This window comes from Bifidobacterium saguini DSM 23967, assembly GCF_000741715.1.
Lineage (GTDB): Bacteria > Actinomycetota > Actinomycetes > Actinomycetales > Bifidobacteriaceae > Bifidobacterium > Bifidobacterium saguini.
In genome coordinates this window covers 288358-346028 of sequence record NZ_JGZN01000007.1, presented here as the reverse complement: position 1 = coordinate 346028, position 57671 = coordinate 288358, and the positions used below count along the sequence as shown (strand labels likewise).

Here is a 57671-nt window from a genome sequence, read left to right as displayed (position 1 = left end):
CATTGGCGAGGCTGTGGCTGGCGGCAAGGTTGAAGCCAAGGATATTGACGGCAACCCGGTTACGTTCAAGGTGCCGGCAGGTTCGAGTTCCGGTGCTGAAATCAAGCTGTCTGGGCTTGGTGTGAAGCGCGGCAACCAGCCGGGCGACTTGATTGGCCGTGTGCAGATTATGGTTCCTGCCAAGCCGGGAATGCTGCTTAAGCATGCAGCCAAGGAATTCGACGAAAAAGCCGGCGACTATCTGCCCCGATAATCCTCAGCTTTTGCTGTGAAGCAAAGCTGACTCGCTGGTTTCGGCTTGCTGGTCGGTGACTTTTCCTCCTCCGGCTCCCCTCTATGAGGGGAGCTGTCGGCAAAGCCGACTGAGGGGAGAGCCAGCTCAAGAGAATCAAACATAACGATCTATATGGAGGTGCACAATGGCGCGAACAGTCAATCAGATGCGGCAGCTTTACGCCATGTGCGCCACTGCTTTGGTGATGGGCCGCGCCGACCTTGATGGTGCTGATGAGGTCGGCTTCGACATCGAACTGCCCATTTTCACTGTGGGCCAGGCTGCTGAGCTGGCCAATATTCATCCGCAGACTCTCCGTCAGTATGATCGATTGGGTCTGATTCGTCCACAACGTACCGGTGGTGGCGCTCGCCGCTATTGCCTGCGTGATATCGCTCGTCTGGCTCGAGCTCAGCGGTTGAGTCAGGATGAAGGCATTAATCTTTCCGGCATCGCGCGCATTCTGGAACTCGAAGAAGAGAACCGGCAGTTGCGCCGCGAAGTCAAGCGCATGCAATCCAATGGTGAGGAAAGCGTGTTCGCTGCTGGTCGTGATGGCAATATCGTTGAGGTGCAGCGCTCGAATCGCGCGCGTCTGTGGCGTAATGCAATTCGCCGCGAGACCCGTGAACTACCGGGGCGCTCATCATTCGCCAATCGTGCTGATACTGGCGATTCTCGGACTAGCTCTTCCGACGACTCCAAATCCATGGTCCTCTGGGGTTGGTGACGCGCACTGCTGTCGTGCTGGCTTGGTGCAATAGTTTGTACATACACATCCGACTACGCCAAACCGTAAATGGAGGAAATCATGCTGCTCAAGGCTGTGTTTTGGGATTTAGACGGCACGCTTATTGACTCGGAGCCGCTCTGGCATGATGGTGAAATTGAGATTGCTCATGCTAACGGTGGCGAATGGAATGAGGAACTGGGCTGGATGTGCTCTGGTACGCCGGTTCCGAACGTGGCGCGCAACATGATTGAGCGCGGCTGCAAGCTCAGCGTTGAGGAGATTGATAAGCAGCTTAAGGATTACGTGTTCAACGCGGAGGTTCGTCAGCTGCCGTGGATTCCTGGCGTGCGCGAAGTGCTGCATTCGCTCAAGGACGCTGGCATTCCTTCCATGCTGGTTACTACGTCTCCTCGCCGTATGGCGGACAATATCATGGCGCAGTCGGAAGGTCTGTTTGCCGGTTATGTGTGCGGCGATGATCCGTATGAGCATAAGCCGAATCCTGCTCCTTATTTGGCCGCTGCCGCAAAGCTCGGCATCGCTAAGGAAGATATGGCTAAGTGCGTTGTGCTGGAGGATTCGGCTGTGGGTCTTCAGGCTGGCGCGGCTTCTGGTGCCACGTTGATTGCGCAGACCGGCTGGATTCGTACGGATAACTCGGGTCTCGGCCAGTTTGCTTCCATTGATTCCTATGACGGCATTGATGCTCACGCGCTGGATGCCTTTGTGCGCCAGCGTTTGGGTGCCTAGCTGTTCTGTGTTCTGCTGCATCGGATGATTACATTCATTCGATGCAGTGGTTTATACCCATAACAGTTGCGCCAAAGGTCGTATTGCTCCCAGCTCAGTAGTTGAATCTTTGCAAAACCTTAGCGTCTGCTTAGCTTCTGAACGTTATCTTTGAGATGACCAACTGGTAAGGTGGTTGACGGTTTCAAGACGAATGTCTGGCCGGTTGCCCCGGTCCGGTTAGCGTCTTACAGAACGAATGCGAATACTGCTTTCGCTCGAATTTCATAGGAATAGCATGGGTTTTATTAATTTTATTCTCGAGCTGCTTAAAGATCCGCGTGCGGCTATTGCTGGTTGGATTGCCATGGGTGTGGCGCCGACCTTGGGCTTTATCTTCCTGATTGTCTTTATTGAAACCGGCGTGGTCTTCTTCCCGTTCCTGCCGGGTGATTCGCTGCTGTTTGCCGCCGGTGTGTTTGCGGCTCCTGATGCGGCGACGGGTAAGGCCGCATTGCCGTTGCTGTACCTGCTGCCGGTAGTGTGGACTGCACCGATTATTGGCGATCAGTGCAACTACTTCATTGGTCATTTCTTTGGCCGTCGAATCATCCAGTCTGGCAAGGTCAAGGCCATGACTCCTGAGCGTATCGCTAAGACTGAAGGCATGATTGAGAAGTGGGGCCCGCTGGCTGTGTTCTTGGGTCGATTCTTCCCGTTTATTCGTACGTTCATGCCATTCATCTCAGGTATTTCCGGCATGCGTTGGAGCCGTTTCACTCCGTTCTCTGTGCTGGGTGGTTTGACGTGGTCCACGCTGTTCACGCTTCTGGGCTACTTCTTCGGCAACATTCCGGCTGTGCAGGATCACTTCGAGCTGGTGATTGTGCTCATCCTGTTGGTCTCCTTGGCTCCGACCATTGTGGGATTGTTCAAGGCTAAGTTCGGCAAGAAGAAGCCGGCTGCTGAGGGTGATGCTGAAGCTCCCGCTCATGTGAAGTTGACTGATTCTCAGCTGGATACGTTGGAATCCGGTATTGAGAACCTCGGCAACAAGTGATGTTGGTTGGTTCGTAAGCAACTCTGACTAGTAAGGCAGCCAGCCTGTTCGCGACTGTGAAACGGTGTGTGAAACATTCCGTGGAACCTCTCGTGAAACAGGCTAGCTGCCTTTTTGTTATCCACATTTGTTGTGGATGACACGCCGGGGTGTGGATAACTTGGCAAGCTAGAACCACATAGGTCGGTTTCGATTGCATGGCTGACAGTTACTACGATTCAATCGGTCTATGAACACAACTACGTCACTTCAGCCGGTCACTATTACAAGACCGCTTAGCCTTTCTGCAACGGTGGCACCATCGCCGGTGCCGCTCCCTACGGCACCGCCCAGTCAACCGCATCCAAAGCCCGAACGCAGTGTGAGAACAGTTCCCGGTCCGGAACCACGATTGCATTACTATTCTCCGGCATCCAGGCCGGCACGACCACTGAGCTCATGCAGACGCCAGCGTTCCAACGATTCGCCCGGTGTTACTCCGTCTACGGACGTAAAACTGCACAATATTGTGGCGATGACATCCAGTCACAGTGGCATGGGACTCAGCACCACTGCTGCGATGCTGGCCTGGACGTTGGCTCAACGAGACCTCAGTTGCGCTTTGATCGATGCTGATTTTGCTTCCGGCTGTTTGGATTTATTGCTCGGAGTGGAGCGAGAGCCAGGATTGCGTTTCAATCAGATTTGTGCACCGCTTGGCAATGTTGAAGGCGAGGTGCTCGGCGGCGAGCTGATTTGTTGGGAAAACGTGCGTGTGCTGCCATACAACCCGTGGATTGGGCTCCGCCCGAATCAATGGGAAGTACAGGCTGTAGTTCGTGCGCTCGCATCCGCCAACGATGTGGTGATTGTGGATGCGGGGCAAGGGGAATTAGTGCAAACCATCCCAGATTTGAACCATGCCATGCATTTTATGGGTGCTGAACTTTCCGTCATGGGGCTGGCTCGTGCCAGAACGCATCGAGCCAAACTATCCACATGGGATTGCCCGACGCCCCAAATCATAGGGTTCTCGCCTCGCGGGGCTCCACGCGGACGTGGAGAAGTGAGCATGGCGGAAGCGGAAACATACCTGACCTCTGAAATTGTGGGGCCAATAAAGCCGAGCGCACATTTATGCGGAGACGTGCTGGAGGGACTCGGTATCCGTGCCGTACCCAAATGCAATCGCAGAGCAGTGAATCGTCTTGCTGACATAGTGGAACAGTCGATACGTAAGGCGGTGAACGATAATGACAGTCACAATGATTGACGCTTCACGGCCAACGCAGGCGCAACACCCGAAAACACCAGTGATCTCTTTCGGACTGCTCTCTGAGCTAGCCGACGACCCGGAAGTAACCGATGTGGCGGTTACTTGTGAGGGGCTCGTATGGCTGATAGGGGAGAAGGTATGCGGGAGCATCATTTGCATGTACCATTCCGGTCTCCAGCAGTGGTGAGGGAATATGCGGTGCAATTATGCGCGCAATTGGGGCGCAGACTTGATGATGCCTGCCCGATTGCAGACGCTTCCAGTGTGGAAGGTGTCCGCGTTCATGCGGTTATAGCGCCACTAGTGCCACAAGGGGCAGCCATCTCTATACGATTCCCCAGCATAGAGGCTGTGACGCTGCAGCAACTAGCGTGCAACTCCATGTTTCCTATGAGTTGGTTGCCTCTCCTACAAGGACTTGTGCACGGCAAAGCAACGATTTTAGTTACAGGCGGCACCGGATCCGGTAAAACCACGCTGGTTAAAGCGCTGCTTGCTGAATGCGATCAGTATGAGCGCATTGTGACTGTGGAAGAGGTACGTGAGCTTGGCGCATGCAATCACGCTAATTATGTGTCGCTAGCTGCTAGAGAAGCGAATGTGGAAGGTGCTGGTGCCGTGGGTCTTACGGAGCTTGTTAAGGCAACGCTTCGTATGAGACCTGACCGTGTGGTGCTTGGTGAATGCCGTGGAGAAGAAATCGTAGACCTACTGCGAGCATTCAATTCGGGGCATCACGGGGGTATGACCACGCTACATGCCGATAGCGTGGCACGTGTGCCATCGCGCCTGGTGTCTCTTGGTTTGCTGGCGGACGTTACTCCACAGGCAATGACCATGTTGGCACAAGATGCGTTCGATGCGGTATTGCATGTGGAACAAGTGAATGGACGCAGGCATATTGCACAAATTGGGCTGCTCTATGGAATGGACGGAACTCTGGAAGGTCTACCGTTGGCTCGATGGTCTGGTTCCGGCGAACCGTGGTATTCGCCTGAATGGCTGCGATTCTTGATGTCTTGGAGCAAGCCCAATGGTGTTATATGGCTGGACGATACTGACAATGACTTGTACCAAGGGGAATGGAATTGCACTACTTGTGCGCCGCAATGGTGATGGTCGCCATACTGATATGGCCGCAGTCAAACAGTGCTGTTCGTCTGCGGAAGAAATGCCATGCCCAAGGCGCTCGCTATGACGTATTGCAGACAACTTCCCCGATACGTCGCAGAACCCAGCGCATTGGCATTGCACAGGCGTTAACTGCAATGATTGCACGCCTGAACAGCGGCGGTACGCTGCTCGAAGCATGTGAAGATATGCACGGGAGCCGTTTTGCAACCGCAAGATTAACGCACATCAGGTTGCTGGTCATGTTTGAGAAGATTCGCTTGCCTGATGAAACCTATCATCAGGCAGTTCGTGTATCTCAAGGCGTGCATGCAGCAGCGCAAGTCAGCGAACGGTTGGGGTGCCGGGCATCGCCATGCTTGGAAGTGGTGCTGGCGGCATATAGGCAGATGAGATTACTCCAGCATGCGCAAGAGCAAGCGCTCGCAGTGCCCAAGGCCACGGTCGGATTACTGAGCGCATTGCCAGCAGCAACCGTGGCGCTTGGCGAACTGATGGGAGCACATCCGCTGAATGTTTTGCTGGGATCTACGCGTGGATTAGTGTGCCTGATTTCAGGAGGATGCAGCTATGCGGTGGGTTTGCTGTGGGTCCAAGCGTTAATACGAAAGCATTCGTGATGGAATCAATGTGGATCGGTATTGCTGCGGCATGCGCTGCGTTGGCATCATGGTTGTACTGCAAGCCTGTGGTGGCAATCGGTCGATTGCGTAATGCCATGAACGGTGACAGTGATTATCCGACTATTCCAGATGATGCGTTGCAACCCATGTTGATATTACGGTTGCTGCGCGTGGCAGTTGCTCAGGGGTCTTCGATTCCTGCTGCGTGCGAAGCTGTTGGTAACGCAGTCGGAGGCGAGATCGGCGCAGCATTGGAGCAGGTTGGGTTGAGACTGCAGCAAGGTGTGCGCTGGGCTGATGCGTGGCGTATCGCGGAGTGTAACCGCGGTAATACCGCACAATCAGAGAATGATTTTCACGTGAATGAGCAGATAAGAGCTAACGCTAATACGCGTACTGACAGCAAAAATGTTGACAGTTATTTGACGATGATTCGTTTGGCATTGGAACCATCCTGGATGCATGGCGATGCGCCTGGTGTGAGGCTCGAAGCCACTCTGGAGCAAATGGATAGCGATGAACGTTCTGTCATCGAACGCAATGCGGCAAAACTTTCTGTGAAACTACTGCTGCCAACAGGATTATGTTTTTTGCCGGCTTTTATAGCAATCGGTGTCATTCCCTCAATTGTTTCTTTTGTGATGTAGCAAGAGATTGACCTGTTTCTGCCGCAATGCTCTGAGCGTGCTCGCGCACGTATCCACATTTGTTGTGGATGACACGCCGGGGTGTGGATAACTTGGCAAGCTAGAACCACATACCCCGTTTCAGCGTGCAATCTGCCACTACATCCTTCACAGTGGAATGCACCTCATGCCGGTGCTTTAACCGGTGTGAGGGCCACCAATATCACAATCTCCAACCGCCATTACCGAACGCTTATGAACTGCATAGTTGCTGTTCAACAAGCTGAAAGGAACCAGTATGACAGAACTGATACTTGCCGAGCATCGGCCGGATCCTGTGCTGAGAGCGCGCGATGGCATATGCCGCATGCGTTCTCGAATCCATCAACGTATATGCCTGATGGACGCCCAGTTGCGTACGTTTATGGAAAACCCTGAAGAAGGTGCGGCTACGGCTGAATATGCGGTAGTACTTGTGGCTGCCACAGGCTTTGCTGCGCTTCTCGTAACAATCCTCAAATCTGATGCGGTGAAAACACTGCTGCTCAACATCATCAAAAAAGCGTTGAACGTTGGGTGATAGCCATGGTGTTCTCGCATTATCGATGTTGGCGGGCGCGATTGCCTCCGCAACCAGAAGAAGGATCGGCTACAGCAGAGTTCGCTGTAGTGCTGCCCAGTGTTATAGCCATTGCTGGCTTGATACTGGCATTGGGGCGCGTGGTCATGGTGACGATGGACTGCGATTCCGCAGCATCGGCAGCGGCTCGCACAATGATGGTTTCCGGTGACGAGACGGCAGCCCAACACGCTGTAGCGCAAATCGTTGGAGCCAACAGTGCTGTGGCTATACGCCAATCGGAGCAAGCCATACACGTGCAAGTTACTTGTCCGGTATTGCCTGGCCCCATGAATCTCACGCCTGTGCAGGTTAAAGCGGAATCGACTGCGATGCTGCAGTAGCGGATGCCGTGTTTGCTATTCGGACTCCAGTAAGGAGACAGCCAATGATGAGAGCGCGTTTTGAAGAAGGATCGGGCACTGTGGCAGGTGCCACGCTCGTTATGGTAACCGCAGTGGTGCTTGCGCTTATTGCCAGTATCGGCAATGTGATGCTCTGCCATCACAAAGCGCGCTCCATCGCTGATTTAGCAGCGTTTAACGCAGCCTATGCATTGTGGAACGCAGATACTAGCCAGCCGTGCGCGCTCGCAGAACATGTAGCTTCTGCTAACGGAGCCTCAATGATTGAATGCGAGATGCAAGACGACGATGTTCGACTGATTATCGCGGTAACAACTCAAGTGCCATTAGCACCCAAAGTCACGCAGGAAGCGAGAGCCGGACCTATAGCATGCGAGTAAGTATCGCAGCATTAGGCATCCATCCAGACGCATGGCACGTATGAGCAGACGCATTAGTATGACTCGATTCCATCGAGTGTGACTGAGCGCATAGCAAACTTCGATTTTTGCTCTGGCGCTCTCTCGCCTCCATTAGCTATGGTGAAAGGCATGACCGAAAGTGAACGCAGCGAACGTCGCACCACCGTGGGATTGGTAGGCAATCCCACCTCAGACAAAGGCCGAGGAGCCAAAATCGATGCACAGGTATTAGACCTGCTCCATGAAGCAGGCCAAATCCATGATTTCGATGTTGTGGATCTTACCGGCCAGAGTTTCGACGATTCGCTGAATCGTGCACGTGAACACGCTCATGAATACGACTATTTGGTTGTAGTCGGCGGCGACGGCATGATTGCGCTCGGTGCGAATGCCGTGGGGTGCAGCGGTAAGCCGTTGGGCATCGTGGCAATAGGTTCGGGCAATGATTTTGCGCGAGGGCTGAGATTGCCGGTGAACCGTATCGAGACTGCAGTGGAAGGCATTGTGGGAGCCATTGTGCGTGGCTCTCATATAGACGTAGATATGGGGCGTGTGACCTCTCTCGAGGGCGGATACGCAGTGAATCCTTCCACGGGTAGCGAATACGAAATGTCAGAAGGCGTTTCAGCGACACAAGCTTTCCCCATCGATCGCTACTATGCCGGAATGCTGTCTTGTGGCATCGATGCCAGCATTAATGATCGTGCGAATCATTCGCACTTGCCGAACGGCAGCCTGCGATACTTTGCTGCAGTGTTGGTGGAGCTCACTCAGATGAAGCGATACGGGTACCACGTCAAAGCCACATTGGCTGATGGTTCTACGGATGAACGGGATATCATCTCACCGCTGCTGACCGTTGCGAATTCGCGACATATTGGCGGCGGTATTGAAGTCTCGCCATACTCATGCTTCTCGGACGGATTGCTTGACCTCGTATGGATGGATCATGTGCCGAATTTCCATGAGTGCACGGTGGCGATTTCCAATGCATACAACGGCCGACTACTTGCATCCCAAGTCTTCGGTTGGAAACGCATTCGTGAAATCGAAATCACGCGTGCTGAAGAGGGCGACGAACCGCCTATTCTTATGGCAGATGGCGAGTACATTGGCCATCTGCCTGTACGAGTAGTGGCGGAAGACCGTGCATTGCGTGTTCTCGTGCCACCTGCCGTGGCGGCACAAGAAGTTGATGCCAAAGAGCGTGTGGCTGAAGCCATTGCGCGAGATGGTCGTGATCCGGTTACAGGCGTATTCCTCTGATTCGTCGGTGACTGCTTCACCGCGTTGTCGTATCAGTCATTGCATGGTGCTGGATAAATCAGCGGCTACGCTATATAGCCTTCAATGTGCAATGTCTGAGCCATAACCTGCTTGATGGTTTCATCACTGATGGATGGGTGCGAACGGACCAGTGAAATCAGTCCGACAATCAGCGTGAAGAACGTCTCGTGTACATTGCTGATGGGCAACCCATGCATTTGCTCAAAGTCACGCACAGTAGTTTGAGCAATGTAATCAGCGATGCGATCTGCAGCGCGGTCGATGAATTTGATGTACAGTTCAGCGTTGCCATCTTGGATCATGCGATTGGAGAATGGGCTCTCGTCTGCGATAAGCGCACGTATCAAGTGCACCATGTCATCCATGGCCTTGTTTACGTTGCCGATTTCACGAGCGTGATTCCACTGATCGAGTCGGTTAAGGATTTCATCAATCACATCATCCAGCACGGCATCAGCTACGGCATCTTTATCAGGAAAATAGTGGTAGAACAACGAACGAGTCATGCCCACTTCACCGGCGATATCTGAAACGGTGATTTTGGAGAATCCCTTTTCCAAGCAGATTTTGCGAGCGGCTCGCACAATAGCTTCGCGTCGAACATCACCACGGCTGGCGCGTCGCTCCTCGAAGTTCTCGTCCATGAGTACCTCCTGATGACAACCGTTATTGACACTATGTTAATACCTGTAAGCGTGTACGATTATTCGCCGGTTCGCACGCAAATATTGAGGGCAAGGTAGGTTAGTAGCTATGGCACTTGCACTGTATCGACGCTATCGTCCGGACACCTTTGAAGGAGTAATCGGCCAGGACCAGGTTACTGTTCCGCTGATGCGAGCCCTAGACGAGGGCAAGCTTACGCATGCCTATCTATTCTCCGGTCCGCGAGGCTGCGGCAAAACTAGTTCTGCCCGTATCCTCGCGCGTTGCGTCAATTGCGCCAAAGGCCCCACCTCCCATCCCTGCGGAGAATGCCCCAGTTGCAAGGACCTGGCCACCGGAGGCCCAGGTTCCATTGACGTGGTAGAAATCGACGCGGCTTCACACAACGGTGTGGATGATGCTCGAGAATTGCGCGAACGCGCTGGATTTGCCCCAGCCCGCGATCGCTACAAGATTTTCATCCTTGACGAGGCTCATATGGTCACGCAGCAGGGCTTCAACGCACTGCTTAAGATCGTTGAAGAGCCACCTGAGCATGTGATGTTCATCTTCGCCACCACCGAACCAGATAAGGTGATTGGCACTATTCGCTCACGTACACACCATTATCCGTTCCGCCTGGTGCCACAGGAGGTTATGGGCCCTTATCTGGAAAAGATCTGCGATAAGGAAGGCATTAAGCCCGAACCTGGCGTGCTCAAGCTTGCTATGCGCGCAGGCGGCGGTTCGATGCGAGACACACTTTCCGTACTCGACCAACTGATGGTTGGCTCTGTAGAAGGTGTTATTACGCATGATGCCGCTGTGGCTCTCCTCGGATTCACTCCGGAAGCGCTTATCGGTGAAGCCATCGATGCGGTTATCGACCATAACGGCGAAACTCTATACGGAGTGATTCAAAAGGTTGTGGTGGGCGGTTTTGACCCACGCCGCTTTGTGGAAGACCTTCTGGCTCGCGTGCGTGACCTACTGGTACTAACACTTGCCGGTGATTCTGCTGAATCAGTGCTGTCTGATACTGCCGAAGCAGAAGATATGGGTGATTTGCATCGTCAGGCTGCTGCTTTGGGCTTAGGCCAACTTACTGCCATGGCAGACATCATCAACGCCACATTGAGTTCCATGACCGGGGCAATTTCACCGCGTATGAGACTTGAATTACTGGCCGCTAGATTGCTTGCCGGCGCTGAATCAGGATTTGCGCTCGCTGCTACCGCGCCTACAGCTGGTGCGCCGGCTAATGCCGCCGCTACAAACTCGGGAAGCTCTGCTGGCGCTGGAGCGCAGCATCATGCGGCTTCGGGCGGCTTTGTGGGGGCATCGCGCAATGCGAATACGCAGCAAGCCAATCGTGGCGGATTCGTTGGTTCCTCGCGTAATACCACCCAAGGTGCGCAGCAACCAGCTCAGACGGTACCAACTCCGCAATCAAATGTGTCCACCAATGCATCTGATTGGACTGGAACTGTGACGGCTGAACAGTCTGTGCCTTCAGCGTCAGCTGCTCAGTCAGCTCCCACTCAGCAGCCGGCTTCTGGCCTGCAGTCTGCTGCAGCAGCCACTCCGGTCGCAGCTTCCGCTCCAGCCCCCGCGAACGATACCCGTTCTGTGGACGAAAAATGGGATGCAGCCGTTGCGGCATTGCCTGAAGCTATTCGTGAATATGTAACTCGCGCCAAAGTACCAACGGTAAAGTTTGGTACCAATCGCAAGGGCTTGCCATGCCTCTCGCTGACATTCGATCAATCGCTCAGTCAGCATGCCTTTGCGCTGGCTGTTGACTCGAACGGTAAGAAAGCCGCAATCGTAGTGCAAGACGCCGTACGCCAAGAGTTCGGCGCAACCACTGTTATTGCGCCTACGCCTGTTGCCGCCAACGGCGATCGAGTAGAGTCCATCAAACGCATGAGCCTGAGCAGTTGGCTAAGGTCAAGCAGCAGATCGCATTGGCGAAAGCTGGTCTTGCCGCAGCAAGCTTGGGATCTGGACTAGGCATGCATACTGCCAGCGAGCCCAAGGAACAGAAGTCTGCGACTTCCAGTCATGCCGAAGAAGCTGAGGATGCCCATCGAGGGTCTGCGCAGCTTCCTGACGACGACCCTTGGGCTAAGCCGACAGGTGCGTCTCCGGTACAGAACCAGCCATACGCGGCCGGAAACCTTAGCACACCGGAACCTGCAGAAGAAGAGCATCATAAGAAGCACGTTGCAGTACCTGATACCAGTGATGGTATAGACCCCTGGGCTCAACCGGCCACGGCTCAGCCTCAGCCCCAAGCCAAGTCTCAGCCGGCAGTTCCGGATGCTATGCCTCCATCGGATATGGATCCGTGGAATCAGCCCAGCCCTGCGGCCACTGCGGACAATGATCCGTGGAACCAGCCAGCACCTCAAGCTCCAGTTGCTTCCGTGAATGATGATCCGTGGAATCAGCCAGCGCCAGCCATGCCGAATGCAGCGCCAGACCCTTGGAATCAGGCTCAGAATATGGCCGGGCCGAGCGGCTGGGAGCAGGCTCAGGAAGCACCGCAATCGCCACAATATAGTGCGGAACCCAGGGTGGAAGCAGACCCTTGGAATCAACAGTCAGCCAACTCCCGCATAGGTTCACAGCAGGATTCATCTCCCGAGCCGCCGATCGACCCGGAAGAAGACGAATACTCGATGAGCGACCAATCGCTCGGTGACTCTCGAGCAATGAGTTTGGACGATTTAAAGAAGATGTTTGAGGTGAAAGAGGTCAAAGAGTTTTCGGCTGATGATCCGCACAATCCTAAGAACATTCAGCCAGCCAAGAAGCACCTCGGCGAATAACGGTAAGGAGCAGTAAGCATGGCACTCGCCTATGATGGCGCCATTCAGCGTTTGATTGATGCGTTCGGAAACCTGCCCGGCATTGGGCCTAAGGGAGCGCAGCGTATTGCATTTTATCTGCTGTCCGCGCCGGACGATGAAGCGCGAGAACTGGCCGAAGCCATTGAAGAAGTGAAAGATAAAGTCCGGTTCTGCGATATTTGTGGCAATGTGTGCGAGACGAGCCCCTGCCCGATTTGCGCCGACCCTCGCCGCGACCACTCCGTAATCTGCGTAGTGGAAGAGCCCAAAGATGTGATGAGCATCGAACGTACGAGAGAATACCGTGGCCTTTACCACGTGCTCGGTGGCGCAATCAATCCAATGGCTAACGTGGGTCCTGCTGATCTTAAGATTCCAGGTTTGCTCAAGCGCTTGGAAACCAAGGAAGTCGCGGAAGTCATCATGGCACTTGACCCGAATATCGAGGGTGAGGCGACTACCAGCTATTTGACTCAGCTATTGCGCCCTGTGGGAGTAAAAATCACGCGTCTTGCCAGTGGCCTGCCAGTTGGCTCTGATTTGGAATATGCTGACGAAGTCACGCTTGGCCGCGCTCTTGCCGGCCGCCGCGAGGCCTGAAACCGCAGGCATAACTCCCCGTGAGGGCGCGGCAGTTACTTGGCGTCATCCAATAACGTATTATTCGGCTCGGAACCTTGACTCTTTTGCCACGGCCAGAATGCCGCATGCCGCATAATACGAGCCACGTGCTTCCTCCGCGCAAGCCACACGAAGAACCAGCCGAGCAGCAGTACGGCCAGTGCTGCTGCAATCGCTATGTTGCGAGCATCATGCACATCATTCGGTTCGGGAGCCGGCAGAGGAATTGCCACACGATGCCCGGAAACCAACAGACGATGAGTGTTCACGCCATACGGGGTGCAGGTCATTAACGTGACGCGATCCTCGCCCTTCACAATCTTGAGCTGTGACGTGTCATTAGGCAGAATCACGGAAATGCGATCGACCTTGTATCCCAGTGTTTGCCCCATAACCTCAATGTAAAAGAAGTCGCCCTTCTTTACCTCATCGAGTCGCGTGAACATCATGGCCTCAACGAGACCACGGTGACCCGTAATCACCGAATGGGTGGACTCGCCGCCCACAGGCAGCGAAGTGCCATACAAATGCCCGGCTCCGGATGCCAAGGCTTCCTCAGAGGTGCCATGGTAAATCGGCAGATTGATTGATTGCTTGGGTACTTTGATTGTGCCCATTACTTCGTCGCCAGTATTCAGCAGCTTCTGATATTCGGTGTCCTTCTTGGACGCGGAATCCTCTCCGCTGGCCTGCGAGCCACCTTGTGCTCCTGAGAACGGATCCACTGCTTCACCCAAAATAGGCTGGCCTGATTCCGCAAGCTTCTTGTTGTACTCATGAGCGGCTTTGAGCGCATCATCAGCTTGCGGGTATGGCCAGTTCGCTACGTTCTGGGCGCTGGTGGCCGCGGTTTTCGCAAGCTCCATACCGGATTGGAATTGCAGTGCCAGGGGGAAGCATGCCACGGCGAGTGCTGCAATAAGCAGCAGGATGGTAATCAGACGCATTATTAGAAGATTGCGCCTCAATCGGCGACGCTCAGCCGCTATATCAGCAGTATCCATCGCCTCATTGAATGAAGTGGGCGTGAACGTCTGCTGTTGCTGGTCTGCCTCGGTTCTGCTCGCGGTAGCCGCCTCACGCGTGTGCTGCATTGTGTGCTTATGCTGCAATGCCATCGCTGAGCCTCCCCTTGTATGTGCAGTCTGCTGCAGTCGTTCGCCACGTTACTCTGTGCCAAAGTCGTAGCGCAAACCCCGTAGCTCTCCGCAAATCTCGTACACACCCCCGATATTGCGTCTATAAACCCCCGAATAGATAGGGCTGTGTTGACCTTGCGACTGGCGCTTTGTTTAGCGGCCCATCAATTCAGTTGGCTGATTGCAATACCGAATGCCCCCGAAAGACACTGATTAAAGAATCGATATAGGGGGTAAATACGCTAGGAGGGTAAAACTGCAAATGCCCAGTATTCGATTGACTGAAACCCGGGCTCAGAGCATCGAGTGACAGAACATAACAAAAGGTCCGGTTGCGAGGTGCTGCAACCGGACCTTTGAGAGAAGGAGAGAGGAAGAAGAAAGGGGTTCAATTATAGTTGTGGGGTTTGCCGGCCGGCTGGCGTTTGCTGCGGTCAATCGCCTGCCTTCCGGGAGTGTGCCTCGCCGGTTCGCTGGGCCTGCGGTCCGCGATCCTTGTCGGATCGTTTTCCTTGGGCTTTGCTTGCCGGTAGTTCTTATATAAGCCGGCGAACCTGAGCGGCTTGATGCGTTTGTCTCAAAACCCCAGAGCAATCACCTGAAAGAATCTTGAGAATTGATTTCCTCAGTAGACTCCGTATTTTCGACTACTGCATAGAGCTACTGCACAGTACTACTGCACAGGGCAGCTGCACAGTGGTACTGGATGCAGGCTAGGCAGTAACGCTTACTGTGCAGTATTGCTTGGTGCTTGTGGAGTGGGAGGAACTGGCGCAGACAGCGACTGCTGCGGTGGCTGTGGCTGCGCATATTGTGCAGGTGCAGCATATGGTTGCTGGGTATATTGCTGAGCGTATTGTGGCGCAGCCGGATTGGGCTGCACGGGTGCGGCCTGCGCTTGAGCACGTGCCTGCGCAGCTTCTTGGGCTTCCTCTTCCTCAGCTTTCTTCTTGGTGAAGAAATATTGCGCTACGCCAATAACCAAGATGAGAACGATCCACAGCAATGCCTTCCCAAGCTCGTCGGAGAGCACGCCAAGAATCAGCAGCAGCACGCAAAGCCCGATGATAAAAGGCATCATCTTTTTGGTGCGGCGGAACCTGCCCCGGTAATTCATGCTCCAGTAGTTGAATGAATGATCCTTCTTGCCGGCCATCGTGGCCTCCTTGCTGCTGGGTGGTGCGTCGATTGCAACCTCCACGACGTACTTTAACGGTACGGCGCATGGGCGTGCTATGGAATACGACAAGCCGGGAAACTACGTAAGTTCATGCAGTATTCATGCTGCGTGCTGTCGCTCGTAGCGGCTTGGGATGTCTCTCGTGCCTCATTCCGGGGAATGCGCCGCGTAGTGGGTGCAATTACGCCGCATTCCGGGTATTGCGTCGCAAACGGTATGTTTCATGGTATGTTCCACGGCGCATTTCCCGGAATGCGGTGCGTGAGGGGCGGTTATGCGGCGCATTTCCCGGAATGCGGTGCGTGAGGGGTGGTTATGCGGCGCATTTCCCGGAATGCAGTGCGTGAGGGGTGGTTATGCGGCACATTTCCCGGAATGTGGCGTGCGAGGGGCGGTTATGCGGCGCATTTCCCGGAATGCAGTGCGTGAGAGGTGGCTGTGCAGCACGTGAGAGGCGGCTGTGCAGCGTAAAACGTCCGCATGATGGGTGTGCGTCCATGTGGCAACGCTAACAATCCTTATAATCGTGCCGCTTACGTAGAATGAAGCGCAAAACCCGGGATGGTGAGCGGTACCGAAATATCGGATGAGCCTACCGTCCGCAGCCGAGAGAAGAACGAAGGACAACAGTGGCTCTCATCGTGCAGAAGTACGGCGGTTCGTCGGTCGCCGATACCGATTCGATCAAGCGTGTGGCCAAGCGCGTTGTTGAGACGGAGAAAAAAGGCAACAAGGTGGCCGTAGTGGTTTCCGCTATGGGCGACACCACTGACGACCTCATCGATCAGGCCTTGAGCATCGACTCCAATCCGCCTGAGCGCGAGATGGATATGCTCATGACCGCAGGTGAGCGTATCTCCATGAGCCTGCTCGCCATGGCCATTCACGCCGAAGGTAGCCGCGCGCACTCCTTTACCGGTCAGCAGGCTGGCTTCTTCACCGATGCTCGTTACGGTGCTGCCCACATCAAGTCGGTCAAGCCGGATCGTGTGAAGAACGCGCTTTCTCTGGGAGACATCGCCATTGTGGCAGGCTTCCAGGGCATCAACGCCAAGGGCGATGCCACTACGCTCGGCCGCGGTGGTTCGGATACTTCCGCAGTGGCTCTTGCTGTGGCTCTCGGCGCTGACATCTGCGAGATTTACACCGATGTGGATGGCATCTTCACCGCCGACCCGCGCATTGTGCCTGCCGCACGCCGCATTCCGGTAATCGATTACGATTCCATTCTCGAAATGGCGTCCTGCGGCTCCAAAGTGCTGGCACTGCGCTGCGTGGAATATGCTCAGCGATTCAACATGCCGCTGCACGTGCGCTCTTCGTTCTCGCATCGTCCGGGCACATTGGTGGTGCCGGAGGGTGTGGATCCTCGCACGCTGCCGAATATCGACTGAGTTCGGCCGATTGGTTGCATCGGCCTGCGGTCAATCATCACGATTCGCATAAGACCTAAGTAAACGTAACAACTGCAAACAAGACAAGGTAAGACATGACTGAAGAAGAAGCGAAGTCCATGGGAGAGCTGTTCCCCGATCTTGGCCCTGAGGCTCCGGTAATTTCCGGCATCGCCCACGACCGTTCTGAAGCGCTCGCCACTGTTCGTGGCGTGCCGAACGAGCCGGGTATGGCTGCCAAGGTGTTCACCGAGCTCGCCAGCGCTGGCGTGAACGTGGACATGATTGTGCAGGCTGGCGCATCTGTGGGAACTGCTGATATTTCCTTCACTGTTCCGGAGGCTGCGGTTAAGCAGGTGCAGGATACGCTGCTCGATAAGCAGGAGGAGCTGGGCTACCATTCCTTCGACATCAACACCAACGTGGGCAAGGTGGCCGTGGTGGGTGTCGGCATGAAGACCCACTCCGGTCTGGCCGCCAAGTTCTTCCGCGCGCTGAGTGCTAAGGACATCAACGTGCTGATGATCTCCACGTCCGAGATTCGTATCGCTGCTCTTGTGCCGCTTGATCAGCTCAACGAGGCTGTGAAGGCTCTGCACACTGCGTATGGCCTCGACGCCAAGCAGATTGAAGCCGTGGTGTACGGCGGCACCGGCCGCTGAGTTTGCACGGATATCCGGTTAACTTCACCTGCATATCCGCGGTACAGCATACGAAAGCCCTCCATATGGAGGGCTTTCTTGTAAAGCATTACTTCTTGGTGATGTAGCCGAGTGCCTTGAGCATTTCGGCGCATTCCAGAGCGCCGCCGGCGGCGCCGCGCAGGGTGTTGTGCGCGAGGCCCACGAACTTCCAGTCGAAGATGGAGTCCTCACGCAGACGGCCGATCGAGACGCCCATGCCGCCTTCGTAATCCACGTCCAGCTTGACCTGCGGGCGATCATCCTCGGTCAGGTACTGGATGAAATGCTTCGGCGCATGCGGCAAGCCCAGCTCGGCAGCCTGAGAAGTGTAGTTCACCAGACGGTCGATGAGCTCTTCCTTGGTGGCCTTCTTACCGAAGTTCAGGAACACGGTTGCGGTGTGGCCGTTGAGCACAGGCACGCGAATGCACTGTGAGGTGATCTTCAGCGGACCGTCAAACGGCACGATTTCGCCGAGTTCGGCATCCACGTGGCCGAACACCTTCAGCGGTTCCTTCTCGCTCTTGGCTTCCTCACCGGAAATGAACGGGATGATGTTACCCACCATCTCAGGCCAATCCTTGAACGTCTTACCTGCGCCGGAGATGGCCTGATACGTGCTCACCACCACTTCGCGCGGCTCAAATTCCTTCCAGGCAGCCAGGGCTGGCGTGTATGCCTGAATCGAGCAGTTCGGCTTGACGGCAATAAAGCCGCGGGTAGTGCCGAGACGCTTGCGCTGATGCTCGATCACCGCAAAATGCTCTGGGTTGATCTCCGGCACCACCATCGGCACATCCGGAGTCCAACGATGAGCGCTGTTGTTGGAGACCACAGGAGTCTCAGTCTTGGCGTAACGCTCTTCAATGGCGCGAATCTGATCCTTGGGCATGTTCACGGCGGAGAACATGAAATCAACGCCACCGGCAACCGCTTCGGCATCATCGCCGTCCACAACCACCATATGCTTGGCGTATTCTGGCATAGGCGTTTCCATCTTCCAACGGTCGCCCACGGCCTCTTCGTAGGTCTTACCGGCGCTGTGTGCGGAAGCGGCAAGGGTGACCACCTCAAACCACGGGTGATTCTCAAGCAACGTCACGAAACGCTGACCCACCATACCGGTGGCGCCAAGAATGCCGACCTTCAATTTTTCGGACATGATTACCTTCTGGGTCCAAGGAACAGGATTGATTCGCACGGCCGCGCAGTGTAGCTACGCAGTGCAACTAAGCAGTGCGGCTCCACAGTGCAGTCGGACACGGGTCAATATTGTACGGAATCTCAGCAGTTCCGGTGCCGTGTTTCCCATATGATGATGGCACCTGTGCCGCCACGTTGCTAGTCTGGTAGCCATGTCTATTGCATCAGTAGAGGCGCAAAAGCAGCTTGATCGTATCGTGGCTCTCGGCTACCCGGATGTGGCGGATATGTCTGCCGCCGCATTTCGTGCGCTGGCCCGCCCGCTTATTGGCGCACTCGAGCATTCTGATCTTGGCTCGAATATTCTGCTGGTGCCGACCCGCGAGCTGGTTTCGCCTGAATCGCTGATCGCTCGAACCTCCATCAATCGCATGGCCGGCTTTACCACGATGCCGCCGCGCGATATCGCCAGCTTCCTGCCCGTCAGCGGCTTCACTCCGCCTGAAGGCCCGTTCTATTTGGTGGTCGATCCGCACACTGGAACTTGCTATGTCAATCGTGAGCCGGATGTGGCTCGTAAGCTGCTTGATTCCGATGATCGCCTGCCGCTCACGCTCGAGGAGGGACTTGCCATCGCCACCCAGCATCCGGAATGGTTGATGGTCAAGAATGGCTTCAATCTGTTGGGCTCCCGTTCTGCAGATGGCCGCGTGCCGAGCATTTGGATGAGCCAGAATGCGCCGCGTCTCGGCGCTGTGTGGCCGAATTCTCGCCACACGTGGCTTGGTAACGCCTACTGCGCCGCCCGCCGCGGAGTCAGTCTCTTCCGTTAAAGAAAGCAAGGCCTGCTCATAAACCCTTGTGCTGCATAAGGTGCGCCTCTCCCAGAGATTAGACATCAGACGTCTGATGATAGTAGGATAGGTATGTCAAGGCACCAGCATTTCAAGGAGGAAACTAGCATGCCTTCATTTGTCGTGGGCGCGTATGCGTCGCTTCCTCAAGGGCGGGAAGCCCAAGAGGACTATTACAATCTGCTCGGCCGGCAGCCGTGGATTGCCGGTACCGAGCTACCGTTCCCCGGTGATTTTGCGGAAACCGCAGGCCGCATTTGGATGGCAGGTATTTTGCCTGCGCATTGGCGGGGCAATACCATCACCGTTATTCCCGGAACCATGCAGCACGTATGGAAAGACCCAAACTTCGGCCTCGCCAGCCCCAACGAAGATGGCCGAGCCGCAGCGCTCGCCATGCTGAAGAAAGTGCGGAATGCGCTCGCTGACTTCACGCAATGGCGCGGAAGCCAAGATGTGCGATTCGTCGAAGTGCACTCCGCCCCCACGGCGGCGGCCAGCAAGGACGCTATGGCCGCCTCACTGGAAGAGCTTATGCAGCTGGACTGGTCCGAGGCGTCGCTGGTTATCGAGCATTGCGATAAGTATGTGGAGGGTCAGAAGCCGGAAAAAGGATTCCTGCCCATCGAAGACGAAATCGAGCTATGCCGCGAGGCTGGTATTGGCTTGACCGTGAATTGGGGCAGGTCTGTGGTGGAGGGGCGCACTGCCGCTACCGCCGTTGATCATGTGCGCAAAGCCGCTCAGGCCGGCGTGCTGAGTGGTCTTATGTTCTCTGGGGCTGGTCCTGAGGAAACTCAGTATGGCTACGGTTGGATTGACGGGCATCTGCCGATGAGTCCGGACGAGCCTACCTCGCTGATGGATGCTGCTGCGATTGCGGATACTGTGCGCGCTGCTGGCGAGCAGGAAACTCCGCTCGACTATATGGGTGCCAAAGTGTGTGTGCCAAAGAATGCGACGCTTGAGGAAAGGCTCAGCTATCTGGAGCACATTTACGATGCGGTGGCTGATGCGACAGCCGAGACATCAGCCAAGGCGGGCGATGCATGAGCACATATCTATCGTTTGATATCGGCGGCACCAAAGTCGCCTCAGGATTTGTAACCTTACCGCAGCCGCTCAATGGCGAGCAAGAGCCGGTAGTAACGAATCGTTGTGAAATTCCAACTGAAGCATCGCGCGGTGGCGATGATCTCAAAGCTCGTATTGTGGCGCTCGCTGCTCAGCAGCTGGAGCGTGCATCTGCCGAAGGCATAGCAATCGCAGGCATTGGTATTGCGGCGGCTGGAGTGCCGGATAGCGAAACCGGCGTGATTGTCTCCGCCACTGATATTCTGCCCGGTTGGCGCGGCCAGCATATCTATGATGCGTTTGCTGAAATCACCGATCTGCCAGTGCGCATGATTGGTGATGTGGGCGCGCATGGTCTTGGCGAGGCGAGCTATGGCGCAGGCCGCAACAGTGACGTAGTGCTCTCAATCGGTGTGGGTACTGGCATCGGCGGGGCGATTGTGATGCATGGTGAACTATTCACCGGTGCACACGGTGTTGCCGGCCATGCTGGACATGTGCCAAGCGCGCTCGGGCAGGGATTCCTCTGCTCATGCGGCACTCGCGAAGGGCATATTGAACCGGTGGCATCCGGTACGGGATTGAAAGATCTCTACAACCACCGTTGTGAGGAACTCAGTGCAGCTGATAAGCCAGCGCCGGTTTCCAGTGGTGCTGAGGTGGCTTCGCGTGCCGCAGCGGGGGAGCAGCTGGCTTGCTCGGTGCTGGCCGACAGTGCTCATGCGCTCGGTGAATGCATCGGCGGCATGGGTAACCTTATCGATCCAGATGTGATTGTGATTTCCGGATCGGTGGTAAAGGCGGGAGCACTGTGGTGGGATGCGTTGCGCGCCGGATTTACGGATTCGGCATTGGCGTTGGTCAAGCCCACCCCGCTTGTCGAAGGCGAACTGGGCGGTGACGCGCCACTTATCGGAGCGGCCGCAGCCATAGACCGATATGTGCGAGCGAATCATATGGAACCGAGCAAGGCATAGGAATAAAAAGAGCAAAGGAGCAAGACTATGCATCAGGCAATCGAGCGTATTAAAGGCGGACTGGTGGTGAGCTGCCAGGCGTATCCCAATGAGCCGCTGCGTCACCCGGAAACAATGGCGCAGATGGCTATGGCTGCTGTGCAGGGCGGAGCGGTGGGCATCCGCTGCCAAGGCCTGGCTGATATCGCGGCTATCAAAGGGCAGGTAAGCGTGCCGGTTATCGGCATTTGGAAGGACGGCGAGGAAGGCGTGTACATTACGCCGACGTTGCGTCACGCCAGGTGCTGCGCTGCCGCCGGAGCGGATATTGTTGCTATTGATGCGACCGGCCGCCCGCGCCCAGATGGATTGACGTATGCGGATACTGTGCACGCGCTGCATGATGAGGGTGTGCTGGTGATGGCTGACTGCGGCAGCTTTGCTGATGCTGAACGCGCTGTTGAAGCCGGCACGGATATTATTTCCACCACGCTATCCGGGTATACGGGTGACCGTCCGAAAACCGATGGTCCGGATTTCGAACTGCTCGGCCAGATGATTGCGGCATTCCCTGAGGTTCCAGTGCTGTGCGAGGGCCGTATTCATACGCCTGCGCAACTGCATCAAGTGATGGAAGCCGGCGCATGGGCTGCCGTGGTAGGCACCGCAATCACTCATCCCACAAGTATTACTCGCTGGTTTGTGGCACAGCTCTGATTATCTATGCGATGAGCCAGCAAATTGTCTGATGTCTGATTTCAACACTCCGAGTTTGAAATCAGACATCAGACGTCTTATCATTAAGAAAGTTCGACGACGACGTCAAGGGTTCTCGACTGGACCTCCACCCGAGAGATCGGAATGGTGAGCAACCCACAATCACAAATCACATGACATAAGGAAAGGAACCGTCTCGGTTCGAACGATGGTCCGATATTCACTCAACGACGAGGAGAACACATGATCAGGAGAAATGGAAAGTTCAAGGCTGCCATGGCGGCAACCGTTGCGGGCCTCATGCTGCTCGCCGGATGCGGCGGTGGCGGTAGCACCCAAGGCGCGTCGAACACAGGCACATCAGTTGCTGACACCATTACGGCGCAAGTCGCATACGCAACCCGCGATTTCTCGCCATCCACCACATCCAGCGCACTCGCCATGGCCGGCAACTGGCACGTGACCGAACCGCTGTATGCACTCAACTACACGGATTATTCCGTATTCAACGCACTTGCAGCCGGTGAGCCGGAGCAGGTATCCGACACCGAATACGTGGTCACCCTGCGTGACGGAGCCAAGTTCTCCGATGGCACCGCAGTCACCGCCGACGATGTGGTTTCCTCCTACAAGCGCACCACCGCCGAAGGCAGCCTCTACATTTCCATGCTCGATTTCATCGATTCCGTGGAAGCCAAGTCGGACACTGAAGTGACCTTCAAGCTCACTCGTGCATTCCCGATGTTCAAGCAGCGCCTGGCACTCATCCAAATCGTTCCTTCCTCGATGAGCGATGAGGACCTCAAGGCACAGCCGATCGGTTCCGGCCCGTGGAAGTACACCGAGATCACCGATCAGCAGGTCAAGTTCGACAAGAACGACCAGTACAACGGCGACTACCCTGCTCAGGCAGCACACATGGTGTGGAACGTGTCCGTCGATGACACCGCCCGCGTCACCGCAATGCAGGCCGGCAAGGTCGATGTGATGGAAATGGTGCCCGCCAACGCCTTCAAGACCCTTGAAGCTTCCGGCTCCGAGCTTGAAACCGTCCAGGGCTTCAACCTGCCGTTCCTCATGTTCAACACCAAGAAGGCTCCGTTCGACAAGAAGGAAGTTCGCCAGGCAGTCTTCTACGCCATCGACACCCAGAAGCTCATCGACAACCAGATGTCTGGCCAGGCCACTGCAGCCACCAGCTTCCTGCCGGAGAACTTCTCGAACTACCACAAGGCCAGCAACGTCTACACCAAGAACGTGGAGAAGGCCAAGTCCCTGCTCAAGGAAGCCGGCGTCACCGGTGAGCTGAACTTCACTCTCTACACCACCGACCACTCCTGGATCACTCAGCTGGCTCCGCAGATCAAGAACGATCTGGCCGAGATTGGTATGAACGTGGACATCCAGTCCATGGCATCCTCCGCTCTCTACCCGAACATCACCGACAAGGCAGATGCCGACTTCTCCATGGTCCTCGCTCCTGGCGATCCGTCCGTGTTCGGCAACGACCCTGACCTGCTGATGAACTGGTGGTACGGCGACAACGCTTGGACCAAGACCCGTACCTTCTGGAACGGTTCCGAAGGCTACACCCAGCTCCACGAGCTGATGGATCAGGCTCTGGCAGCCTCCACCGACGATGAGCGCCAGGACTACTGGAACCAGTGCTTCGACCTGCTCAGCGAGGAAGTTCCGCTCTACCCGCTGTTCCACCGCCAGACGACCACTGCCTTCAAGAAGGGCGTGTTCAAGAGCGTCGACGCCATCGGTTCGACCGGCATCAACCTCGTGAACGCCAAGCTCAACGAGTAAGTAGCCGCCGAGCAATCGTCCACAATCCACAACTATCACAGGCCCTCCCGTCCGCAGCGGGACATCTGAACGTCCGCGCGGCGGGAGGGCCTTGCCATTCTTGCACCACCTGACAAGGGAGTCCCATTGAATAACCTGCTACGCCTTCTTGGCAGACGACTGATCGCCTTGCCGTTCATGGCATTCGGAGTGACCTTGCTGGTCTACTTCCTGATGTCTTTCTCTCAGTACGACCCCGCCGTCGCGGCCCTCGGTGAAAACGCCACCCCGCAGGCGCTCGCCCAGTACCGCCATGAGATGGGCTACGATCGCCCCTGGTGGGAACAGTTCTTCTCCTACCTCGGCGGCCTGCTGCGCGGCGACCTTGGCGTCTACGGCGTCAACAAGGATCCGGTGAGCGGCCGTATCGCCACCGCATTCCCCATCACTCTCCAGCTGACCTTCATCGGCTTGCTTATCGCCATCGTTTTCGCTGTTATCTTCGGCGTGCTGGCAGCCCTTTACCGTGACACTTGGGTTGACCAAGCCATTCGCGTTGTTTCCATCATCGCCATTGCCACCCCGTCCTTCTGGCTCGGCGTATTGCTTATCTACGTACTGCAGATCAAGATGGCTTGGCTGCCTGGCGCTGGCGATTTGCCCGCCTTCACCCAGGATCCGGCCGGGTATATGGCCCGTATGGCTATGCCTAGCTTCGCGCTCGGCCTGCCGGTGGCCGGCTCCCTCACCCGTATTATCCGTACCTCCATGGTTGAGGAGCTGGATAAGGACTATGTGCGCACCGCCATTGGTGCCGGTGTGCCCAAGGGTGTGGTCGTGGCCCGTAACGTCTTCCGCAACGCTCTTATCACCCCGGTCACCATGCTCGGTATGAAGATCGGTTACCTCATGGGTGGCGCTATCGTCATCGAGGTCATCTTCGCGCTGCCCGGCATGGGTACCGCAATGTTCGACGGTATTAACAACAACCAGCCGACCCTCGTGCAAGGTGTGGCATTGGTCGTGGCACTGGCCTTCATGGTGGTCAATGTGATCGTCGATCTGCTCTATGTCCTCATCAATCCTCGAATCAGGACGGTGTGACGATGTTCGGAAGCAACAACGCAACCCGCGAATTCAGCAAACCCAATACCAAAGTCAAAGTCAAGCGTTGGTCGAGCATGAGCATCGGCACACGCATCTCCGTTATCGTTATCGCGCTGCTCGCGTTGGCCGCCATCTTCGCGTCCGTCGTAACCCCGCATAACCCGACTGAGATCACCATGAGCTATCAGGCCCCAACCGGCGACCACTGGTTCGGCACTGATAACCTGGGCCGTGATGTGTTCTCCCGCGTTATTTATGGTGCACGGTACTCGCTGGTTATCGGCCTGAGCTCCATCGCATTCGCTTTGGTGGTCGGTTCCATCATCGGTGCCATTGCAGCAGTGTCGCGCACTTGGGTATCCGAAATCATCATGCGACTGATTGATGTCGTGATGTCTGTGCCGACCATTGCACTCGCTGCAGTGTTCGTCTCCATCCTCGGCCAGTCGATGATCGGCATCATCATCTCCATCGGTGTGCTGTACGTGCCTCAGGTGGCTCGTATTGTGCGAGCGAACATCATCAGCGAATATGGCAAGGACTATGTGCGTGCGGTCATCGTTTCCGGTGCTCGAGCTCCATGGATTCTCTTCAAGCACGTCACGCGCAATATCGCCGCCCCGGTGATGGTGTTCACCACGCTGTCCGTGGCTGACGCCATCGTCTTCGAGGCCTCCCTGTCGTTCATCAACGCAGGCATTCCGGAGCCGACTCCGACCTGGGGTAACATTCTGTCTTCCGCAAAGGCAGGCGTGCTCTACGGCTACTGGTGGCAGGCCATGTTCCCCGGCTTGGCAATCATGATTACCGTGCTGTGCCTGAACATCCTGTCCGAAGGCATCACCGACGCCATGGTGGCCGCTCCTACCGCCCCAATCAAGCAGACTGAGGAAGGCAAGGAACTGAGCCGCAAGGAGGATCGCCTGCTGGTGGATCCGGTGGCAGCATATGCTGCTCAGAAGGAAAGCCTCGACAAGCGTCTGGAACAGCTGCGTGAAGCAGAGCTCAAGCGCAAGGATCGCTTCATTCCGCTGTCCACCGCCAAGCCGGTTATCGAAGTGCGCGATCTGTGCATCAAGTTCCCGCGCCACGGCGACGTGAACGTGGTCGATCACCTGTCCTTCGCGGTGCGCGCTGGCCAGACCATGGGCCTGGTGGGCGAGTCCGGCTGCGGCAAGTCCATCACCTCGCTCGCCATCATGGGCTTGCTCGACCCGAGGGCAGAAATCAGCGGTGAAATCCTGTTTGACGGCAAGAACCTTGTTGGTATGAGCCCCAAGGAGCACAATGCTCTGCGTGGCCACGAAATCGCCATGGTGTACCAGGACGCACTCTCCAGCCTCAACCCATCTATGCTCATCAAGGCACAGATGAAGCAGCTGACCAAGCGCGGCGGCACTCGCACTGCCGAGGAACTGCTCGAACTGGTGGGTCTCGACCCGAAGCGCACGCTGGAATCCTATCCGCACGAGCTTTCCGGTGGCCAGCGCCAGCGCGTGCTCATCGCTATGGCCCTGACCCGCGACCCGAAGCTCATCATCGCCGACGAGCCAACCACCGCACTTGACGTGACCGTGCAGAAGCAGGTTATCGATCTGCTCAACGAGCTGCGTGAGAAGCTCGGCTTCGCGATGATCTTCGTCAGCCACGATCTGGCACTGGTGGCCAAGGTCGCCCACTCGGTGACCGTTATGTACGCCGGCCAGGTTGTTGAGCAGGCCTCCACCAAGGAGATCCTTACCGATCCTCGCCACGAGTACACTCGCGGCCTGCTCGGTTCCGTCACCTCCATCGAGGCCGGACAGGGTCGCCTCCACCAGGTTCCCGGCACCGTGCCTTCGCCGGCCGACTTCCCGAAGGGCGATCGCTTCGCACCGCGCTCCTCGCACCCGGACCGCGGACTCGACATCCACCCGGTGATGAAGCGCGTGCCTGGCACTCAGCACATGGTGGCCTGCCTACCTGATGATCCGGATCCAGCACCGGCACCAGCCTTCACCTATGACTGGTTCGCGCCCACGCCAGAAGTGGCCGCTCAGGAGGCTGCGGAAGCCCTGAAGGGAGCACAGCGATGAACAACACAACCAACAACAACGAAACCCCAATCATCGAATTGCGGGACGCCGAAGTTGTGTTCACCACACGCGCCGGAACACTCTTCCACCCGAAGAAAGTGACGGCGGTTAACAAGGTGAACCTGAAGCTCATGCCCGGGCGCACGATCGGCATTGTGGGCGAGTCCGGCTGCGGCAAGTCCACCACGGCCAACGTGATGTGCGGCTTGCAAACCGTTACCGGTGGTCACGTGTTCTTCAAGGGGCAGGATGTGACCAAGCGCACTGCCAAGGAACGCATGGATATCGGCCGCGTGGTCTCCGTGGTGTTCCAGGATCCGGCCACTGCATTGAACGCTCGCATGAGCGTGCAGGACCAGCTCATGGATCCGCTCGTCGTGCATAAGCTCGGCAATGCGGCAGAGCGTCGCAAGCGCGCATATGAGCTCATCGACATGGTCGGTCTGCCGAAGTCTGCGCTGAACGCGTTGCCTGGTCAGCTGTCCGGCGGCCAGCGTCAGCGTGTGGCTATCGCCCGTGCACTATCGCTCAATCCTGATGCGATTATTGCTGACGAGCCGACTTCCGCACTGGATGTGTCTGTGCGTGCACAGATTCTCAACCTGCTGTCTGATCTGAAGAAGTCACTTGGCTTGTCGATGGTGTTCATCAGCCACGACATCCAAACGGTCCGCTATGTTTCCGACGAAATTGTCGTAATGAATCACGGCACCATCGTCGAGCATGGCGAAGCCAAGGATGTGCTGAATAATCCGCAGGATGATTACACGAAACTGTTGCTGGGCGCAGCGCCGTCGCTGTTGCATCCAACGCCAGAAGAGTGCATCTGATCGATAGTCCACTACCAGAACTTTCAACAATAAGGAAACATCACTATGAACACCACTTTCCGCGGCGTGATTCCACCGGTCGTGACCCCATTGACCGCAGACCGCCAGCTCGACCGCGTCAGCTTCAAACGCTCCATTGATAGGCTTGTTGACGCTGGTGTGAACGGCCTGTTCTTCCTCGGTTCTTCCGGCGAAGTGGCCTTCAGCACCGACGCTCGCCGTCGTGAGATCATCGAAGCTGCCATCGAATTCACCGCCGGCCGTGTGCCAGTACTGATTGGCTGCATCGATACGGAAACCGAGCGCGTTATTGAGCATGCCAAGGTAGCTGCCGAACTCGGCGCCGATGCCATTGTTGCTACCGCACCGTTCTATGCGCTTGGTGGTCTACCGGAAATCGAGAACCATTTCCGACTGATTCACGAAGCTGTGGATCTGCCACTGTTCGCCTACGATATTCCGGTCTGCGTGCACGTGAAGCTGCCCGGCGATCTGCTGATTCGTCTCGGCCTTGACGGTGTGCTCACCGGTGTGAAGGATTCCTCCAACGACGACGTGTCCTTCCGCTTCCTGTGCGACGCCAATCGCAAGGCCGGCCATCCGCTGGTGCTGCTCACCGGCCAAGAAGTCGTGGTGGACGGCGCTTACATGGCCGGTGCAGACGGCAGCGTGCCTGGCCTGGGCAACGTGGAATGCACGGGCTATGTGCGCATGTGGCAGGCCTACGAATCCGGCGATTGGGCCACCGTGCGCACCGAGCAAGACAAGCTCGCCGCTCTGATGAACATTGTGAACGTGACCTCCGGCGTCTCCGGATTCGGAGCCGGCGTGGGTGCGTTCAAGACCGCTATGGCACTGCTTGGCGTGTTTGAAACCAATCAGATGCCCAACCCGGTACGCGCGCTGACCGGCGCGAACGTGGAGGCTGTGGCCTCGGTGCTGCGCGAATGCGGTCTGGAACCGGTGCGCACTGCCGAGGAAGTCAGCGCTTCCACTGCGGTCTGATTTGGTCTGATGTGATTTGGGTCTGATGTAATCGGACCCAAATCACAACCTCTCGCGAATCTATTTCTAACTTCATCTCGTCTCTTCTTTTTCCTCCTCCTTAACGAATGCGGGGCGAATCACTCGGAAAAAATTCCGGTGATTCGCCCCGCATTCGTTGTATTGAAGTGAGGATTGGCGAAGAGCCGATTACTCGTTGCCGTCGAGGATTCGCTGCTTCAGAATGGATTCGATTGGCTCGTAATGATCGATGACAGCGCGGCGGTATGCCTCAACATCGCCGGCCAGCGCTGCGTCGAGCATGCGACGGTGGGCTGATGCGGTGCGGTCAAGTTCGCTGGATACTGGCAGTCCGAGCTGGGGGAGTACCGCCATATGAACCAGCCACAATGAACGGACCATCTGCTTGACAATGGTGTTGTCCAATGAGTCGAGAATGCCCATATGGAAGTCAATGTCGAGCGCTAGGAACGTTTTGCCACCTTTGGCCGTTGCGGTCATGGAGTCGGCGAGTTCCATAAGATGCGGTTGTTCGGTGTTCGCCAGCGACGCCACCACTTCGTCGGCGCAGCCAAGGTCGAGGAATCGCCTCAATTGCACCACATCCTGCAGATCAGCGAAATTCTTGCCTACGGACACCATGGAACGGAAGGCCAGTGTTTCCACCATCGGGTCCAAAGACAGTGACCCGACAAAGGTACCTTTGCCGTGTTCCACTTTGACGATGTTCAGAGCTTCAAGCTTGCGTACGGCCTCGCGCACTGAAGAGCGAGAAGCGCCAATGGTATCGCACAGTTGCGCTTCGGTGGGAAGCACGTCACCAGGCTGCAGGTGCTCGTGCAGAATATAGGATTTGATGGCGTCCATCGTCTCATCGCAACGGCTGCGCTGAGAGATAGCGGATGTGCCGCCCTGTAGTGATAGTCGAGCCAACAACGCCAGCTCTTGCTGGGTATAGGTATATTCCTCCGGGGCCTCGCCATTCTGCGGCTGGGCCGACTCCCCGGTCTGGTTCGGCGTCTCAAGTGCGGCCGGACCGGATGGGTTGCTCATGATACGCTCCTTGTCGTGTTCGTCCTTGCGGGGCCGTGACGTTGTTGTCGCGGTTGAGAAAAGCAGTTTCCCCGGTGGTATTGCCCACCACAATAGTGCGAAACGCAAAGGGAAACTAGGTTTTGCGCCTATTGCGATACGGGTTGGCCCGATAGAGGGTGCAACTTGTATTTCGGGGGTGTCTGTCGCTGGTTTACGGTTTGCCGACTACTTGCATGCAATGGTTGGTGTGCTGGGGTGCTCTGCATACTCGTCGTTGAGATGGCAAACATTAAGTTATCAGACATCAGACAACTCTATGGTATCATGAATGAAATATAGCCGCGCGGCCAATCTGTAATCCCGCATATTTCCGGAAGCAAAACGTGCTGTGCCGGTCCTGTGAATAGCGGGGCGTTCAACTGCACTCGCCCCTACACTGAAGAACCATGACAAGCTTGCGATTCCGCGAAGACGGCAGCTTCCGCGTGCTGCAAATGGCCGACGTACAAGACGGCCCTGATGTGCAAAAAGACACCATCCGCCTCATCCGTGAGGCCATCCGCAAAGCCGACCCTGACCTTGTGGTATTCACTGGCGACCAAATCCGCGGTTATGATCCCGCTTATATCGACACATTCCTGCGCCGCCGCGGCGAAGAACCTGGCGCTCGCGTGCGCGTAGTCACCGAAGTTGAAGCCAAGTTGCGTGGAATCAAGCGCCATGCCGAGTCGCAGTCCGCTGCGCAATCTGCTGCACAGCCTGCTGAGCCTACGATGGACGAGCTCATGGATCAAACTCGCGATAAAGTCCGCCGCACATTCGCCGGATTCCTCGGCCCGGTCATCGAGGCAAACGTACCGTTTGCTGCCACCTACGGTAATCATGATTTCCAGTGCGGCATCCTCGCGGATGAACAGGATGATATCTACCGCGAATTCCCCGGCTGCCTTAATCCAGAAGACAGCCTTGAACCTGGCACTTTTGCGCTACCGATTGAGTCATCCGATGGGTCCGGGCGCGTGGCCATGTCCGTCATGATGGTGAACTCGGGCGATTACGCCGCCGACACCGATGCGGCCAGTGAGCGCGAAAATGATGCACAATACCCCGCGTACGTAGTCAACTCACGCGGCCTTGATCTGGCTGATTCCGATGGCTACGGCACTCCTACGCCAGAAGCCTTGGAATGGTTGGGTGCAGTGCAAGATGAGCTTGGCGCTCGCAACGGCGACGGCAAACCGGTGCCGGCCATCGCCTTCCAGCACATTCCGCCGCAGGAGTTCTACGACTGCCTCAAAGAGGTGCCCGCGTGGACTCCGAACGCCGTGGAAGGCGCACGCTCGCACGCCGGCCACTGCTATGTGCTCAATCACGAAGTGTGCCGCCCGGGCTCTCGTCTTGGCGAAGCCATCGGCTGTGCGGACGAAAACGTGGGGGAAGTGGCTGCACTTACCGCAGCTGGCGGATACTTCGCGCTGTTCTGCGGCCACGACCATAAAAACGCGTTTGTGGGCCATGTGCACGGCATCGATTTAGGCTACGCGCCCACCTGCGGATTTGAATGCTATGGCCCGAAGTCCCGTTACCGCGGCATTCGCCTGTTCGAATTCCATGAAAGCAATCCGGCCGGCTACGTGACCCGCATGCTCACTTGGGGTGAACTCGTCGGCCGCTACTCCAGCAACGAGGTACGCGTCTGGTTCGAGGATCATTGCATCACCGGTGCCATCAGCGCTCGCAATGAACTGCGCCGCCCGCAGGTATTCGCTGTGCTCGCCGGAGCAGTCAGCCTGGGCTTTGTGGCGATTATCAAATCATTGATGAAAAGCGCTCGATAACCCAGCTCAAACCGCCGCAATGTGCCGAATCCGCCACAATACGGCGGTTTTCGCGGGTGTTGCCCTCGCTGGCTTGTAGTATGTTTCGTGCACATTAACAAAGCCGCGAAGCTCTTGACAAACCATAGGAAACGAACTTCGCGTACATCAATAGAAAAGGAGGAACGATGGGTCAGGATCAATCATCCGTTTTTGATCTCGCAGCGGTTGCCGCAGCGTCCAATGGGGGTAATAATGACCCGCTGCTGCCTCCGGCACGATTCATCGGTGATCCGCAGAAGCCGAGCCGCATGCCGTACAACAAGTACGTGGCATACGACAAGCAGGTCCCGTTTGATTACCCGGAGCGTACGTGGCCGGGTAAGCGACTGCAGCGCGCACCGCGCTGGTGCTCTGTGGATTTGCGCGACGGCAACCAGGCACTCGTCAACCCGATGGATTCCGAGCGTAAGCTGCGCTTCTGGAATCTCCTGGTCTCCATGGGATTCAAGGAGATCGAGGTAGGCTTCCCGTCCGCTTCTGAGACTGATTTTGACTTTATTCGCATGCTCATCGAGCGTGAGCTGATTCCGGACGATGTGACCATCGTGGTGCTCACCCAGTGCCGCGAGCACTTGATTCGCCGTACGTACGAGGCACTGAAGGGTGCCAAGCGTGCCATCGTGCACTTCTACAACTCCGTGTCTGTGCTGCAGCGCGAAGTCGTGTTCCGCAAGAACAAGGAAGAAATCAAGAAGCTCGCCACGGACGCCGCCGAACTGTGCAAGGACCTCGAATCCGAAGCCAAGGGCATCGACCTGTACTACGAGTACTCGCCGGAATCCTTCACCGGTACCGAGCCGGAGTACGCAGTCGAGGTGTGCAACGCTGTGATCGGCGTGATTAAGCCCACCCCTGAACATCCGATGATCATCAACCTGCCGGCCACCGTGGAAATGACCACGCCGAACGTGTTCGCCGACGAAGTGGAGTACGTGTCCACTCACTTGGACGATCGCGATGCTGTGGTGCTGTCCCTGCATCCGCACAACGATGAGGGCATGGGCGTTGCCGCCACCGAGCTGGCTGTGCTCGCTGGCGCTGATCGTGTGGAAGGCTGCTTGCTGGGCAACGGCGAGCGTACCGGCAACGTGGACCTCGTCACGCTGGGTCTCAACATGCTGACCCAGGGTCTTGACCCGCAGCTGGACCTCTCCAACGTGCCGGAAATCCGCAAGACCGTTGAGTACTGCAACCAGATCAAGATTTCCGAACGTCACCCGTACGCCGGCAACTTCGTGTTCACCGCCTTCTCCGGCTCCCATCAGGACGCCATCAAGAAGGGTCTCGAGGCTCGTCAGGTGGCCGCCGAGCGCGCTGGTGCCGATTTGGACAACTTCATTTGGCTCGTGCCGTACCTGCCGATCGATCCGAAGGATATCGGCCGCACCTACGAGGCCATCATCCGCGTCAACTCCCAGTCCGGCAAGGGCGGCATGGCCTACCTGCTCAAGACCAACCACAACCTTGACCTGCCGAAGCGCCTGCAGGTGGAATTCGACAAGATCGTGCAGAAGTACGCGGACGACACCAAGAAGGAAGTCAAGGACGAGGATATCTGGCGTCTGTTCAAGGACGAGTACCTGCCGGTCGAGCAGTCTGGTATGACTGCCGCTGGCGTGGTCGTGGGCGATACTCACGACGCTTCGCTCGCTCCGTGGGGCCGCTTGAAGCTGCTCAAGGTGGCTATCAGCTCCGGCGAAGACGGTTCCGATACTGTGCTCAAGGCTCGCCTGCTCGATCGCGGTGTGAACGTGGGCGTGGATGAGCCGGTGGAGCGCGAGGTTTCCGGTATGGGCAACGGTCCGATTGCCGCCTTCCTCAACGCCATCTCCAACTTCGGCGTGGATGCCTCCGTTATGGACTACGTGGAGCACACGATGTCCGTGGGCACCAACGCTATGGCAGCCTCCTACGTGGAATGCCAGGTTGGCGAGGCCGATGATGCACAGATCGTTTGGGGTGTGGGTATCGATTCCTCCATCACCACCAGCGCACTGAAGGCCATCATCTCCGCCATCAACCGCTCCCGCCGCGCACGCTGACCCTCCTTCTGGCTCCCCTTGTCAGGGGAGCTGGCGGCGAAGCCGACTGAGGGGTAGTCATCAGCGGTAAGGTCAATACGGCTATAGCCGCATAAAACCCAATGTGGGCTCCTTGCAAAATCTGCAAGGAGCCCACAGTCATATATGCAGCAAAATCGGTTTAAGAATTACCTCCGGTCGAGCTGCCATCCCCTGTTCCGGTGTCGCCACCGGAATCGGAGCCGCTGCTGTTGCCGCCTCCGGATTCGTCGCTTCCACTCGAGCCGCCCGACGAATCCGTACTCTCGTTGCCATTACTGCTATTGGAACTATTGGAGCTGTTCTGGCATGCAGCTGAGCTTGGATTCGTGGAACAATCCGGAGTAGAAGACTGGCTGTTCGATCCAGTGCCGGAAGACGACGAGGAATTGCCCTCGGTAGTGGACTGCTGGCTATTGCTGGACGAGTCAGAGGACGATGAAGAACCGCTGCCCAAGCCCCACGTGCCATCAGGTCCGCCGATTTTACCGGTGTCCTTAGGCGTGGTGAACTGCTCAACTGCAGTGCCCTTCAACGCCTGAGACATATATTCAGTGAACAAATGTGCCGGATATCCGGTAGACGTCACGCCATAGCCGCCGAAAGCGGGCACAACCTGCGGATTACCGTCAGCATCCGGGTTCCAAATAGCCCACACATTCATCAAACTTGGCGTATACCCCACGAATGAAGCGGCAAGCTCATCATTCGCAGTGCCGGACTTACCGGCCACCTGGCGGCCGCCGAGCGCGCGAGACACACTAGATGCAGTACCGGTGGTTGTAGTGCCGAGCATAGCCTTCTGCACAAGCTCGCAATCGTTGGCATCGAACACTTTCTTATTCTCACTAGGCGCTTTGTACAGGTTTTTGCCATTGGAATCAAGAACCTGAGACACCATGTGCAGCGTGTTCTTCACACCATTGTTGGCAATGGTCGAATGGCCTTGCGCCAAATCCCATACGGTCAGCGCGTTGATGCCCAGCACGTTGTACGGCGAGGTTTCATCAATGTCGCCGGTGATGCCCGCTTCATGCGCAATCTTTGCCGTGCGCTGCGGTGTCAGATGCTCATTGACATCCATGAACACCGTGTTCACTGAGTTTGCTGTGGCCTGATACAGGTTGATAGTGCCCCAGTTGATGTTTAGTGCGTTGTTCACTTCGGCGCTAATGCCGGAGAAATGCTGATGGGAATTGCCGTTGAACTTCGTGTCGAAGCTCACGCCCTCCTGCGCGGCACCGAGCAAGGCGAACGGTTTCATAGTGGAACCGGGCTCGAACACGGCCTGATTCGCGTTATTCAGCGGCTTGGTGAGGTAATCGGATCCTGCGTAGATTGAAACCACGGCACCGGTTTTCTGCTCTACTGCGATGCCGCCCACCTGAATGCTTTCCGGCATGCCGTCAACGCGCGTATCGCCCACGGTCTGCATCGCATCCTGCTTGGCTTTGTCAATGGTGGTGACGATCTTGTAGCCGCCTGTATCCAAGTCTTCCTTGGTGAAAGCCTTGGAATCCACCAGTTCCTGCCGCACCATCGTGAGCAGGTAGCCATTCGGCCCCTGATATTCGTTCTGTTGAGCCACATCGGCGGTTTGCGGGAAGGCCGCAGCTTTGTGCTCCTTGGCAGTGATATAGCCGTCTTCCTGCATGATATTCAGCACGCGCTTGAAACGCTGCTGTGCAATCTTCGGATTGTCGGCCGGATCCCATGTAGAAGGTGCGGGAATAATGCCGGCAATCATCGCGGCTTCGGAAAGCGTCAAATCCTTGGCATCCTTATTAAAGTACGCTTTGGCGGCCGCCTGAATGCCGTAGGAATTGCGACCCAAATAAATCGTGTTCATGTAATTGCACAGCACTTCTTCCTTGGATTCAGTCTGTGCAATCTTGATGGCCAAGATCGCTTCGCGCGCCTTGCCTGCATACGTGGTGGTCTCGCCCAAGTAATACCGCTCGGCATACTGCTGGGTGATGGTGGAACCGCCCTGGCGGGTGCCGGTGGTCACATTGTTTAGGAATGCGCGGGCAATGCCCTTCAAGTCAATGCCCTTATCCGTATAGAACGTGCGGTTTTCTGAAGCGACGATGGCATTGCCAATGTAATCTGGCAAGTCGGTGCAGGAGATGATCTCACGGTTCTGCTCAGCGTATGAGCCGATGGCAGTGGTGCCGTCCGAATAGTAGACCGTTGTTTTTTCCGCCAGCGCGAACTTTTCTGGCTGTGGTACCTCCGTGGTGGCATAGAGGTATGCGAACAGGGCAACGCCAGCCAGAAGTCCTATGCCAAATAGACCCAAGAAAATGCGTAGAATCCACTTCAGTACGCGATGCTTGCCGTTGCCGCCGTTTTTCTTATGATTGCGGCGATGACTGGTGCTGTGGGTGCCGTGTGCGTTACGGCTGGCGCTGCGGCGAGTGCCAGTGCCTGCGCTGGTGCGACCGCCACTGCGGCGGCCGGAAGCTGATGAATATGCGCTTTCCTGAGCGGCTCGTCCGGTCTTACTTTGTGTGGTGCGCGGCTTGCGAATGGCAGGGCCATTGCTGCCGGCACGCGCGCGACGTTGATAAGAAGCCATGCATGACACCGTAACCGTGGGGGTTGAAAATCAGGCTAAGTTTGGCCTATTTCCGGCCCTGAGCGCAGGGTATTTGCGCTGAATCCTTACAAATTTGACGTGCTGTGAACAGACTCTGGATGGCTGCTGGATGCTTGCTGGAGGCAGTGTCAGGGCAGTAAAACTTGCGCTGGTCCACCTGTGTGCATACACTGTACAAAGCCTCCACGCGGCGCTATGTCACCCAACTCCCCCAGGGCAGGAATGCAGCAAGGGTAAGTGGCCTCTTGCGGGTGCGTGGGGGTTTTCTATTTTTCTTTTATTTCTTCTATGTATTGTGCGGATTTAGTCCTGAGCCGGCATTGCTGCGGCTTACTGTCCGGGGCGCGGCCGTACAGTCATGGGTATGAGTGACGCACAGCATCCTGTAATTCGCGATCCGCACGCGCCCGCAAACATGGTCGGTTCCATTGGCTCCATCGACTCTGCGGTCCACGATCCATTAGCGGCATTGGGGCCAGCGCCTGGTTCAACCTCGACCCGTGCTACCAGTGCCGCGGATGATTCTGGCCGCAAGTTCAGCGCCGATTTGGACCGCGGACTTGCCCGGCTTGACCCGCTGACCGTACGCCCGCGCATTTCCAGCCGCGTGCTGTGCGCAGTGTTCGGCGTACTGATGATTATCGCTGCATTCGGTATCTGGTGGCTGTGCGTATACACCGAAAACGGACAGTCGTATGACGAAATCGTCTGGAAGCAGTTGCCAAGCAATCTGCCCGTGTGGGCTGCCGGCGTAATGAACGCGGTGGCGCAATCATGGTTGGTGATTGCGGTGAGCTGTGTGCTCGGCGGCGTCGGTGTGGTCGTTGCGCTGATTCGCCGCCGTTGGTGGCTGGTGGGGCAGATGGCAGTGTTTGCTGTTGTGTGCTTGGCTGTCACTCAAATCAAGCGACTGCTGCCGCGCCCGTTCATTATTCAAACCGATTCTCCCGTGGCTAATTCCGCGCCATCAGGTCATACGATGCTGGCCGTGGCCAGTGCGGTTCTACTGCTGATTGCTGTGCCGCGAGTGGCGCGTGCGCTTGCTGCAGTGGTTGGCGGCGCATGGTCGGTGCTGGTTGGCGTGTCTGTAATGGTGGGGCAGTGGCATCGCACGTCGGATGTGCTGATGTCGATTCTGCTGGTCGTTGGCCTGGCGCTGATCACGCTGGTATTCACCCGCACTTCCGGCATGGATGATCCTGGCCGCCGCGTTTCTTCGGTGAGTGTGCAGATTGTGGGCAGTGTACTGATCACCGGCGGCGTGCTGCTGATGCTGTACAGCGCTTACGTGATTTGGCAGGTGCTGCCCGGATTGAATATCGCAGCATCATGGTCGGTGCATGGCGCGATGGTAAGTTCTGTAGTCGGTATTGTGGGTGTGGCTGCGCTCGCATTCGGTACGCTGCTGGCTTTGCGCCACATTACGGCAGCGCCATTGAGCCGTTTGGGCTTGATTGGAGCGCCTCCTGCGCCGCCTGCACAAACGAGGTAACAGGCCTGTGCAACCGCCAACCGGCCGCAAATTTGGCAGTTGAGCATGATTCATGAGTATTATGACGCCAGAAACACCGTGCGTTTCAAGGAGATATAAGGAGAGGGCATGGCTACCAAGCTCGTGATCGTGGAGTCTCCAACTAAGGCTCACAAGATCGGTGACTACCTGGGCAAGGGATACACCGTCATGGCATCGGTTGGCCATATTCGTGACCTCGCACAGCCCAGTCAGGTTCCCGCGGCAGACAAGGCCAAGTTTGGCAAGTTCGGCGTGGATGTGAACGACGGCTTCAAGCCTTACTACATTGTGGATGGCGATAAGAAGCGCACGGTCAGCGAGCTGAAGTCTGCGCTGAAAAATGCTGACGAACTCTACCTCGCAACTGATGAGGATCGCGAGGGTGAGGCTATCGCATGGCACTTGGTGCAGACGCTCAAGCCTAAGGTGCCGGTTAAGCGCATGGTGTTCCACGAGATCACCAAGAACGCCATCAATGATTCGCTGACCAAAACCCGTGATGTGGACGGGCATATGGTGGATGCGCAGGAGACGCGACGCATTCTCGACCGCCTGTATGGTTACGAACTTTCTCCGGTGCTGTGGCGCAAGGTGGGGCCGGGTCTTTCCGCGGGTCGTGTGCAGTCGGTGGCTACACGACTGATTGTGGAGCGTGAACGTGAGCGTATGGCCTTCAAGCGTGCGCCCTACTGGGATATTGTGGCCACGCTCGCCGCGCCTGATGCGCAGGGTGAGACTGCGGAATTCTGCGCTCGCATGATTTCCCTTGGTGGTAAGCGACTTGCTGGCTCCAAGGATTTCGGTGCTGACGGCCAGCTGACGCCGGATGGCTTCAAGGCCAATGTGCGCCAGCTTGATGAGGCATCGGCGGGCGCTGTAGCTGCCGCGTTGCGGACCGCTGATTTCACGGTGATGTCTATGGAGACCAAGCCGTATCGCCGCCGCCCTCAGCCGCCGTTCACCACTTCTACGTTGCAGCAGACCGCTGGCAATCGCCTCGGCATGGGTGCTCGTGCGGTGATGCGCGCAGCCCAAAGCCTGTATGAGAACGGTTACATTACCTATATGCGAACCGACTCGGTGACGCTCTCCCAGGAAGCTATTGCAGCTGCTCGCAATGCGGTGAGTTATCACTTTGGCGAGGCGTATTTGTCTTCCGAGCCTAAGCAGTATGCCACCAAGACCGCGGGCGCTCAGGAAGCTCACGAATGTATTCGCCCGGCTGGCTCCCGCTTCCATGACCCGGACGAGTTGGCATCCAAGCTGCCGATTGATCAGCTGCGACTCTACACGCTGATTTGGCAGCGCACGCTCGCCTGCCAGATGGCTGATGCTACCGGCTCGACGGCGACCGTGCGCCTGTCCGCTCCGGCTGGTGCGGAAGAAGGCGAAGCGGTATTCCAGGCGTCCGGCACAGTGATTGAGTTCCCCGGCTTTATGAAAGCGACCGGTGAGGGGCGTAAAGCCAAGGCTGCTGCTGGTGCTGAGGCTGCTCAGGCGGGTGCTGGTGCGTCGACCAAGGCCAAGGGTGATGCTTCCGAATCGAACACCTCGTTGCCGCCGATGACCGTGGGCCAGCAGGTTGACGCCACTAGCGTTGAGCCGGATGGTCACGAAACCCAGCCTCCGGCTCGATACACCGAAGCCACGCTGGTCAAGACGCTGGAAGCCAAGGAAATCGGCCGCCCGTCCACCTACGCCAGCATCATTTCCACGATTATGGATCGTGGCTATGTCTACGAGCGCGGCCGTGCGCTGATTCCAAGCTGGCTGGCGTTCTCTGTGGTGAAGCTCCTGGAACAGAACTTCCCGAAGCTGGTGGATTACCAGTTCACTGCCGAAATGGAGAATGGTCTCGATCGCATCGCCCACGGTGAGGAAACCGGGCGTGATTGGCTGACCCGTTTCTACTTCGGTTCCGGTGAAGGCGCTGCGCGTAATGCCGACGAAGCCCACGAAGGCTTGCAGCAGCAGGTGGCGCAGCTCGGCGAAATCGATGCGCGAGCCATCAACACCATTGATATTGGTGAGGGGCTGCATGTGCGCGTTGGACGTTATGGCCCGTACTTGGAAGACATGGAGCACATGGATGCTGAAGGCAATCCGAAGCGTGCTTCTCTGCCGGATACGATCGCGCCGGACGAGCTGACTGTGGCTGTGGCCCGCGACCTGATTGACAATCATTCCGGTGGGCCGCGCGAACTCGGCACCGACCCGGCTACCGGTGGCACTGTGGAAGTGCGCAATGGTCGATTCGGGCCATATGTGGCGCTGGTGTTGCCCACGCCTGAAGGAGTCAAGGAAGCGCCGCGCCCGAAGATGGCATCGCTGTTTAAGACGATGAGCCCGGAATCGCTGTCTTTGGAGGATGCGTTGCGTCTGCTGAGCTTGCCGCGTGAAGTGGGCAAGTATGAGGAGACCAACGCCGAAACCGGCGAAGTCTCCGAATACACGGTGGCCGCCAATAATGGCCGTTACGGTCCATATCTGACCAGAACCGGCGCGGACGGCAAGTCTGAGACGCGTTCTTTGGCTTCTGAAGATGAGATCTTCACCGTGGACCTGGCCAAGGCCAAGGAGCTGTTCTCTCAGCCGAAGTATGGCCGTGGCCGCGGTCGTGGTGCCGCTAAGCCGCCGTTGCGTGAGCTCGGCACTGACCCGGCAACCGGCAAGAACGTGACCATCAAGGATGGTCGTTTCGGCGCTTACATCACCGATGGTGAGACGAACCGTACGGTACCGCGTCAATACACGCCGGAGACTATCACTCCGGATGATGCGTTCCGTCTGCTGGCCGAGAAGCGTGCCGCTGGCCCGTCCACGCGTGGTCGTGGCCGCGGCGCTAAGGGCAAGAGCGCGGCGGCCAAGGCTGCACCCAAGGTAAGTGCGGTCGAGGCGAAACGTACCGAGCGCCGTGCTGAGGTGAAGAAGTTGGCCGCCAAAGGCTGGGCCAATACGCGTATCGCGGAGAAGCTCGGTTCCACCGCCGCCACCGTGAAGGCCGATATCGATTGGCTCACCGCCAACGAAGGCTTCACCCGCCCACCAGTCGTAGCCGCCAAGCCAAAGAAGAAGTAGGCACTTTCGCTGCCTCACGCTAAGGTCGGAGGCATGACCGGTCTGTTTATTTCGTTTGAAGGCGTTGACGGTGTGGGCAAAACCACGCAGGTTGAGCGACTACGCACATATTTGGAAGCACAGGGCCGCACGGTTGTGGTGACTCGCGAACCGGGCGGCACCGCGCTCGGCCAAGCGATTCGCCAGATGCTGCTGCACGGCGTTGATGGCGATTCGGCTGATATTGCTCCACGTACTGAAGCGTTGCTCTTCGCCGCCGACCGTGCACAGCACGTAGCCGAAACGATTGGCCCGGCATTGGAACGCGGCGAAGTGGTGATTACAGACCGTTACCTCGACTCTTCTCTGGCGTATCAGGCCGGTGGCCGCGAACTCACACCGCAGGAAATCAGGAACTTAAGCATGTGGGCCACGAACGATCTGTTGCCCGCCCGCACCTATTTGCTGGATATGGATCCGGCACTTTCTCACAGCCGACTTCAGCATGAGGAAGACCGTATGGAATCGGCTGGCGATGATTTCCAATCCCGTACACGCCAGGCTTTCCTCGACTTGGCGGCCGCAGAGCCGAACCGATTCCGCGTGATTGATGCCAGCCAATCCATCGAGCAGGTATGGCTCGCCATCGAAACGGATATTGCCGGATTGCTACAGTAATTGGAAGGCGAAACAGCGCTGGCAACGGGGACGGGGGAGACGTAATGAGCGTGTGGGATTCATTGGTGGGGCAGAAGCCCGTCGTGGACATGCTGAGCCGTATCGCGCAAGGTGAGCCGAGTCAAATCACACAATCATGGCTGATTTGCGGGCCTCCCGGCTCCGGCCGTTCCAATATGGCTCGCGCTTTCGCGGCAGCGTTGGAAAGCCCGGACCACGGCATGAGTGCCGAACCTACGCGCGTCACGCAGCAGGTGCTTGCCGGTACACATCCAGATGTTACTGTGCTCACCACCAACAAGGTGACTATTGGCATCGATCAGGTGCGTGACATCATCACCACCTCTGAGCAGATGCCGGCCACCGCGCCGTGGCGCATCATCATTATCGAAGATGTCGACCGCATGCTCGAACGCACCACCAACGTGCTCTTGAAGGAAATCGAGGAGCCTGCCGAGCGGTGCATTTGGCTGTTGTGCGCCCCCAGCGCGCAGGACGTGCTGCCGACCATCCGTTCCCGCTGTCGCGTGGTGAATCTTGCTGTGCCATCCACGGCCGCTGTGGCTGATTTCCTGGTTGCCAATACTGGCGCTGAGCCGAAAGTCGCGCAACGAGCCGCTCGTCTGTCTGAAGGGCACATCGGTATCGCGCGCCTCTATGCCACAAATGAGCGCGTCATGTCCGACCGCGACGAGCTGATTGTTGGTGTATTGAACCTCGCCCGCGCTTCGGATGCCGTGATACTTGCCGGCAATCTGATTGATAACGCCAAAGGTCAGGCTGAAGCGGATGCCAACGAATGGTCCGTCAAGCAGGAGGCGGAATTCCGCCGTATCAATGGTCTTGCCGAAGGGGAGCGTATACCCCCGAAATTGCGCGGCGCATTCAATCAGGTGGCCAAAAAAGATGACGTGAAGCGTTACTCCACTCGTCGCACGCGTGACGTGCTCGACCGTGCGCTGAACTCCGTGGCCTCCATCTACCGTGATGTAGCCGTATTGCAGAACAATGCTGAGGATTCGGTGGGGCTCGTCAATCTTGAGAATCGCACGGCAATTACTGAGCTGTCCGTAAGGCTTAATCGCGCGGGTGCTGTGGCGCGTCTTGACGAAGTGGCTCATGCTCGCAAGCGTTTGGCAGGCAACGGTAACCCTCTGCTCACCTTCGAGGCTCTCTTCTGCGCCCTGATTCCGTAGATAGTTGGCGTAGAGAGACGGTATCGCAACGCGATGACGGAGGGAGAGAAGTGCCAATGCATGTGTGCCTAGTCGTCCATTTTCGCCCTAGTTCGTCCGCTTGTTGAAACGGTTTTGACCTCGGGGGGGGGGTATTGTTCCGCCTTAGGAGTGTAGTCACGGTGGCTGCACCCTATTTAAGGGGATTTCCATGAAGAAGATGGGCAAAGTTGTTGCCGTCCTCGCCGGTCTGAGCATGATGCTCGCAGGCGCTGGCACGGCGTACGCCGACGATACTGCCGGCACTGTTACCACGCCGCAGACAACGCAGTCGCAGCAGGCCACTGCAAACGCGCAGGGTGATGCTACACAGGCGCAAGCCGACCAGAACGATCAGGCCGCTAAGGATGCTGCTAAGACTCCGGCTCCGGCTGCCGCCAACAAGCAGCAGACCAAGAAGACCGCGCCCAAGGCGCAGACTGCAACCGCTGACGGTCCGGCCATCAGCAATGTTGAGGCACCATCCACTGCGCTGATGTATGGTGCGAATTATTCCAACGTTGACGAGTCCGCCGCATTCAAGGTAACGCTTACCGGTCTGACTCCAGGCCAGCCGTACGGCGTACTGGCCAGCATGAATTACGGCGATTTGCCGGCGCTTGGTGCTTCGGCTAATGCATATAACTACAACGCTCCGGTATTCACTGCTTCCGCTGCAACCCAGACGGTAGACGTGTTTTATCGCGGCCTTCAGAAGCCTTCGTCGACGGTAACGTTCGCTCTTCTCTCGGGCGATACGATTAGCGGCAGCGGTGACTACACTTCTCTGAACGGTACTGTGGTGAACATTTTTGGTGGCGTGCAGGTGAAGGTCATCGACTTGGAGGGGAAGACCCCCGTGACGCTTGACAGCCAGTCCGTGGCTGACCTTGGTGTGCACACTGCTGGCCTCAAGGCTCATTACACCGTTGACCCATCCCTGATCAACGATGTGGCCAAGATTTGCTACTCCACCACGCTGAACCGCATTTATAGCGTGAACGGTGCATTCAATAGTGACGACTGGGCTATTGGTTGGGCCGTCCGCTCTGCGTGGGATTGCACAACTGGTGCCGTTTCGGACGATGAGGACACCTCTGGATCCATCTATAAGGTTAGTGATATCGCCGCTCCATACACCACAGCCCACTCCCAGTCTGTGATCGGTCAATGGTTCAGCCGTGGTCATACGGAAAAGGCCGAGGACCAGCCGAATAAGACTCTGCCCGCTTCTGGTGACATTGATACTGTGATTCCGGGTCTGCTGGCAAACACCAAGTATGGCAACTGGGGATACAGCGGTACTGCTGACCCTGCAGAAATGCTGTTCAACACCGCTAAGTCTGGAACCACTGCCAAGGATCCGGCTTCCATGATGTACTCCGGCATTGTGCTGACCTTCAAGGATGGTTCCCAGTTCGTTCCGAACGCGATGGAAAACCCCAAGGCTATGCAGGAAGTCAAGGACTTCACCACCAAGGCCGCCGCTAATGGTCCGGTTGCTTCAGAGCAGCTGACCGATACCAACAAGGGCGGCATCGAGGGCAATGCTCAGGTGAACGCCGGCTCCACCTACCGCGTGTATGTGGACAGCCTCAAGGACACCGAGGCTTGCAAGGCTCTCACTGAGAAGGGTTCCTACTGCTACTGGACCGGTTACATTTACTCCACTCCGAAGCAGCTGAGCTCCGCTGACGGCAAGGCTTCAGCAGTGCGCGTGGACAAGGATGGCAAGGCCTACGTCGAGTATCAGATTCCGTCCGACACCGTGAATGGCGACCACAAGATCGCCCTTTACGACAACGACGGCAACCTCCTCGGTTGGACCCCGGTAACCGTTGTTGCAGGCCAGAACAATAACAATCAGGGCAACAACAATAACAACAGTGGTTCCAACGACCAGAACAACGGTGGCAATAACAACCAGAACACCACCAAGCCGAGCGGTACCACCAACAAGAACAACACTGCCAATAAGCAGCAGAAGCTGACCAATACCGGCAGCAGTGTGCTGGTGATTGCATTCGCCGCAGTCGCATTGCTGGTTGCTGGCGCTAGCGTGGTGATTTACCGCCGTCGTCAGGCCTGATGCAGTAATTAGCTAGGCGATCATCGCCTAATCACGAGGGTTTCTTCCGCTTGGAAGAGACCCTCGTTTGATATGCGCGGCAGTGCCGGCTGCAATATCAGTCGCGCAGAAAGGATGCGAAGCTGTTATCGCAGCAGATTTGGCGGTAACATGCCCCGCGATACACTGGAGCGTATGAAGATTTCCGCTGATTTCACGGTGGTGCCTGACGATTTCGCCAAGGCAGCCGCGCCCGAATATCGGGCGGGCGGCGTCCCGGTCATCTCCTTCCCGTTCTACGTGGACGAGGTGAATCCGGAAGCCCGCTATCTGCACTGGACATTCACCGATCCCGATTCCATTCCGGTCTGCGGTTTCGAATGGATTCACTGGACCGTGGCGAACCTGCCCATCGACGCATTGATGTTCGATTTCAATGACTCGCATGCGCTCGCCATTCCGCCGGACTTCTCCCGCCAGATGCCGGCCATGATTCCCGAAGCCGTGCAGGGCCGCAACTCCTCCGCTTCCAAGTTCGTGGGGCGCGATAACGACCCGGCCGTGATCATGCGATACAACGGCCCGCAGCCGCCGGACAAGGACCATGACTACTACCTGCACGTCTGGGCCACCAAGGAACCGCTGCCCGGGCTCAATCAGGGATTCTGGATGAACGAACTGCTGCACAAGCTGCGCGAATGCGGCGAGGCCCCCGATCAGGGCGGCATGTTCGTCACCGGCAAAGCGTGATTCAGTAACACAAGAAAGGACACATAGGCAATATGGCCTGCACCACCATTCTGGTAGGCAAGGATGCGAGCTACGACGGCTCCACCATCATCGCGCGTAACGAGGATTCCGCAAACGGCGAATTCAACCCGAAGCGCTTCATCGTGGTGAAGCCTGAGGAACAGCCGCGCGAATACAAGTCGGTCATCTCCCATCTGACCATCAATCTGCCGGACAACCCGCTGCAGTACACCGCAGTGCCGAACGCCGACCTTAAGGAAGGTATTTGGGGTGAAGCCGGTGTGAATGAGGCGAACGTGGCCATGAGCGCCACCGAAACCCTGACCACCAATGAGCGCGTGCTCGGGGCCGATCCGTTCGTGGAGTACACCCCGGCTAAGGGCGACGAGCCTGAAGTGGCTGGCGGCATTGGCGAAGAGGACTTCCTGACCATCGTGCTGCCGTACATCAAGACCGCACGCGAGGGCGTGCAGCGTCTCGGCGCTCTGCTCGAGGAATACGGCACCTACGAGATGAACGGCGTTGCCTTCTCCGATGTGGACGAAATCTGGTGGCTGGAAACCGTGGGCGGTCATCACTGGATCGCCAAGCGCGTGCCGGATGAGGCGTACGTGACCATGCCGAACCAGCTCGGCATCGACGAATTCGATCTGGCCGACGCTCTGGGCGACCAGGAAGATCACATGTGCTCCGCCGATCTGGCCGAGTTCATCGAAGCCAACCATCTGGATCTGGCCGTGGAGAACACCACCCCGTTCAACCCGCGCGATGCTTTCGGCTCCCACTCCGATTCCGACCACGTCTACAACACCCCGCGCGCATGGTCCATGCAGCGCTTCCTCAACCCGTACGACGAGGTCTGGGACGGCCCGGATGCCGACCATAAGCCGGAATCCAACGACATTCCGTGGGCTCGCCAGCCTGAGCGCAAGGTGACCATTGAAGACATCAAGTACGTGCTGAGCTCCCACTACCAGGGCACTCCGTTTGACCCGTACGGGCAGTTGGGCGATGAGCGCACTCGCCACATGTACCGTCCGATTGGCATCAACCGTCAGAGCCAGCTTGCCGTGCTGCAGATTCGCCCATATCGCCCGCAGGCATCCCGCGCTGTGCAGTGGATGGCTTACGGCTCCAACCCGTTCAACACGCTGGTACCGTTCTTCCCGAACGTGGACACCACGCCCGCCTACCTCGAAGACACCACCACCCGTGTGACCTCCGAGAACTTCTACTGGGCCAACCGCATCATCGCCGCCCTGTGCGATGGCGCATTCCGCTCCACTGCCAACGCGGTCGAGCGTTACCAGGAGAAGACCGGTGCAATGGGTCACCGTCTGGTGGCCGCCACCGATGAGCAGGTGGCTCGTCTGGGTCTGACCGCCGCTGAGGAAGCCGCACAGTCGGCTGCCGAAGAGGAGTTCGAGGCAGACAACGTGGACGGTGACGTGCAGCCGATGACTCCGGATGAGATCATTGAAGCCACTCGTAACACTGAGGTGCGCGGTATTCTCGCCGCCGCCAATCAGACGATGGCTGACCAGCTCAAGGAAGAAACCGAGAAGCTGCTTGACTCCGTGCTCTACACTCGCAGCATGGAGATGAAGAACGGCTTCCACATGTCCGATTTTTAATCCGCATCAGATTCAAATAGAAAGGCCTATCAATGACCACTATTGAAGACTTCACCAGCCAGTACGGTCTGGTCAAGAAGATCGACGCTTTCGGCTACATGAAGTACCTGGCCGAAAACCCGGATGCCCCGCGCAAGCACGGCAAGGTGGTGCTCGTCACCGCCGATACGCCGCTCAAGGCATCCCGCGGCGAAGGCAAGACCACCACCACCATCGCTCTGATCGACGCTCTGAACAAGCGCGGCATCGACGCAACCGCAGTGCTGCGCCAGCCGAGCATGGGCATCACCGCAGCTGGTTCCAAGGGCGGTGCCTCCGGTGGCGGCAAGGCATCCCTGACCCACCCGGAACTCATCGACTGGGGTCTGTGCGGTGAAATGGGCTCCATCGAAGCCGCTCAGAACCTGCTCGTCTCCTTCGCTGAGAAGGCCGTGGACGAGGGCAAGCTGGACGACATCCTCGTGCCGCGCGTCTCCGAAGTGCCGAGCCGCTCCCTGCGCTCCATCGCTGTGGATTACGGCAAAGGCAACGTCAAGGAGAAGATGGTGCTCACCCCGACCTGCGAGCTTATGCAGATTGTGGTGCTCTCCCGCTCTATGGATGAGATCGCTGACCGCGTCTCCAAGATGATCGCCGGTACCAAGGACGGCAAGGCCGTGACCTTCGGCGAGTTCGTGGACCTGTGGCGCATTACCGGCATTCTGGCCGATGCCGTCAAGCCTGCGCTGACTGAAACTGTGAACGGCTCCCCGGTGTACGTGCACGGTGGCCCGTTCGCCAACGTGTCCATCGGCATCCCGACCCTGATCGCCGTGGAAATGGCGTGCGCCCTGCACGATGTGGTCATCGTTGAAGCCGGTTATGGCACCGACGCTGGCGCTCAGAAGTGGCTGGACATCGCCTGCCGCGAATACGGCGCTCAGTGGCCGTCCGCCGCCATCGTGGTGACCCGCGCCTCCACTTGGCGTGACGATGAAGAGCTCGCATGGCGCTACCCGTTCCACGTTGACCGCTTGGAGAAGCTGGATATTCCGGCATTCCCGCTCATCAACCTGTGGGAAGGCGAAGACGATCAGATTCCGGAACTGCGTGAAACTGCTGCCAAGCTGGAGTTCCGCGACCCGATTATCGGCAACCTGTACCGCGATGGCGGCGACGGTCTCGCCGATCAGATCGACGCGTTCGTGGACGTGCTGACCAACGGTTCCATGCCGCCGGCCCAGCACAGCCACAAGGGCATGCCGATCATCGACAATGCCAAGTGGGTTGCTGAGCACGCCTATGGTGTGCCGGCTGAGCGCGTGCTGCTCAAGGACGGCTTCCTGGAGTCTCTGGCCGAGGCCAACAAGCTGTGCCAGTCCGCTGGCATCTCGCTCGATGATCTGGCCTTCGTTGCCGTCAAGTCCCCGGCTACGATGACCGACAATGATCGCGCACCGGAAGAGGAGCGCACTGTGACTTTGAAGAAGGTCGAAGTGCACGCGGGCGCAGGCTTGGCTCACGTCAACCTGACCACGAGCCTGACCACCCCAATGCCGAAGATCGTCTGATTTTCTACTAAAAGGCTCCCTCTGATGAGGGAGCTGTCAGCGAAGCTGACTGAGGGAGAGACCGCGACGCAGTCGCTAAGTGATTGAATCGGCCTATGGCCGATGCCTTTACTCAGCGACTGCGTCGCTTGCTTCTCTCCCTCAGTCTCACTGCGTTCGACAGCTCCCTCATCAGAGGGAGCCTTTAGCGGTGCAACTAGAAGTTGCCGCCATTCCAGCCCCAGTCGGTGGTGGCGGTGTAGCGGATGTACGTGCGGTCTTCGGGAATGCCCAGCGTGGAGTTCAGTGCGGCCATAATGGATTCGGTCAGCTTCTCCCATGCGGAGCCCGGCACGGAACGTCCGAACACGTTGACCTCAACGTAGGCGGCCGGCTTATCGTCGGAACCGCCGAAGTAAATCGGCATATTGTCTTCGAACGGGCACATCAGCCAGCCTTCGGATTTGCCGGGCACAGCGGTGATGGCCTTGCCGTAAGCGGCCTTCAGAGCCTCACGCTGCTCAGGAGTAGTGGACACGGAAACATGAGTGTGAATAACGGGCATGGATTCCTCCTTATGAAATTCTTACATAATGGCGTACACCTGCCAGTGTAGTAATTTCTGAGGCGTGAATTGAGGAGATTATTGGCTAGAACAGCCAAAATACCGCCCAACGGTCAGCCCAATAGTGTTGAATACCCACTGTGAGAAAACTGATTGCACAGCTTATGAAGTTCGGCATTGTGGGCGTCATCGCCTTCATCATTGACTGGGGTATTCTGAACCTTCTGGTTGGCGTATTCCACATGCACAATGTGATTGCCGCCACTATCTCCTTCATCATCTCCCTGATTTTCAACTATCTGGCGAGCATGAAGTTCGTGTTCAAGCACCGCGACGACATGGCCCGTTGGATGGAAATCGTTATCTTCGTGGCTGGCGCAGTTGTTGGCTTGTTCATGAATGACGCAATTATCTGGATTTCCACCTATGGCATGAACCATGACGCCTTCGTCTCGCAGCATGCCGAGTATCTGCTGCGCACGAACGTGGGTAAGCTGGTGGCCACCGCGGTGGTGATGGTGTGGAACTTCCTTATTCGTAAGTGGCTGCTGGATGATACGCACACCAACGCGATGAACCGCTTGAAGTCCAAGGAGAATCGCCTCACTGCTGAGGAGCTGGAGGCCAAGTGGCAGAGCAGCTTCTCTCATAAGCTGGGTGTCTGGTCCATCGAGCATACGCCAAAGGGCTGGCCGAAGTAATAAAGCTGATATGAAAAATCGGGGTTCCGTTGCCGTAAACGGAACCCCGATTTTTCATATCAGGCTAGCTGTTCGCCCAAGCAAATCAGTACTTGAATGCAGGTTCAACCTCACCCTTGTAGTTGTCGTTAATGGCCTTGGCCACTTCCTTGGAATGGTAGGCGTCCACGATCTTCTTATAGGTGGCGTTGTCCTTATCGGCGGTGCGAGCCACGATAACGTTGATGTATTCCTTGAATGCCTTGTTGTTCAGCGCGTCAGGCACCTGGTAGATGGCATCAGAGGTCTTCATGCCGGCGTCGATGATGAAGTTGGTGTTGGTGATGCCGCCCGCATAATCAGGCAGCAGGTTGATGATGGCGGCCGCATCATTCAGCTCAATCTGCACGCCGCTGGGGTTTTCCGCAATGTCATCAACGGTTGGGCTGGCGGCATTGGGATCCTTGAGCTTGATCAGGCCGGCGCTGTCCAGCACCTTGAGTGCGCGGCCGGTGTTGGAGGCGTTGCTTGGGATGGCGATTTTGTCTCCCGGCTTGAACTCATCCACGCTCTTGTATTTCTTGGAGTACAAGTTCAGCGGTGAAATGTAGGAGTCGCCAATAACGGTGAAGTCGTAGCCCTTTTCCTTTTCCTCCTGCTCAAGGAAAGCGTAGTGCTGGAATGCGGTAAGGTCGAGCTCCTTGTTGGCCAGCGCCTGGTTGGTGTAGATGCCGTCCTGGAATGTCTTCAGGCTGATCTTGATGTTGGCGTTCTCCGAGTCGAGTTTCTTCTGTACGGCATCCCAGATGAGATCATCGGAATTGCCAACAACGCCTACCGTCACCACGGTCTCGTTCTTCGCGGAAGCTTTCTGCGCGAACGTGAAACCTGCAATGACGAGGATTACAACAACTGCGGCGATGAGCACGGCAAGGAGCTGTATTTTCGCCTTCTTCTTCGTGTTAGTGGTGGCCATGATAATTTCCCTTCTCTATTGATGATTATTGCGAGAGACGTGTGTTGATTGATCAGTGCTCGGTGATTTCCACCAGCAGACGGCCAACGAACTCGATGAGTCCGATAAGCAGCACGAGCACAATAATGGTGGCGTAGGTGGCGTCCAGCATGTAACGCTGGTAGCCGTAGCGGATGGCAAAGTCACCCAAGCCGCCGCCTCCAACGATGCCAACGATGGCGGTAAGACCGATAAGGCTGACCATCGTGATGGTGGTGACTCGAATGATCGCCGGGATACCTTCACGCAGATAAACACGGAAAATGATCTCTGGCGTGCTCATGCCCATAGATACGGCCGCTTCAATGAAGCCCGGATCCACGCCACTTAACGCGGACTGAATCTGGCGAGTGAAGAACGGCGTAATACCTACAATCAGCGGGAAGATGGCACCTTTGGTGCCAATGGCGGTGCCCACCAAAGCGCGGGTGACCGGCACAAGTGCGGCGGCAAGAATAATGAACGGGATGGAGCGGAACAGGTTCACTATCTTGTCGATAACATTGAACACCACCGGATTCGGCGTAAGCCCGCCCTTTTGCGTAATGGTCAAGATGACGCCGAGGAATGTTGCCGCGATGAAGGAGATGAATCCGGTGACGCCGAGCATGATCAGCGTTTGTACGAAACTGTCGAAGAATTCCGGCAGTCGGGTAACCACGTTGGGGAACCATGTGGAAAGCAGTCCGGTCATGATGCCAGTACCTCGATTCCGATATTGCGGTTTTTCAGATAGTCAATAGCTGCAAGAATGTCGTCGCGCTGCCCGTTCAAAACCACGACGAGTCCGCCCAGCGGAGAGCCGTCGACCACGTCGATATCGCCGAACACGATGTTCGCGTCAATGTTGAATTGGCGGGAGATATGGGAGACGAGCGGCTCGGAAACCTCCTTGGACACGTACTTCATGCGCAGCAGGATGCCGTTCTTGCCGGTATCGATGAGCGGCGAATGTTCTGCGATAAGATCGTTGACCTTATCGAGATTGGAGGTGGTGGCCACGAACGATTGGGTGAGCGGCGCTTGCGGGTTGGCGAAGATATCGAATACGCGTCCCTGCTCCACAATGGTGCCGTGGTCGAGCACAGCCACTTTGTTGCAAATCTGCTTGATCACAGACATCTGATGGGTGATCACCACAATGGTGAGTCCGAGCGAGTCATGCAGTTGGCGCAACAAAGCCAGAATGGATTTGGTGGTGTTGGGGTCCAACGCACTGGTCGCCTCATCGGAGAGCAGAATATCGGGCTCATTGGCTAGCGCGCGTGCAATGGCCACGCGCTGCTTTTGGCCGCCGGATAGTTCATTGGGGTAGTTCTCGGCTTTATCCGCCAACTCCACGAGTTCCAGCAGTTCGGCCACGCGCTTGGCGCGCGCTTCCTTATCGAGCCCGGTGTTCAGCAACGGCAATTCCACATTGCCGGCTACGGTTCTGGATGGCATGAGGTTGAATGACTGGAAGATCATGCCGATGCGCCGCCTGAGACCGCGCAATTCCTTAGGCTTCAAATCACTGATGCTGTTGCCGTTGACGAGTAGCGAACCCTCATCGAATTGTTCGAGTCCGTTGATACAGCGGACCAAGGTGCTTTTGCCAGCGCCGCTTAAGCCCATAATGCCGTAGATATCGCCCTTCTCAATGGTCAGATTGATATCCTGCAGTGCGGTTTTGCTGCCTTCTTCAGTGCGGTAGATCTTCTTGAGGTCGCGTATGGCGACCGCTGGGGAATGTGGTGTTTCCGCCATCTTGAATCCTCTCTTGTGACGGTATGCGGTACGTGGAAAGAACCCGCGTGAGTAGTAACAGTGCTAATAGGCGAGCTCGAGTATGGCGATCACATCGTCGCGGTTAAGCGGCGAGTAATTGCCCACGGTCTTAGTGCCGTTGCCGGTGAGCACATCGGCAACATGTTCGATGCCTGAACGCGGAATATCCAACTCGTGCAGACTGACCGCCAAGCCGAGCGCGCGGAAGTGTTCTTCGAGCCGGTCGGCCAGCAGATTGGCCGCCTGCTGCGGCGTGTAGTCGTACGGGTCGGCTCCGAACACGCGTGCCGCCAGCTGTGCATATCGCTCTGGAGCACGTCGGCCCACGTAGCGAATGATGGAAGGCAGGATGGCTGCAATGCCTTCGCCGTGAATCACATCGTATTCACCGCCCAGCTCATGCTCGAGGCGGTGCGTGGTCCAATCGTTCACGCTGCCGGTGGCCAGCCAGCAGTGATTGAACATGGTGGCGGAAAGCCAATGCAATTCCGTGCGGGTGGCAAGATCCTGAGGGTCGGCGGCGAATCGTCGGCCAGCGGTCAGCGCTGCGATGAATCCGCCTTCAAGCAGTCGATCTGCAGCTTCGATATGAGCTCCGGAGGTAAAGTATGGCTCCAGGAATCCTACGGCCAGATCAGCCACAGCAGCTGCCTGATAACGGTACGGCGTGGTACGCGAATATTCAGGGTTGACAATGGCGAACTTCGGAATGATCAGTCGCGTTTCCAATGCGCGCTTATCCTTGCCCTGCTGCAGCACTGCGCAATCGGACACCTCGGAACCCGAGCCTGGAATCGTGCTGATAACGCCAACCGGCAACGTTTCAGTGGGCTCGTGGGTGCCATCGAACAAATCCCATACATCGCCGGCATAAGGCACGCCTACGCCAACGGCTTTAGCAGTGTCGAATGAGCTTGCACCGCCTGCGGCCAGAATGAAGTCAACATTATTGGCTCGCGCGGTGTCTACCAGCTCGCGGACTACCTCAATGCGCGGATTCGGCACCACGCTGCCGTTTTCAAGAACCTTGGCGCCGAGAGCATCCGCTGCTGCGGTTACTGTGTCATGGATACCGAGGTCGAAGACGTAATCGCCGCTGTACACCAGCAGGATGGAAGTCGGATGATATGGGGCCAGCAGCTCTTGGAGGTGCTGCTGCGCATCAGTGCCGAAGACGAGGCGGTTATCGCTGTAATACGTGAAGCTCATTGGATTGAATCTCTCCATGTCTGTGGTACGAAAGTGTGCTCCAGTGGCTTGAGACGGCCATCAACGTCGACGTGCAGCACGGAGTTAAAGGTGTTTCCGGCGATCATTTGGCCGGCGAAGCCCACCAGCACCACGATGTCGTTGTCGTTGAAGTACGTGCGCAGGCGGGTGAACAGTTCGTCCGGCACTGCGGTTGGGTTCTTGACGATGGCTTCGGCGAAGTCAATCAAGAGTTGCTGGCGCTCGTTCGGCTCAAATTCATTGGGGTCGATGCCGAGGTCTCGCAAGTCGCTGACGAAGAACAGCGAGCAGAGCAGGCAGCTGCCAGTACGGGAAATGGCGTGCGCGAAGATGGTGGCATCCGTGCTGCCAACCGTGGCGTTCAGGCTGTCCCACGAGTGATGCCATGCGCGATAGGCGAGGAAGGTTCCGTAATCGCGCAGCAGGACCTGCTGCATGTTGGTCAGCCCATTGTTGGCCTTCAACTCATCCCATGCTGCGTGGGCCTCGGCGGAAATCTCCTGAGGATCGGTAGCGGCGACTCGTGCCATGAAATGCCCCTTCTGTGTGGCTCTTTAGCGATGCTTGTTGTTCGGTTGCATTCGTGGGCTCCATGCTAGAAGCCATGCGGTGGGGAAGCGGTGGCGTGGCTATATGTGGAATCGATAGTGGTGTATCAAGCCGTTGTCTAAGAAACTGTTCAAAGAGATCGTAAATTCAAGAAAATGATGTTCTCGCTCACATAGTGAGACGATTGTGGCGTGAAAATATGCGCAAGGCGGCGGTCGGCGACTTGATATGCTTATTTTTTGTTAGCACTGCGCAATACCATGCAAATCATGGCGTTTCCTAGCAGTGAGCAGTATGTCGGACGTGTCGCATCCTCGCGCCAACACCGTGAGAACAATGTTGGCGGTGCGACGGCAATCAACATAACTAAACCAGTGAAAGTTCGTCGGCATATAGGAGCCATCGACGGACTTCGTGCACTTGCCATCCTCGGCGTTGTCGCCTACCATACCCGTCCCTCACTGTTGCAAGGCGGATTCCTGGGCGTCACCATGTTCTTCGTTATCAGCGGTTTTCTTATCACCCGCAGTATTACTGCGGAAATCAGCCGCACGGGCACCATCTCCTACGGCACATATCTGCACAAGCGTGCCAAGCGACTCGTGCCGCCTGTGGTGGTGATCATTGCGCTCGCTGCGCTGGGCAGTTATCTGGTTTCGCCGAGCCTGCTGCCCAAAGCACAGTCCGATGCGTTACCATCGTTGTTCTTTGTAAGCAATTGGGCATACATTTTCCGCCATGTTTCTTATTTCGCTGCAGCAGGCTTGCCCTCGCCACTCACGCACCTGTGGTTCCTTGGCCTGCTAATGCAGTTCTATATTCTGTGGCCGATAGTGCTGTTCGTGCTATATCGCCTGTGCTCGTCGCACAAGATGCGCGCGGCAGTAGTCGCGGCGTTGATGATTGCGTCCACTGTGCTGATGGCGGTACTGTTCGATCCGAACGCAGCCGGAAGCCGCGTGTATTACGGATTGGATACGCGCCTTGCGGAATTGTTGGCCGGTGCGCTGCTGGCTGTGCTGCTGCCGAGCGGGCGTGCTAAGCGCGCTGATACTGATCAAACAACACAGCCGCAGCACTCGACTATTGCCGATGCTATTGGCGGCGTGGCGCTGCTCCTGCTGGTTATTGGATTTGTTGCCATTCGCTCGGATATGACGATCCTCTACTGTGGTGGTTACTTGGTTGCAGCATTGCTAACTGCGGCTCTGTTGGCTGTGGCAATGAACCCGTCAAGCATTCTTGGCCGTGCGCTTTCGGTTCGTCCACTGCGGTATATCGGTTCGCGTTCGTTCTCGCTTTATTTGGTGCATTATCCTCTGCTGGAAATGATGAACCCGGCTACGAGAACCACCGATTTGGCATGGTGGGAGTGGATTGTGCAGGCGCTGGTATTGTGGTTCACCGCGGAAGCGTTCTATCAGCTGGTCGAGCATGCGCCACGCGCTCTTGCCGAGGCCGCACAGCCGGTGGCGGTGACTCGTGCGCAAAACCGTCAGGCTAAGGCTGCTGCGGCTAAGCGTGCCGGTATTGAGCGAGTGCGCATCATTTGCCGCCGTGTGATTGTCGCCATATGTGCGGCGGCGACTGTGCTGCTGTGCGTACTGCCGCTTGACTGGAATGCCATCGCTCAAGCGCGCTCCGCGCAGTTGCGTCCGGTAGTGGCGCAGACCTCTAAACAGCAATCCAAGTCGGATAAGAAATCTACTGACGCCAGTGACCAGTCAGAACAGCAAGCTTCAGACACTGACTCTGCTGATCAGCAGGCGCAGGAGGATGATGGCAAGTTGAAACCGGTGGCGGAAAAGGTGCCGGAGAATCTTGACACGTCTAGCTGGACGTACGATGCCTCCACCGGTGTATGCAGCGCTGATCCGCTGATCATCACCGATTCTGTGGCGATGGGCGCCAGAAGTGTACTGGATGTCACGTTGCCGAATGCCGTTGAAGACAATAAGGTGGGTCGTCCAATCACCGAATTCCCTGCCCTATATCAGCAGCATCTCGCCGCAGGTGACGATAAGAGCGTGGTGATTGCGGCCCTAGGCGCGAACGTTGCCAGTACGAGCCGTCCGGAGGCGTTTGAAGCTGTGGTGTCGGCGGTCAATGGCAAACCGGTGTATTTTGTCACGGTTCGCGATCCGGGCATCGCTCAGGATTGGGTGAATCAGAACCTACGCTCGGTGGCTGCTAATCATGCGAATGTCGGCGTGATTGATTGGCATGGGGTGAGCGAAGGCCATAGCGAATACTTCTATGACGACGGTACGCATCTGACCAACGGCGCCGGCTTGGGTGACGAAGCCTACGCCAAGATGGTGGTCAGTGCCCTGTGCGGCCAGTAATAGTGGGATGCAACTGCAATGGTGGGCATTATGTGGTTGCATCCCACGAGGGACATATTTAGCGCTTTCTCACACCGTGACTTCGGTGAGCGTGGGCTGCTCAGTGGAGCTCTTGATCTGCTTGAAACCAACTAGGGCAATCACCAGCGAGGCGATAGCCAAAGTCGTGACCACCATAAAGCCGCCGTGTGAGCCCATACGATCGATGAACTGGCCGGCAATAGCGGAACCGGCGGAGGAGCCGATGGAGTTCATCGCGCCCATCCACGCCATACCCTCGGTTAGGCGGGACGGCGGTACCAAGTGCAGCATCAGCTGGTTGCCGTTG

At 56.9% G+C, this 57671-nt stretch carries 48 protein-coding genes, 1 other RNA gene and 2 pseudogenes (2 of these 51 only partly in view); 38 read left to right on the top strand and 13 right to left on the bottom strand.

The window, feature by feature from the left end; all coding sequences use genetic code 11:
• The 12 genes and pseudogenes from BISA_RS05980 to BISA_RS05925 form a co-directional block, all read left to right on the top strand.
• On the top strand, positions 1-253 hold the end of the coding sequence (locus BISA_RS05980; RefSeq protein ID WP_033890753.1) for a DnaJ C-terminal domain-containing protein. Its footprint begins 770 nt before the window's first position; only the last 253 of its 1023 coding nucleotides appear in the window; its start codon lies off the left edge, out of view; it ends in the stop codon at positions 251-253.
• Between the two features lie 166 nt (positions 254-419).
• The gene (locus BISA_RS05975) at positions 420-1004 is read left to right on the top strand and encodes a heat shock protein transcriptional repressor HspR (RefSeq protein WP_033890752.1); all 585 of its coding nucleotides are present in this window, start codon (positions 420-422) and stop codon (positions 1002-1004) included.
• A gap of 81 nt (positions 1005-1085) precedes the next feature.
• On the top strand, positions 1086-1757 hold the full coding sequence (locus BISA_RS05970; protein ID WP_033890751.1) for an HAD family hydrolase: 672 nt from the start codon (positions 1086-1088) through the stop codon (positions 1755-1757).
• Between the two features lie 277 nt (positions 1758-2034).
• The gene (locus tag BISA_RS05965) at positions 2035-2796 is read left to right on the top strand and encodes a DedA family protein (protein ID WP_033890750.1); all 762 of its coding nucleotides are present in this window, start codon (positions 2035-2037) and stop codon (positions 2794-2796) included.
• Between the two features lie 514 nt (positions 2797-3310).
• Entirely contained in the window at positions 3311-4048 is a 738-nt protein-coding gene (locus BISA_RS05960) for a CpaE/TadZ family protein (protein ID WP_237746100.1), read from the top strand.
• Positions 4041-5167, top strand: a pseudogene (locus BISA_RS05955) (CpaF family protein). The gene BISA_RS05960 and the pseudogene BISA_RS05955 overlap by 8 nt, the downstream one beginning before the upstream one ends.
• A complete protein-coding gene (locus tag BISA_RS05950; RefSeq protein WP_033890749.1) occupies positions 5134-5802 on the top strand; it encodes a pilus assembly protein in 669 nt (222 codons plus the stop codon). The pseudogene BISA_RS05955 and the gene BISA_RS05950 overlap by 34 nt, the downstream one beginning before the upstream one ends.
• A 149-nt stretch (positions 5803-5951) precedes the next feature.
• Positions 5952-6452: a hypothetical protein gene (locus tag BISA_RS05945; RefSeq protein ID WP_420308629.1), complete on the top strand. Its 501-nt coding sequence runs from the start codon at positions 5952-5954 to the stop codon at positions 6450-6452.
• Between the two features lie 247 nt (positions 6453-6699).
• Positions 6700-7011 (top strand): DUF4244 domain-containing protein, encoded by a 312-nt coding sequence (locus BISA_RS05940; protein ID WP_337588784.1) that lies wholly within the window; start codon positions 6700-6702, stop codon positions 7009-7011.
• Positions 7012-7016: 5 nt separating this feature from the next.
• Positions 7017-7394 (top strand): TadE family protein, encoded by a 378-nt coding sequence (locus tag BISA_RS05935; protein WP_051917370.1) that lies wholly within the window; start codon positions 7017-7019, stop codon positions 7392-7394.
• A gap of 44 nt (positions 7395-7438) precedes the next feature.
• Positions 7439-7795 carry an Rv3654c family TadE-like protein gene (locus tag BISA_RS05930; RefSeq protein ID WP_051917363.1) on the top strand — a complete coding sequence of 119 codons (357 nt, stop codon included), beginning with the start codon at positions 7439-7441 and terminating at the stop codon, positions 7793-7795.
• Positions 7796-7945: 150 nt separating this feature from the next.
• Positions 7946-9082 carry a diacylglycerol/lipid kinase family protein gene (locus BISA_RS05925; protein ID WP_033890745.1) on the top strand — a complete coding sequence of 379 codons (1137 nt, stop codon included), beginning with the start codon at positions 7946-7948 and terminating at the stop codon, positions 9080-9082.
• Positions 9083-9147: 65 nt separating this feature from the next.
• Here the strand turns inward: BISA_RS05925 and BISA_RS05920 are convergent, their stop codons facing one another.
• Entirely contained in the window at positions 9148-9747 is a 600-nt protein-coding gene (locus BISA_RS05920) for a TetR/AcrR family transcriptional regulator (protein ID WP_033890744.1), read from the bottom strand.
• A 109-nt stretch (positions 9748-9856) separates the two neighbouring features.
• Here BISA_RS05920 and BISA_RS11950 point away from each other — a divergent pair.
• Together BISA_RS11950 and recR are read left to right on the top strand one after the other, a co-directional pair.
• Positions 9857-12582 (top strand): annotated as a pseudogene (locus BISA_RS11950) (DNA polymerase III subunit gamma and tau).
• 18 nt (positions 12583-12600) lie between these two features.
• Complete coding sequence (gene recR / locus BISA_RS05910; RefSeq protein ID WP_033890743.1) at positions 12601-13203, top strand: recombination mediator RecR; 603 nt, start codon at positions 12601-12603, stop codon at positions 13201-13203.
• 35 nt (positions 13204-13238) lie between these two features.
• On the opposite strand, the gene BISA_RS05905 is transcribed toward recR, so the two are convergent.
• Positions 13239-14342: a class C sortase gene (locus BISA_RS05905; protein WP_051917362.1), complete on the bottom strand. Its 1104-nt coding sequence runs from the start codon at positions 14340-14342 to the stop codon at positions 13239-13241.
• Between the two features lie 748 nt (positions 14343-15090).
• Positions 15091-15519 carry a hypothetical protein gene (locus tag BISA_RS05900; RefSeq protein ID WP_033890742.1) on the bottom strand — a complete coding sequence of 143 codons (429 nt, stop codon included), beginning with the start codon at positions 15517-15519 and terminating at the stop codon, positions 15091-15093.
• Positions 15520-16172: 653 nt separating this feature from the next.
• Here BISA_RS05900 and BISA_RS05895 point away from each other — a divergent pair.
• Positions 16173-16937: an aspartate kinase gene (locus BISA_RS05895; protein WP_051917361.1), complete on the top strand. Its 765-nt coding sequence runs from the start codon at positions 16173-16175 to the stop codon at positions 16935-16937.
• Positions 16938-17032: 95 nt separating this feature from the next.
• A complete protein-coding gene (locus tag BISA_RS05890) occupies positions 17033-17599 on the top strand; it encodes an ACT domain-containing protein (RefSeq protein ID WP_033890741.1) in 567 nt (188 codons plus the stop codon).
• Between the two features lie 88 nt (positions 17600-17687).
• On the opposite strand, the gene asd is transcribed toward BISA_RS05890, so the two are convergent.
• A complete protein-coding gene (gene asd / locus BISA_RS05885; RefSeq protein ID WP_033890740.1) occupies positions 17688-18782 on the bottom strand; it encodes an aspartate-semialdehyde dehydrogenase in 1095 nt (364 codons plus the stop codon).
• A 193-nt stretch (positions 18783-18975) separates the two neighbouring features.
• Here asd and BISA_RS05880 point away from each other — a divergent pair, with 193 nt between their 5' ends.
• From BISA_RS05880 to BISA_RS05840, 9 genes are all read left to right on the top strand, one after another.
• On the top strand, positions 18976-19596 hold the full coding sequence (locus tag BISA_RS05880) for a DUF5701 family protein (protein WP_033890739.1): 621 nt from the start codon (positions 18976-18978) through the stop codon (positions 19594-19596).
• A 129-nt stretch (positions 19597-19725) separates the two neighbouring features.
• Positions 19726-20670 carry a DUF4862 family protein gene (locus BISA_RS05875; RefSeq protein ID WP_033890738.1) on the top strand — a complete coding sequence of 315 codons (945 nt, stop codon included), beginning with the start codon at positions 19726-19728 and terminating at the stop codon, positions 20668-20670.
• On the top strand, positions 20667-21668 hold the full coding sequence (locus tag BISA_RS05870; protein WP_033890736.1) for an ROK family protein: 1002 nt from the start codon (positions 20667-20669) through the stop codon (positions 21666-21668). The genes BISA_RS05875 and BISA_RS05870 overlap by 4 nt, the downstream gene beginning before the upstream one ends.
• Positions 21669-21695: 27 nt before the next feature.
• Positions 21696-22364 carry an N-acetylmannosamine-6-phosphate 2-epimerase gene (locus tag BISA_RS05865; RefSeq protein ID WP_033890735.1) on the top strand — a complete coding sequence of 223 codons (669 nt, stop codon included), beginning with the start codon at positions 21696-21698 and terminating at the stop codon, positions 22362-22364.
• A gap of 243 nt (positions 22365-22607) precedes the next feature.
• Entirely contained in the window at positions 22608-24176 is a 1569-nt protein-coding gene (locus tag BISA_RS05860) for an ABC transporter substrate-binding protein (RefSeq protein ID WP_033890734.1), read from the top strand.
• Positions 24177-24302: 126 nt separating this feature from the next.
• Complete coding sequence (locus BISA_RS05855; RefSeq protein ID WP_101625418.1) at positions 24303-25259, top strand: ABC transporter permease; 957 nt, start codon at positions 24303-24305, stop codon at positions 25257-25259.
• Between the two features lie 2 nt (positions 25260-25261).
• Positions 25262-27337 (top strand): dipeptide/oligopeptide/nickel ABC transporter permease/ATP-binding protein, encoded by a 2076-nt coding sequence (locus BISA_RS05850; RefSeq protein WP_081890033.1) that lies wholly within the window; start codon positions 25262-25264, stop codon positions 27335-27337.
• Entirely contained in the window at positions 27334-28167 is an 834-nt protein-coding gene (locus BISA_RS05845; RefSeq protein WP_033890733.1) for an ABC transporter ATP-binding protein, read from the top strand. The genes BISA_RS05850 and BISA_RS05845 overlap by 4 nt, the downstream gene beginning before the upstream one ends.
• Before the next feature lie 45 nt (positions 28168-28212).
• On the top strand, positions 28213-29172 hold the full coding sequence (locus BISA_RS05840) for a dihydrodipicolinate synthase family protein (RefSeq protein WP_033890732.1): 960 nt from the start codon (positions 28213-28215) through the stop codon (positions 29170-29172).
• A 189-nt stretch (positions 29173-29361) separates the two neighbouring features.
• Here the strand turns inward: BISA_RS05840 and BISA_RS05835 are convergent, their stop codons facing one another.
• Positions 29362-30225, bottom strand: coding sequence for a FadR/GntR family transcriptional regulator (locus BISA_RS05835; RefSeq protein ID WP_081890032.1), 864 nt, complete (start codon positions 30223-30225; stop codon positions 29362-29364).
• A gap of 428 nt (positions 30226-30653) precedes the next feature.
• Between BISA_RS05835 and BISA_RS05830 the strand changes: the two genes are divergently transcribed.
• Together BISA_RS05830 and leuA are read left to right on the top strand one after the other, a co-directional pair.
• Entirely contained in the window at positions 30654-32045 is a 1392-nt protein-coding gene (locus BISA_RS05830; RefSeq protein WP_033890731.1) for a metallophosphoesterase family protein, read from the top strand.
• A 167-nt stretch (positions 32046-32212) separates the two neighbouring features.
• The gene (gene leuA, locus BISA_RS05825) at positions 32213-34129 is read left to right on the top strand and encodes a 2-isopropylmalate synthase (RefSeq protein WP_033890730.1); all 1917 of its coding nucleotides are present in this window, start codon (positions 32213-32215) and stop codon (positions 34127-34129) included.
• A 160-nt stretch (positions 34130-34289) separates the two neighbouring features.
• Here the strand turns inward: leuA and BISA_RS05820 are convergent, their stop codons facing one another.
• Positions 34290-36464 carry a transglycosylase domain-containing protein gene (locus tag BISA_RS05820; protein WP_081890037.1) on the bottom strand — a complete coding sequence of 725 codons (2175 nt, stop codon included), beginning with the start codon at positions 36462-36464 and terminating at the stop codon, positions 34290-34292.
• Positions 36465-36923: 459 nt separating this feature from the next.
• On the opposite strand from BISA_RS05820, the gene ffs reads away from it, so the two are divergent.
• The 9 genes from ffs (at position 36924) to BISA_RS05775 (ending at position 49213) form a co-directional block, all read left to right on the top strand.
• An RNA gene (gene ffs / locus BISA_RS12520) (signal recognition particle sRNA small type) lies at positions 36924-37020 on the top strand.
• Positions 37021-37113: 93 nt separating this feature from the next.
• Positions 37114-38241 carry a phosphatase PAP2 family protein gene (locus BISA_RS05815; RefSeq protein WP_033890816.1) on the top strand — a complete coding sequence of 376 codons (1128 nt, stop codon included), beginning with the start codon at positions 37114-37116 and terminating at the stop codon, positions 38239-38241.
• A gap of 108 nt (positions 38242-38349) precedes the next feature.
• A complete protein-coding gene (topA, locus tag BISA_RS05810; RefSeq protein ID WP_033890728.1) occupies positions 38350-41340 on the top strand; it encodes a type I DNA topoisomerase in 2991 nt (996 codons plus the stop codon).
• Between the two features lie 33 nt (positions 41341-41373).
• Positions 41374-41997 (top strand): dTMP kinase, encoded by a 624-nt coding sequence (tmk, locus tag BISA_RS05805; RefSeq protein ID WP_033890727.1) that lies wholly within the window; start codon positions 41374-41376, stop codon positions 41995-41997.
• 44 nt (positions 41998-42041) lie between these two features.
• Positions 42042-43193, top strand: a complete 1152-nt coding sequence (locus tag BISA_RS05800; protein WP_033890726.1) for a DNA polymerase III subunit delta' — start codon at positions 42042-42044, stop codon at positions 43191-43193.
• 190 nt (positions 43194-43383) lie between these two features.
• The gene (locus BISA_RS12250) at positions 43384-45300 is read left to right on the top strand and encodes a hypothetical protein (protein WP_051917360.1); all 1917 of its coding nucleotides are present in this window, start codon (positions 43384-43386) and stop codon (positions 45298-45300) included.
• Between the two features lie 174 nt (positions 45301-45474).
• Positions 45475-46029 carry a YbhB/YbcL family Raf kinase inhibitor-like protein gene (locus BISA_RS05785; RefSeq protein ID WP_033890810.1) on the top strand — a complete coding sequence of 185 codons (555 nt, stop codon included), beginning with the start codon at positions 45475-45477 and terminating at the stop codon, positions 46027-46029.
• 32 nt (positions 46030-46061) lie between these two features.
• The gene (locus BISA_RS05780; protein ID WP_033890725.1) at positions 46062-47663 is read left to right on the top strand and encodes a C69 family dipeptidase; all 1602 of its coding nucleotides are present in this window, start codon (positions 46062-46064) and stop codon (positions 47661-47663) included.
• 32 nt (positions 47664-47695) lie between these two features.
• Positions 47696-49213: a formate--tetrahydrofolate ligase gene (locus BISA_RS05775; RefSeq protein ID WP_033890724.1), complete on the top strand. Its 1518-nt coding sequence runs from the start codon at positions 47696-47698 to the stop codon at positions 49211-49213.
• 196 nt (positions 49214-49409) lie between these two features.
• Here BISA_RS05775 and BISA_RS05770 read toward each other — a convergent pair whose 3' ends face one another.
• Complete coding sequence (locus BISA_RS05770; RefSeq protein ID WP_033890723.1) at positions 49410-49757, bottom strand: phenylpyruvate tautomerase MIF-related protein; 348 nt, start codon at positions 49755-49757, stop codon at positions 49410-49412.
• Between the two features lie 164 nt (positions 49758-49921).
• Here BISA_RS05770 and BISA_RS05765 point away from each other — a divergent pair, with 164 nt between their 5' ends.
• Positions 49922-50458: a GtrA family protein gene (locus BISA_RS05765; RefSeq protein ID WP_033890722.1), complete on the top strand. Its 537-nt coding sequence runs from the start codon at positions 49922-49924 to the stop codon at positions 50456-50458.
• Between the two features lie 85 nt (positions 50459-50543).
• On the opposite strand, the gene BISA_RS05760 is transcribed toward BISA_RS05765, so the two are convergent.
• From BISA_RS05760 to BISA_RS05740, 5 genes are all read right to left on the bottom strand, one after another.
• Positions 50544-51413 (bottom strand): MetQ/NlpA family ABC transporter substrate-binding protein, encoded by an 870-nt coding sequence (locus tag BISA_RS05760; protein ID WP_033890721.1) that lies wholly within the window; start codon positions 51411-51413, stop codon positions 50544-50546.
• A gap of 52 nt (positions 51414-51465) precedes the next feature.
• Positions 51466-52146 carry a methionine ABC transporter permease gene (locus BISA_RS05755; RefSeq protein ID WP_033890720.1) on the bottom strand — a complete coding sequence of 227 codons (681 nt, stop codon included), beginning with the start codon at positions 52144-52146 and terminating at the stop codon, positions 51466-51468.
• Positions 52143-53198: a methionine ABC transporter ATP-binding protein gene (locus tag BISA_RS05750; protein ID WP_033890719.1), complete on the bottom strand. Its 1056-nt coding sequence runs from the start codon at positions 53196-53198 to the stop codon at positions 52143-52145. Before BISA_RS05750 ends, BISA_RS05755 begins: the two co-directional genes overlap by 4 nt.
• A 63-nt stretch (positions 53199-53261) precedes the next feature.
• Entirely contained in the window at positions 53262-54446 is a 1185-nt protein-coding gene (locus BISA_RS05745; RefSeq protein WP_237746099.1) for an iron-containing alcohol dehydrogenase, read from the bottom strand.
• On the bottom strand, positions 54425-54979 hold the full coding sequence (locus BISA_RS05740) for a carboxymuconolactone decarboxylase family protein (RefSeq protein ID WP_033890717.1): 555 nt from the start codon (positions 54977-54979) through the stop codon (positions 54425-54427). The genes BISA_RS05745 and BISA_RS05740 overlap by 22 nt, the downstream gene beginning before the upstream one ends.
• 288 nt (positions 54980-55267) lie before the next feature.
• Between BISA_RS05740 and BISA_RS05735 the strand changes: the two genes are divergently transcribed.
• The gene (locus tag BISA_RS05735; RefSeq protein WP_161786486.1) at positions 55268-57343 is read left to right on the top strand and encodes an acyltransferase family protein; all 2076 of its coding nucleotides are present in this window, start codon (positions 55268-55270) and stop codon (positions 57341-57343) included.
• 69 nt (positions 57344-57412) lie between these two features.
• Here BISA_RS05735 and BISA_RS05730 read toward each other — a convergent pair whose 3' ends face one another.
• Positions 57413-57671: the 3' end of an MFS transporter gene (locus BISA_RS05730; RefSeq protein WP_033890716.1), read on the bottom strand. 1175 nt of this gene lie beyond the right edge of the window; the window shows 259 of its 1434 coding nt (coding positions 1176-1434); its start codon lies off the right edge, out of view; the stop codon is at positions 57413-57415.

Excerpts from the sequence above, each read along its gene's own strand:
- BISA_RS05975 (WP_033890752.1), top strand. The coding sequence starts at position 420 with ATGGCGCGAACAGTCAATCAGATGCGGCAGCTTTACGCCATGTGCGCC.
- BISA_RS05970 (WP_033890751.1), top strand. The coding sequence starts at position 1,086 with ATGCTGCTCAAGGCTGTGTTTTGGGATTTAGACGGCACGCTTATTGAC.
- BISA_RS05965 (WP_033890750.1), top strand. The coding sequence starts at position 2,035 with ATGGGTTTTATTAATTTTATTCTCGAGCTGCTTAAAGATCCGCGTGCG.
- BISA_RS05960 (WP_237746100.1), top strand. The coding sequence starts at position 3,311 with ATGACATCCAGTCACAGTGGCATGGGACTCAGCACCACTGCTGCGATG.
- BISA_RS05950 (WP_033890749.1), top strand. The coding sequence starts at position 5,134 with ATGGAATTGCACTACTTGTGCGCCGCAATGGTGATGGTCGCCATACTG.
- BISA_RS05945 (WP_420308629.1), top strand. The coding sequence starts at position 5,952 with ATGTTGATATTACGGTTGCTGCGCGTGGCAGTTGCTCAGGGGTCTTCG.
- BISA_RS05935 (WP_051917370.1), top strand. The coding sequence starts at position 7,017 with ATGGTGTTCTCGCATTATCGATGTTGGCGGGCGCGATTGCCTCCGCAA.
- BISA_RS05930 (WP_051917363.1), top strand. The coding sequence starts at position 7,439 with ATGATGAGAGCGCGTTTTGAAGAAGGATCGGGCACTGTGGCAGGTGCC.
- BISA_RS05925 (WP_033890745.1), top strand. The coding sequence starts at position 7,946 with ATGACCGAAAGTGAACGCAGCGAACGTCGCACCACCGTGGGATTGGTA.
- BISA_RS05920 (WP_033890744.1), bottom strand. The coding sequence starts at position 9,747 with ATGGACGAGAACTTCGAGGAGCGACGCGCCAGCCGTGGTGATGTTCGA.
- recR (WP_033890743.1), top strand. The coding sequence starts at position 12,601 with ATGGCACTCGCCTATGATGGCGCCATTCAGCGTTTGATTGATGCGTTC.
- BISA_RS05905 (WP_051917362.1), bottom strand. The coding sequence starts at position 14,342 with ATGGCATTGCAGCATAAGCACACAATGCAGCACACGCGTGAGGCGGCT.
- BISA_RS05900 (WP_033890742.1), bottom strand. The coding sequence starts at position 15,519 with ATGGCCGGCAAGAAGGATCATTCATTCAACTACTGGAGCATGAATTAC.
- BISA_RS05890 (WP_033890741.1), top strand. The coding sequence starts at position 17,033 with ATGACTGAAGAAGAAGCGAAGTCCATGGGAGAGCTGTTCCCCGATCTT.
- asd (WP_033890740.1), bottom strand. The coding sequence starts at position 18,782 with ATGTCCGAAAAATTGAAGGTCGGCATTCTTGGCGCCACCGGTATGGTG.
- BISA_RS05880 (WP_033890739.1), top strand. The coding sequence starts at position 18,976 with ATGTCTATTGCATCAGTAGAGGCGCAAAAGCAGCTTGATCGTATCGTG.
- BISA_RS05875 (WP_033890738.1), top strand. The coding sequence starts at position 19,726 with ATGCCTTCATTTGTCGTGGGCGCGTATGCGTCGCTTCCTCAAGGGCGG.
- BISA_RS05870 (WP_033890736.1), top strand. The coding sequence starts at position 20,667 with ATGAGCACATATCTATCGTTTGATATCGGCGGCACCAAAGTCGCCTCA.
- BISA_RS05865 (WP_033890735.1), top strand. The coding sequence starts at position 21,696 with ATGCATCAGGCAATCGAGCGTATTAAAGGCGGACTGGTGGTGAGCTGC.
- BISA_RS05860 (WP_033890734.1), top strand. The coding sequence starts at position 22,608 with ATGATCAGGAGAAATGGAAAGTTCAAGGCTGCCATGGCGGCAACCGTT.
- BISA_RS05850 (WP_081890033.1), top strand. The coding sequence starts at position 25,262 with ATGTTCGGAAGCAACAACGCAACCCGCGAATTCAGCAAACCCAATACC.
- BISA_RS05845 (WP_033890733.1), top strand. The coding sequence starts at position 27,334 with ATGAACAACACAACCAACAACAACGAAACCCCAATCATCGAATTGCGG.
- BISA_RS05840 (WP_033890732.1), top strand. The coding sequence starts at position 28,213 with ATGAACACCACTTTCCGCGGCGTGATTCCACCGGTCGTGACCCCATTG.
- BISA_RS05835 (WP_081890032.1), bottom strand. The coding sequence starts at position 30,225 with ATGAGCAACCCATCCGGTCCGGCCGCACTTGAGACGCCGAACCAGACC.
- BISA_RS05830 (WP_033890731.1), top strand. The coding sequence starts at position 30,654 with ATGACAAGCTTGCGATTCCGCGAAGACGGCAGCTTCCGCGTGCTGCAA.
- leuA (WP_033890730.1), top strand. The coding sequence starts at position 32,213 with ATGGGTCAGGATCAATCATCCGTTTTTGATCTCGCAGCGGTTGCCGCA.
- BISA_RS05815 (WP_033890816.1), top strand. The coding sequence starts at position 37,114 with ATGAGTGACGCACAGCATCCTGTAATTCGCGATCCGCACGCGCCCGCA.
- topA (WP_033890728.1), top strand. The coding sequence starts at position 38,350 with ATGGCTACCAAGCTCGTGATCGTGGAGTCTCCAACTAAGGCTCACAAG.
- tmk (WP_033890727.1), top strand. The coding sequence starts at position 41,374 with ATGACCGGTCTGTTTATTTCGTTTGAAGGCGTTGACGGTGTGGGCAAA.
- BISA_RS05800 (WP_033890726.1), top strand. The coding sequence starts at position 42,042 with ATGAGCGTGTGGGATTCATTGGTGGGGCAGAAGCCCGTCGTGGACATG.
- BISA_RS12250 (WP_051917360.1), top strand. The coding sequence starts at position 43,384 with ATGAAGAAGATGGGCAAAGTTGTTGCCGTCCTCGCCGGTCTGAGCATG.
- BISA_RS05785 (WP_033890810.1), top strand. The coding sequence starts at position 45,475 with ATGAAGATTTCCGCTGATTTCACGGTGGTGCCTGACGATTTCGCCAAG.
- BISA_RS05780 (WP_033890725.1), top strand. The coding sequence starts at position 46,062 with ATGGCCTGCACCACCATTCTGGTAGGCAAGGATGCGAGCTACGACGGC.
- BISA_RS05775 (WP_033890724.1), top strand. The coding sequence starts at position 47,696 with ATGACCACTATTGAAGACTTCACCAGCCAGTACGGTCTGGTCAAGAAG.
- BISA_RS05770 (WP_033890723.1), bottom strand. The coding sequence starts at position 49,757 with ATGCCCGTTATTCACACTCATGTTTCCGTGTCCACTACTCCTGAGCAG.
- BISA_RS05765 (WP_033890722.1), top strand. The coding sequence starts at position 49,922 with ATGAAGTTCGGCATTGTGGGCGTCATCGCCTTCATCATTGACTGGGGT.
- BISA_RS05760 (WP_033890721.1), bottom strand. The coding sequence starts at position 51,413 with ATGGCCACCACTAACACGAAGAAGAAGGCGAAAATACAGCTCCTTGCC.
- BISA_RS05755 (WP_033890720.1), bottom strand. The coding sequence starts at position 52,146 with ATGACCGGACTGCTTTCCACATGGTTCCCCAACGTGGTTACCCGACTG.
- BISA_RS05750 (WP_033890719.1), bottom strand. The coding sequence starts at position 53,198 with ATGGCGGAAACACCACATTCCCCAGCGGTCGCCATACGCGACCTCAAG.
- BISA_RS05745 (WP_237746099.1), bottom strand. The coding sequence starts at position 54,446 with ATGGAGAGATTCAATCCAATGAGCTTCACGTATTACAGCGATAACCGC.
- BISA_RS05740 (WP_033890717.1), bottom strand. The coding sequence starts at position 54,979 with ATGGCACGAGTCGCCGCTACCGATCCTCAGGAGATTTCCGCCGAGGCC.
- BISA_RS05735 (WP_161786486.1), top strand. The coding sequence starts at position 55,268 with ATGGCGTTTCCTAGCAGTGAGCAGTATGTCGGACGTGTCGCATCCTCG.